Source organism: Pseudomonas sp. AFG_SD02_1510_Pfu_092, from assembly GCF_003331055.1.
Classification (GTDB): domain Bacteria; phylum Pseudomonadota; class Gammaproteobacteria; order Pseudomonadales; family Pseudomonadaceae; genus Aquipseudomonas.
Genome location: NZ_PUQD01000018.1, coordinates 1 through 57,051, shown reverse-complemented (window position 1 = coordinate 57,051; position 57,051 = coordinate 1). Strand labels below are relative to the sequence as shown.

Below are 57,051 nucleotides of genomic sequence, written 5' to 3'. Positions count from 1 at the left end.
CCCGGCCAAGGTCCGTGCCCAACTGCTGCGGCTGTTGCCCGCCCAGGTCAAGGACCGCGAGGGCTGGGCCCGCGACATTCAGGTCGCGTTCGACGCCCAGCGCATCGCCCCCGGCAAGCGCAACCTGTGCGCGGTGCTGGCGGTGACCGAGCAGGAGTCGACGTTCGTTGCCGACCCGCAGGTGCCCAACCTGGGGCGTATTGCCCGTGAGGAAATCGACCGCCGTGCGGCACGCCTGCACATCCCCAGGTTGCTGGTCGACGGTGCCCTGAAGACGCCGTCGGGCAATGGCCAGAGCTACCAGCAGCGCTTGCAGGCGGTGCGCAGCGAGAAGCAGCTGAGCGAACTGTATGACGAGGTCATTGCCCGTGTGCCGCTGGGCAAGACCTTGCTCGGCGGGCTGAACCCGGTGCACACCGGCGGGCCGATGCAGGTCAGCATCGATTTCGCTGAACAGCATGCCCGCGATTACCCCTACAGCCACGAGGGCAGCATTCGCCAGGAAGTGTTCACGCGACGCGGCGGCCTGTATTTCGGTATCGCCCACCTGTTGGGCTACCCGGCCAGCTACGAGCGCCAGTTGTACCGCTTTGCCGACTTCAACGCGGGCTGGTACGCCAGCCGCAATGCGGCGTTTCAGGCGGCACTGAGCAAGGTGACGGGAGTGCCGCTGGCCCTCGATGGCGACCTGATCGCGCCCGGGTCGATCATGCCGGGCACGACCGAACAGGCGGCGCGCAGGCTGGGGGGTAAGCTGGGGTTGCGCAACCCGCAGATTCGCAGCCAGCTGGAGGAGGGCGACAGCCTGGCGTTCGAGGACAGCAAACTGTACCGCGGCGTGTTTGCCCTGGCCGATGCTGCCGCGGGCAAGGCGCTGCCACGGGCGGTGCTGCCGGGGATCCAGCTGAAGAGCCCGAAGATCACCCGCAAACTGACCACGGCGTGGTTTGCCGGGCGGGTGGATGAGCGCTATCAGCGGTGTATGAAGCGTTGACCTTGTAGTGTCAGTGCCGGCCTCTTCGCGGGCTTGCCCGCTCCCACAGGGACCCCGCCGCCCGTGCAAGCGAATGATATCCCTGTGGGAGCGGGCGCGCCCGCGAAGAGGCCGGCACTGGCAACATCAGCGCCCGGCCAACGCCGCAACCAGCTGCTCGACACTGGCCTGCAACCCGGCAACGGCATCCTCAGGGTCACTCTCCACCACCACCAGCTTCGCCCCTGCCGCCTTGATCACCTCGGCCACCGCCGCCTCCGGCTGGCGATGGTCCAGCACCAGCGCTACATCCTGCGCCTGCAGGTTCTCGCCCAGCGCCTTGAGCGCAGCGGCATCCCAGGCGGCCGGCAGCGGCTGCTCGACCACATCCAGGTTCAACCCGCTGGCCAGGTAGCCCAGCCGCTCCGACAGGGTGATCACCGTCAGGTTGTCGACCTCGGCCAGGCGCGTCTGGCTGCTGGCGGCCAGTTCCAGCAGCTGGCGCTTGAGCCGCGCAAGGTTGCCCTGGATCTGCGCCTTGTCGGCCGGCGCCAACCGTTCCAGGTCGTTGGCCAGCACATCGGCCATGCGCCCGAGGTTGGTCGGGTTGAGCCAGGGGTAAGCGCTGAACGCCTGGTCAGCGTTCAGCGCAATGCCCGGCAGCGCGCCATCCACCGGCCGTGCGGCGTCGATCTCGACAACCCGGATATTGCTGCGCCGGGCCATCGGGTACAGCGGGTCGTCACGCCAGATCGAGCGCAAACCGATCACCGCGTCGGCCTGCTGGGCGGCCTTGTGCAGGCTGGCGCCACCGCGCCCGTTGAAATACGACGGCTGGCGGCTGGCCGGCAGGTTCGCCGGTGCCGCGCGCTTGAGCTGCACGGCGGTGCCGTCGAGCAGGGCGCTGGCCAGGCTGTGGGTGACGGGCAGGCTGGTCAGCACCTGTGTGGCGAAAGACAGCGACGGCAGGCCGGCCAGGGCCAGCGCCAGGGTCAGGCGTTTCAGGTTCATGCCGGGTTTCCTTGCAGGCGGGGGACTAGCGCGCGGGCCAGGGCGGCCAGGGCGAAGCAGAGGCCGGCGACCAGGATGATCGCAGCCCCGGACGGCACCGGCAGGTCGAAAACGATCGGCAGCAGGATGCCGAGCAAGGTGCTCAAGGTGGCGATCACCACCGACAGGAAGAAAAACCCCTGCAACGACTGGCTGACCAGGCGTGCGGCTGCGGCGGGAATCACCAGCAGCGCGCCGACCAGGATCGCCCCGATCACTTTCACTGCGGCCACGGTGACCAAGGTCACCAGCACCACGAACAGGTAGTCCAGGGTTTTCACCGCCACCCCACGCACGGCTGCCAGCTGCGGGTTGAAGCTGGCCAGCATGATGCGGTTGTACAGCGGCACCGCCAGCGCCACGACCAGCACCGCGACGATGCCCAGCACCCACAGGTCCTGGCCGCTGACCGTCAGCACCGAGCCGAACAGCACGTTCTCCAGAATGTGCACGTTGATCTTGCCCGCCAGCATCAGCAGCAGGCTGGCGCCCAACGCCAGCGACACCGAAAGGAACACGCCGATCAGGGTGTCCGGCGACAGCCCGGTGCGGTTGCGCAGGAAGTTGAGCAGAATGCCGAACAGCAGGCAGTAACCGAACAGGCTGCCGTAGGGGCCGGTGTAGGGCTCGCCCAGCAATATGCCGATGGCCACGCCGGTCAGCGCGGCATGGCCGACCGCTTCGGAGAAGAAGGCAAAACGCTTGACCACCACCAAGGTGCCGAGGCCGCCGAGCACCGGGCCGATCATCAGGCCGGCCAGCAGGGCATTGACCACGAAACCGTAGGCCAGGGCCTCGGGCAAGTAACCGGCGGTGGCCCAGTCCTGGACCGTCTGGCGAAACACTTCAAGGCTCATCAGGCAAGGCTCTCGCTGCGCGGGTGAACGGAGAACAGGCCGAGCAGGCGCTCCGGGGTCAGGGCCTGGGCGGGTGGTGCGTCGAACAGTACCTGGCGGCTCAGCCCGGTGACCCGGTCGGCCAGGCGCAGCACGGCCTGCAGGTCGTGCTCGATCCACAGCACGGTGGTACCGGCCTGGCGCCAGCCCAGCAGCAGTTGCTCGAACACCTGGATACCGGCCTCATCGAGCGCCGACATCGGTTCGTCCAGCACCAGCAGTTGCGGTTCCGGGATCAGGCCTTGGGCCAGCAGTACGCGCTGGCGTTCGCCCCCCGACAGCGCGCCCATGCGCCGCTTGCGCTTGGCGAGCATGCCGACCCGCGCCAGGGCGGCGTCGATGGCGGGCTGCGCGCGCCGGGACAGGCCGAGGAACGCCGGGCGGTGCTGGCACATCGCAGCCATGAAATCATCCACGGTCATCGGCAGGCCGCGGTCGAACTCCAGCGCCTGCGGCACGTAGCCAATCACATCGCCTGCGCCAGGCCAGTGCAGGGTCAGCCGGCCCTGGTGCGGCATCTGCCCGAGCAGGGTCTTGATCAGCGAACTCTTGCCGCCGCCGTTGGGGCCGACAATCGCATGGACGCTGCCGGCGGCCACGCTGAAGCTGACCTGTTCGAGGATGCGCGTGCGGCCCAATGTCAGGTCGATGCCGGCGAACTCGATGCGCGGCCCGCAGGCAGCCGGCAGGTTGGCCGCGGCGGTCATGCGCGGTTCTCCTGAATGGCGCGGACCACGGTATCGAGGTTGCGCTTCATCTCCACTTCGTACTTGTCCTTGGTGTATTCGCCGTAGGAAATGTGCGTCAGCGGGTACAGGCGCACGCCGGATTCACGCTGGATGGTTTCGACATAGGCCGAAGGGAAGTCCATTTCCGAGAAGATCACCCGCACATCCAGAGCCTTGAGCTGATCGATGGTCTTTTTCAGCTGGGCCGGGCTCGGCTCGATGCCGTGGGCCGGCTCGACCACCGCGGTTACCTCCAGGCCGAAGTCGCGCACCAGGTAGTCGTAGGCCGCATGGATGGTGGCCACGCGGAAGGTGGCGCCGGGGGCCTCGGTGACCTTGGCCAGGGCCTCGGCACGCAGGGCGCGCAGGCGCTTGGCGTAGGCGCGGGCATTCTGCGTGTAGAACCTGGCGTTGTCCGGGTCGAGCTTGCCCAGCTCGCGGGCGATGTTGTTGATCTGGGCGATGCTGGTGCTGATCGACAGGAAGGTGTGCGGGTTGACCACCTTGCCGGCGCCGCGCGCCGCGATGCCGGTGGCCGCCAGCAACGGGACGTTCTGGTTGGCCTCGATGGTTGCGATAGCGGGCTTTGCGCTGGCGGCGATCATGCGGTCGGCGAAGTCGTCGTGGCCAACGCCATTGAGCACTACCACATCCAGTGTGCCGATGCGCTTGATGTCTTCGGCGCGGGGCTCGTAGGCATGCGGATTGAAGCCTGCCGGAATCAGCGGCACCACTTCGGCGCGGTCGCCGACGATGTTGCTCACATAGCTGTAATACGGGTGCAGGGTGATACCGATGCGCAGCGGCTTGCCGTTATCGGCCAGGGCCAGGGCCGGCATGGCGAAGGCCAGGAGCAGGGCGAGGGCGGTGCGAAGCATGGGGGAATCCTTGGGTTCAGTGACGGTGTTCGCGGGTGACCCCGGCGTCGTAATGGCTGACCACCTGCTGCCAGCCGGCGGCGATCAGCGCGGCCTGGCCGAGGTCGTCCGGGGGCATGGCGGCGCTGTCGCGACGCAGCCAGACATCGGCCTGGCCGGCGCTGTCGGCTGGCACGATCAGCAGCAGGCTGCCGGCGATTTGCGGGGCCTGGCTGCGGCCCAGATAGGCGCCGGCGTCCAGCCACGACCAGCGGTGGTCGCCACGGCGCTGGCTGCCGGCATCGCGCACGAACGGTGGCAGGCCTTCTGCGGCCAAGGCGTCCACGCCTGGGGCGGCGGCGTTTTCCTCGCGCAGCAGCTGGATCTCGTCGAAGGCCACCCGCAAGTCGGTGTACAGGCCTTGTTCGGCGGCAGTCAGGTCGCGCCGGGCGTCGATCTGGTGGCTGGCGATGGCCTGTTGGTCCTCGCGCTCGCCACGCAGCAGCACCACGCTGGCAGCGAGCAGCACGATCAGCAGGCTGACCAGCAGCACGTAGAGGGTTTCGTGCCCGGCACCGGCCGGGCGAATCAGCTGGGCGCGGCTCATGGCTGGGCGATATCGGCGTGGTCGACTTCCACTACATGCCCCGGGCCGGCATCGAACAGCACGTAGAACTCGCCGTCCGGGCGCTTGAAGGTCAGCGTCGAGTCGTCGCCGAGCTTGCCGCCGACCAGTACCTGTTCGTCGTAGCCGATCACATCCAGGGTCACCCCGGGCGCACCGCTGCCATCGGAGAAGCCGCCAGTGCACTTGACCTGGCCGCCGGCCAGCGGTTCGCACTCGCACATCGGGTTGTGCGCCAGCGCCTGGCCGGTGGCGAGCGCCAGCAGCGGCAGGGCGAGGGCACGCATCAACTGTTTCATTTTTTGCCTCCTTGGGTTTCGAGCCAGGCCACGGTGGCCGGCGATGCCTGGGCCAGCGGTACCGACGCCTGGTACAGGCTGCCGTCCCAGCCTTCCAGGGTGATCCAGATGTGCGCGTCGGGCCGGGTACGCGGCGGGATCGGCAACGAGGTGGCCATGTGATAGGGCGCACCGAAGAAGATGCTGCCGGCGGCGCGCAGGCTGCGCGGTTTGCCGATACGCAGGTAGGCCGCCTTGACCTCGTTGATGCAGGCCTTGCACAGCGCTGCGTTGAATACCTTGAAATGGCCGGCCGGGCCGTCGGCGCGGGGCGCCTCGTCACGCAGTTCGGCCAGGTCGAGGCGATAGGGGCCGACCTGGATGTCGCTGACCGGGTTGGCGCCCAGGCCCGCTTCGCCACGGAACAGCTTGGCGTCGGCGAAATACTTGGGCATGAAGCCCAGCGGAATCAGGATCAGCAGAATGTTCAGGTGAAAACGCCACTTCAGCCACAGCCGCTTCAGCGGGCTGGCGGGCAGGGCCTGGACCTGGCTCATGGGCGAACCTCCACGGTGGTTTCACTGTGCGCCACGTGCGGCGTGCGCGCGCTGCGCTTGAGCGCGGCGGCGGTGGCCTGGGCGGTGCGTCTGGTCCAGATCAGCAAGCCGCTGAACACCATCAGAGTCAGCACCAGGCCGAAGAAGAACCACACCAGCTTGATCGGCAGGCCGCCGAAATCGCCGGTGTGCAGCGGGCGCATCGACTCGGTGACGAACTCCAGCGCCGAGCGGTCGCTGATCAGGAACTGGCTGTCGACGTTGCGCGTGTAGGGGTTCACCGAAGCGCTCTGGAACATCAGCGGGTACCAGCCCGGCCCGGCCAGGGTGACATGGCTGTAGGCGGTGGCCGGCAGCGTGATGAAATTGATTTCCAGCCCCGGGATCGCCAGGCCGGCGATGCGGGCGGCTTCATCCAGGTCGATGCGCGGTGCCGGGCTGCCATCTGCGGTTTGCGGTACCTGCTCACGGGCGATCACCGGCACGATCGGCCGGCTGGAAATGGTGATGTGGTTGTCGAACAGGATGGCCTGGATCAGGAACCAGGTACCGGTGATGGAAATGACCGCGATGAACCAGATCGACCAGACCCCGGCCAGGCGGTGCAGGTCGCCCCAGAAAATCCGCGCGCCATGGCCGGTGCGTACCGGCTTGAAGAAGCCCTTCCAGAACTTCTTGTACACCACCAGGCCGGTGATCAGCGAAGCGAGCATGGGCAGGCCGAGCAGCGACACCAGGTACCAGCCCCAGCTGAAGCCGTTGGTGAACGGTACCAGCCACCAGCCGTGCAGGGCGCGTGTGAAGGCTTCGAAATTGAAGTCCGGGGTCTTGCCCTGAATGGCGCCGGTGTAGGGGTTTACATAGAGTGTCGGGCTGGTGCCGTCGGGCAGGGTGACATCGGCCTTGACCGCGAAGTGCGAACCGTCGGGCTGGTTGAGGCGGTCCACCACCAGCTCTGGTTCGGCTTGGTGCAAGGCGTCCAGTATCTGCTGGAAGCTCAGGCGCTCGACATCGGCATCGGGCTTGTTGGCGCGCGCGTCCGGGTTGGCCAGCCAGACGATTTCCTGGCTGACCACGGCGAGCATGCCGGTGAAGCAGACGATCAGGACAAAGAACCAGATCGGCAGGGCGAGCCAGCTGTGCACCAGGAACCACAACCTGGACTTGGATTTTTTCGGGGATTTGGCCATCAGACGTCTTCTGCAAAGGGAGTCGAGCGTGTGCCCAACCAACAAGGGCTGTATTGATAAGGACGAATGAGAATCGAAATCCTGCCGTTTTAAATGCAAGTAAATGTTTCAAAAGCCAGATGTTGATGTTGTCTGGATCGATTGGGGCCGCTTTGCGGCCCATCGCCGGCAAGCCAGCTCCCACAGGGCAGCGCATGGCTTGCCGACGATGCTTGTTCGCAAATATCAGGCCCTGCTCAGGGCCACTGCCGGTTGCGGCTTGCCATGCAGTTGCGCCAGGTCCTGGTACAGCGCCCGACCAATTTCCGCAGCGCGTGTCGGCAGCACCGACAGCAGGGTGTCGCTCAGTCCGTGGCTGTTTTCGCAGAAGCCCTGCAGGTACACCGAGGCCTGCAGGTCGGGGCTGGCCAGTACGCGGTAGTTGCGCTCGACGCTGAAATCGTCGAGGTAGCCGGCCAGTGGCGCCAGCAGGTCACGGTGCGAGCGCCGCTCGTAACCGGTGGCCAGGATCACCGCATCGTAGCGGTGGGTCTGCTGCTGGTCGGTGGCCAGGTCGCGCAAGGTCAGTTCCAGGCCTTCGCCGGTGGCGACCACCGCTTCCACCTGGCGCCGGCACAGCACGTTGTGGCGGTACTGGTGGGCGACCTTCTGCCGATAGAGGATGCCGTAGATGCGCTCGATCAGGTTGAGGTCCACCACCGAATAGTTGGTGTTGTGGTATTCGCCGAGCAGCTTGCTGCGCTGCTCGGCCGGTTCGTTGTAGACCAGGTCGGTGTAGTCCGGCGAGAAGATCTCGTTGACGAAGGGGCTGTCGTCGGCAGGCTTGAGCGCAGAACCGCGCAGAATCATGTCGACTTTCACCGACGGGTAGCTGTCGTTGAGGTCGATGAATGCTTCGGCGGCGCTCTGGCCCGAACCGATCACGGCAATGCGCATCGGTTTGCCGGCGGTGCACGGCAGCTTGTTCAGGCTGCTCAGGTATTGGGAGTGGTGGAACACCCGCGCGTCGTTCTTGAACGCGGCGAACTTTGCCGGGATTTTCGGCGTGCCGCCGCTGCCGACCACCACCGAACGGGTCCGGCGGCTGTACTCACGGCCTTGCGCATCGCGCGAGACCAGGCGCAGGTGCTCGACCCGGCCGGCGTGCAGTTCTGGCTCGATGCGCAGCACTTCCTCGCCATACCGCGCCTGGGTGGCGAAGTGCTCGGCGGCCCAGCGCAGGTAGTCGTTGTACTCAAGGCGGCAAGGGTAGAAGGTGCCGAGGTTGATGAAGTCGGCCAGGCGCTGCTTCTGGTGCAGGTAGTTGACGAAGCTGTAGGGGCTGGTGGGGTTGCGCAGCGACACCAGGTCCTTGAGGAACGAGATCTGCAACTCGCTCTGGGTGGCCAGGGTTTCGCCGTGCCAGCGGTAGTCCTGCTGCTTGTCGATGAACAGCGCGTCGAGGGCATGGCCCTGGGATTCGGCGAGTTCTTCCAGGGCAATGGCCAGGGCCAGGTTGGAAGGGCCGAAGCCCACGCCGATCAGGTCCTTGATAGTTTCCGGGTGTGCAGACTGGCTCATGGCTGCGGTTCCATAGTGGTCGAATGTGGACGCACGCCCGGGGGTCGGCGCCTGCGTTTGTACATTGGGTGGAACGAGCCAGGCGATGGCGAATTTACCGAGGGGCGACCGACCCGCTGGTAGCCGCGCTAAAGACCTGCGTCTGCCAGCCGATAGGTAGAACAACCCAAGGACCCATTCGTAACGCAGGGAGAAAGACATGACAGGTATTGCAGCAGTCGGTATCGCCAGCACGGCTCAGGCGTTGAGCACGACCGTGAACGCTGATACCCAGGATGCGCAAAAGACTGAAGCAGGCAAGGTCGGTGTCCAGGCCGATACGTCCAGGCTGCAGGCTGGCGGGCAGACCAAGCAGGCCGAGGACAGCGGCGAGAGCGCGGAACCTGCGCACATCCGGCAATTGCGCGAGATGATCAAGAAGCTGCAGAAGCAGCTGGCCGAAGAACAGAAGCAACTGGCCCAGTTGATGGCGCAGAAGATGGACGAAACGACCAGGCTGACCGTGGTGAGCGCCAAGCAGGCGAGCATCGCCACCCTCAATGGCGAAATCCTTCAAGCCACCGCGCAGTTACTCGAAGCCCTGCAGAAAACCGGTGGCAGCAGTGCCGGCGGAATGGTCAGCACCCAGGCCTGACGCCCCAGCTGGTGTCTTCAAGACCTGCGCGATCCCTGTGGGAGCGGGCAAGCCCGCGAAGCAGGCGACGCGGTGGATGGCACCGGCTGCGCCGGTGTTCGCGGCCACGGCCGCTCCCACAGGGGCCGCGCCTGCCTTCAAGAGGTGCGAGCCGACGATAGGGCCAGGCCAGGCCCTATCATTGCTGCCTCGGTTCACTCCGCGGCCAGGCTGCCTTTGTTCTGCCGCTGCGCCTTGTACTGCATGGCCACCGCCGGTGCCGGCTTGGCTGCGCCGGTTTCCAGCCACTGACGCATGCGGCTGGCATCGGCGAAGTGGGTGTACTTGCCGAACGCATCGAGGATGACCATGGCCACCGGGCGGTTGTCCATGCGCGTCAGCAGCACCAGGCAGTGCCCGGCTTCGTTGGTGAAGCCGGTCTTGGTCAGCTTGATGTCCCAGTTGCTCTTGTTCACCAGGTGGTCGGTGTTGCGAAAGCCCAAGGTGTAGTTGGGTTTGCGGAAGGCCACAGTCTTCTCGCGGGTGGTCGACAGTTCGCTCAGCAGCGGGTACTTGCGCGAGGCGATCAGCAGCTTGGCCAGGTCGCGCGCGGAGGACACGTTCTGCGTCGACAGGCCGGTCGGCTCGACATAGCGGGTGTGGGCCATGCCCAGGCTGCGGGCTTTGGCATTCATCGCTTTGATGAACGCCGGGTAGCCGCCGGGGTAGTGGTTGGCCAAGGTGTTGGCCGCACGGTTCTCCGACGACATCAGGGTAATCAGCAAGGTCTCGCGGCGGTCGAGCTGGCTGCCCAGGCGCACACGCGAATACACGCCTTTCATTTCCGGGTTGTTGGCGATGGTCATGGTGAGCATCTCATCCATGGGCTGCCGGGCATCCAGCACCACCATCGCCGTCATCAGCTTGGTCACCGAGGCAATCGGCACCACGCGGTCGGCGTGGCTGGCATACAGTTCCTGGTTGCTGTTCAGGTCGATCAGCAGCGCGCTGCCTGAAGCCAGGTGCAGCTTGGACGGGTCACGTTGAGCCTGGGCCGGGGGTTGTGCAGCAGCGGTCGACGAAACGGTCGCGGTACCTGTGAGCAACAGCAGCAGGCTGAGGATGGACAGGGTCGTTTTCACAATGAGGCTCACTAAAAGTTGGTATGTCGTTGGCTGTGCAAGGGTTTTCCCCCAAAACCGCTGCATTGTGGAGTATGGCCCAAACCCTGTCGAATGCCTTATGACTAAAGGGCGCAAGGTGAAGGAAATTTAATTCTGTGGCTTTCCGTTCGCCTCTTTGCCCATGAATTCCGGAGCTGGTAGAGTCTGCGCCTTTGAAACCAGCCTGAGAGGGATCTTATGCGGCGCATCATTTCAATGACGTTTGGCGGTTTGACACCGAGCTATTACCTCCGCCAGCTGTTCTTCGGCTCACTTTTCGCGGCCCTGATCCTGGGCTTCGCTGCCAATAGCACTGCCGGCCTTACAGGCAAACCCGGCCTGCTGCTGATGGCGGTCGTCTCTACCTTGTTATACCCATACTCGCGCTTCGTCTACGAAAGCGTAGTGGGCTTCATCATGGGTAATAACGTGTTCTTCGTGAACGCGCTTTTCATGTTGTCGGTGAAGGTTTTCACCATGGCGCTGTGCTGGTCGTTCGCGATTTTCATCGCGCCAGCAGGCTTGGCATATCTGTACTGGCATCACAGCCGAAGTGTTTCCCAGTGAGCAAGCGCTAACACCTGAACCCAGCCATTGTGCTGGGTTTTTTATTCCCCGCAGAGCGTGGATGAGGAGCAAAACGTCCCGTGCAAACGGTGCCGGAACACAGTGCATCGGGACGTCTTTTTGCGTGGTGAGTTCAGGTATGGGCCAGCGACAGGTCGCTGATGATGCAGATCGAGCCATCATCGACTGGCGTGGTATCGGTGTAATCGACCTGGTTGTACACCCCGCCGTGGAACTCGAACAGGCGCGAGGTCCAGGTGTCGTCGAGCTGCAGGCCGCCAGAGGTCCCGGTCACCCCGTTGCAGGTGGCCGTCACGGTGACCACGCCGGCAGCGGTGGTGTGGATGCTGACGACGAACTTCGCCCCCAGCGGTACCCCCTTCAACACCGTCGAGTTCACCGGGTCGATCTGGTTGTAGGTGCGCCGGAACCCGAGGGTGATGTCGCCCTTCTTCCAGAACACCTTCACCGGCGGGCTGTCGTCGGCGTACACGTGCATTTGCGCGATGACCACCTTCTGCGCCCAGTTGACCTTGGTCAGCGTCATTTCCTGACGATTCAGGTGATCGCGGGCACTGCCCAGGCTCCAGTAGTGCGGTTCCGACCACTCGCAGCGGGTCCTGCGGGTGCTTTTGCTCGAGGCGCCTTTGGTGGGTGCGGAAAGCTGAACCGAACCGTCGCTCAGCTCGCTCACGTAGTTCGGGTACAGAACCAGCGCGTCGGCGCCGGTGAGTTCGGTCGCTACCAGGTTGATCGGGGACACCGCCACCGGAACGGCAAGGATGAGGTTGCTGATATCTACGCTCATGGTGGAACTCCTGTCTGAAAAGTAACGGGTATGTGGCCGAGGGCCTTTGCAGCAGCCTGTTGGCGACTGCTGGGATTTAAGTTAGCCGTGAGCTAAAACTACGTCAATAGCTTTGAGCTAAATTTATTTCGCCGAGCGCAAATTTACCCGTTGGCGAAATTTCCCGTAAAGGGGGCTTTACGCTGGATTTGCCGGTGAGATAAGCTTTCCTTGAATACTGTACGAATATACAGCTATCAGGATAACGATATGTCTGAACACATGAAGCCGCTGCCCGATCACCGCCAGGCAATCACCGCCATAGAGCGGCTGAGCCTGCGTGTATCGTCGATGATCAACCACCCGCTGGCGCAGACGCAGCGCTGGGTGACGGTGCATCGCCTGGATACCGACGGTGATGCGGAATGGGAGGAGGTGATCGGCCTGCTGGCCGAAACGCCCGAGCTGGAGCTCACTTTCAACGACGACGGCAGCGTGACGCTGCGCTGGCAGCGCAGCAGCGTGGAGGAGCGCGACGATTTCATCGTCGAACAGCGCAGCGAACGACGGGTTGAAGCGGCGCCGCCTTTCTGAAACTCAGAACAAGCCCGCCAGGGTGGCGGGCTTGGTTTTACACAAGGTGCGCATTCCACACCAGCAGGACCCGGGCCTGAATGTACGTCTCGTCGCGACGAATCATGCGGTCCTTGTGCCGCGAATTGTCGGAGATCATCTCGAAATGCTCTTCGTCGGCGATCTGCAGCCGCTTGATGTAGATGTGCTCACCCCAGGCGAAGAAGTAGATCCCGTCGCCGACGAACTCGCGGATGCTGATGTCCACGATCAGCGGGTCGCGGTGCTTGATGGTCGGCTCCATCGACTGGCCCCAACCGGTCACCATCTTCAGGTGATGGTGATCGCTGAACTCCACACCCAGCTCGCGCAGGTGGCTGGGGCTGACCCGAACGTCCTTGAGCATCTCCGGATAGTCGTGGGGAATCTGCCCGCCGCCCATGGCGGCGCGGACGTCGTAGTGGGCAATCCACACTTCGTCACCCACCAGGCCTGGCTGGAGCCGCTCAGCCTTGATCAGCGTGGCGTCTGCCGGCTCCTCGGCGGCGGCCAGCAGCCTTTGCCGGGTGTGTTCGGGGATGCCCTTGCCGCTTCTGGCAAGCATCTGCCTGACCAGGTCGGCGGCGGACAGCGTGCTGTCACCCGTCTCGACCGGCGGCTGCTCGCCCGCTGCCATGGCGTCGAACCAGCCCCGCGGCAAACCTTCGATGGCCTCGATTCTGCGGGCCACGTCGTCACCCAGGTTCTTCATGGTCTTGTCCGAAAGAATCTGGCTCAGGTGCGCCGGGGCCATGCCCCAGCGCTCTGCGCAGGAACCCTTTCTCTGGCTGCCGATCAGCTTGACCAGGTTGTGCTTGCGAATGTCGTAGATGTCCATGAGAGGCAGCATGCCAGTATTTAGCTTGCTGCTAAATGTACTCGAACAAAAAAAAGCCCGCCAGAAGGCGGGCAAGGACGTAGGGAGCAACGCACAACAAATACGGTTCAGGCAACCAGGGTGCCGGGTTGCAGCTGTGCCACCAAGGCCTTGGCAGCGGCGAGGGTCGGCATCGGGCCACTGACGGCTTCGCCGTTGCGCACCAGGTACCAGCACGCCAGCAGGCCCTGCTCACGTAGCGAGGTGGGGACGGCACTGCCGACAACGGACATGATCTGGATAGTGGCCATGGGGGACCTCCTGTAAGACATGGGCCTACCTTAGCCAGCCGCTCGAGCGGTTTGAAATCAACTTCTTCGATAGTGGTCATTAGTTCCATCAACACATGCCAGCGCGGCGCGGCCAGCGGCCAGCTCTGTTACGCTGCGCAAACGTTTCAGTCACGACAAAGGAGCAGGTAATGTCGATACCTCCAGGCCGGGACACGGTCCTGTGCATTTCCCTGGCCGGGCGCCCTGGCACCTTCGGTGTGCGCTTCCACAATCACCTGTACCAGCAGCTGGGTCTGGACTTCTACTACAAGGCCATGCGCACCGATGACCTGCCGGCTGCGGTGGCGGGTATCCGTGCCCTGGGCATTCGCGGTTGCGGCGTATCGATGCCGTACAAGGAAGCCTGCATGGCCCTGGTCGACGAGATCGACCCGTCGGCAGCGGCCATCGAGTCGGTCAACACCCTGGTCAACAGCAACGGCCATCTGAAGGCCTACAACACCGATTACCTGGCCGTGCGCCAGTTGCTGGCGCAACACCAGGTCGACCCAGGCACCGCGTTTGCCCTGCGCGGCAGTGGCGGTATGGCCAAGGCCGTGGCCAGTGCCCTGCGCGATGCCGGGTTTGCCGAGGGCACCATCGTCGCGCGCAATGAGCAGGCCGGGCGACAACTGGCGGACGTGTGCGGCTATCGCTGGCTGGCCGACCTTGGCGACCTTTGCCCGCCGATGCTGGTGAACGTGACGCCGATCGGCATGGCGGGTGGCGCGGAGGCCGAGCAACTGGCGTTTTCCGAGAACGCCATTGCGGCGGCGGAACGGGTGTTCGATGTGGTGGCGATGCCGGCGCAGACACCGTTGATCCGTCGCGCCCAGGCGTTGGGCAAGCCGGTGATCACCGGGCTGGAGGTGATTGCGTTGCAGGCGCTGGAGCAGTTCGTGCTGTATACCGGGGTGCGGCCGACACCGGCGCAGGTGGAGGCGGCGGTGGCGTACGCCCGGGGTATCTGATTACGCCTGTGCCGGCCCTTTCGCGGGCTTGCCCGCTCCCACAGGTATTTCACAGGGCCTGAGCCTGTGGTGAGCTTGTGGGAGCGGGCAAGCCCGCGAAGAGGCCGGCACAAGCGCCAACCCGATCAGAACACCTTATGCCCGGCATCCAGCTGCTGGTCGACCAGCGCGCGGCCATGGGCAAGCGACACATGCTGGGCATTCTCAAGGTCGGAGAAAAACTTCATCGGCATCGACAGGCGCTTGCTGGTGTGCCCGTCGGGGTCGGTGATCAGGCAGCCGGCGGCATAGGGCAGGGGAGAGTCAGGGTGGGGCATCACGCTGGCGGTGATGGTGTGCTGGCGATATTCACAGTGAAGAGATTGCATCGTCCTTACCTCGCTGTGGCACATGAAGCAGTTACCTTCATATACCACAGCGAGCAGCCGGGAGTTCCCGGCCCGACGAGCGAGCCGCGCGGCTGGCTCAGCCTTCGAGTTCAGTCGGCTGGATGATCTCGACCCAGTAACCGTCCGGGTCCTTGACGAAGGCCAGGTGGTTCATGCGGCCATCCTGCAGGCGTTTCTGGAACGGCACCTCCAGTGCCTCGAAGCGCGCGCAGGCGGCGCGTACATCCGGCACCGAGATGCAAATATGGCCAAAGCCGCGCGGGTCGGTATTGCCGTTGTGATAGGCGAACCCGGCATCGTGCTCGGTACCGTGGTTGTGGGTCAGCTCCAGCACGCCAGGGATCGATTTCATCCACTGGTGGCGCGCATGGTCATCGGCGGGGATCTGCGCCGGGTCGACCAGCGCCAGGAAGTACAGGCTGAAGGCGGCTTCCGGGAAGTCGCGCTTGTCCACCAGGCGGAAGCCCAGCACACGGGTATAGAAGTCCAGGGACTTCTCGATGTCCTTGACCCGCAGCATGGTGTGGTTGAAGACGAACTGGGCGGTGGCGGCGTCCGGTTGGGCAGTGACGCCAGGCAGGGTTTGCAGATCGTGCAGGCTCATGGGAACTCCTGAGACGGGGCCGGGCGCAGGGCGCCGGCAAAACAGACAGGCTGGCCATGATACGGCAGTGCGCCGATTGCGCAAACGAAAGCGCCCTGCACAAGGCAGGGCGCTGGAATTAGAGGCCCGCATGTGCGGGCGCGTGATGGGGTCGCTAGTCCTTTAGCTGTCTCGATACTGAGCCAGCCGTTGTGAAAAAAGTGTGAAGCGCGTGTGGACGTTTCATCAGCGTACCCAGCTTTCTACCGTGGCGGCTCCGTACTGTTCCTTCCACGCCTTGAGGCCGCGGTGGTTGCCGCCTTTGGTCTCGATCCGTTCGCCGGTATGCGGGTTGGTGTAGACCTTGACTACGCGGGCGCGGCGCTGTTGTTTGGGCGCTGCACTTGGCGCCCGGGCCACAGCCTTCGGGTCGAGGATGGCGATGATATCGCGCAGGCCCTTGTCATAGCTTTTCATCAGGCCGACTAGTTTCTGCTCGAATTCGATTTCGCGTTTGAGGCCGGCATCCTTTTTTAACGCTTCCAGTTGTGCCATTTGTTCCTGGAGCGCTTTTTCGGCAGCACGAAACTCTGCAAGTCTGGACACTGTAATCACTCCTGTACGTCGCTCGTGGCAGGGCGTGACGAACATTGAAGAAGAATAAAACGCCGGCCACGCGGGTGGGTTACGCTGTTCGCTGATATCGAGTGTAGTCATTCAGGGGTAGCGGGTAAACTGCAAACTTTTTGCAAGTAAGCCGGGAACTTTCCTAGTGTTGCCTGCGCGCTCTGCGGGGTTTTTCAGGGGACTGCCCCAGGGCGTTTAGACCATGGTCCAATAGCCCGTCGCAGAGCCTTCGCGGGAAAATACCCGATGATCGCCGGCGTATGTTCGGTGCCCCCGCAGTACCGTGGCCAGCGCGTGCCACAGGTTGTTCAATCGTCTTGATTCTGGATGTTTCCCCGCATGTTTGCCCCTTTTCCACACGCCCCCGGGCGTCGTATTGCCGGCCTGTTCCTGTTGTGTGCCGGTGCCAATGCCCAGGCCGCTGGTTTTCTTCAAGACAGCAGTGCCAAGGTTGAAGCACGCAATGTCTATTTCAACCGGGATTTTCGTGACGGCCACAGCAGTTCCAGCCAAGGGGCGTCAAAACGCGAAGAATGGGCGCAAGGTTTTATCCTCAATGTGCAATCGGGTTACACCCCGGGGCCGGTAGGTTTCGGCGTGGATGCACTGGGCATGTTCGGCTTCAAACTGGACTCCAGCCCGGCCGACAGCAACAGCGGCCTGTTGCCGTCTTCTGGCCACGACCCGCGGCACTCGGCCGATCAATACGCCAAGTTGGGCCTGGCCGCCAAGGCCAGGCTGTCCAGTACCGTACTCAAGTACGGTTCGATGATGCCGGATGTGCCGCTGCTCAAATACAACGACGGCCGTTTGCTGCCGACCCTGTTCCATGGCGCCATGCTGACGTCCGAAGAGTTGCACGACCTGAAGTTCACCCTGGCACGCCTGAACCAGTACACCGCGCGTGATTCCAGCGACCGCCAGGATATTCGTGTGCACTGCAAGAACAAGCGTTATGCCTGTGATATCGAAGCCGATCACTTCGACCTGGCCGGTGTCGATTACCGGGTCAACGAGCGCTTCAGCGCCCAGTATCAAGTGGCCAGGCTGGACGACATCTACCGCCAGCACTTCCTCGGCTTCGTCGCCAGCCAGCCATTGGCGGTGGGCAGCCTGTCGGCCGACCTGCGCCTGATCAAGAGCGACGACATCGGCAATGCCCGCGCCGGCGCCATCGACCATCGCGCCTTCAGCGGCATGCTCGGCTACAGCCTGGGTGGCCACAAGTTCAGCGCCGGCTGGCAGCGCATGTATGGCGACAGCGCCATGCCGTACCTGGATGGCAGCAACCCGTACCTGGTCAACTATGCCCAGGTCAACGACTTCGCGGCCGCACAGGAACGTTCCTGGCAGGTGCGTTATGACTATGACTTCAAAGCCCTGGGTGTGCCTGGCCTGACCTTCTTCACCCGTTATATCAACGGTGACAACATCAAGGTGCCGGGCAGCGCCGCGGAAGGCAAAGAATGGGAACGCGACACTGAGCTCAAGTACCAGGTGCAAAGTGGCACGTTCAAGGACGTCAGCGTGCGCCTGCGCAACTCCACTTACCGCAGCAACTATGAGAAATGGGCGCGCGACATGGACGAGACGCGGGTCATCGTCAGTTACAACTTCTCGCTGTTCTGACCGCTTGCTTTGCCAATTACCGGCAGCCGCCTGACAATGGCCGCAGGTTCGCGCAAAGGGCAAGGCAATGAAAGACCTGTTGTTGATTGGCATCGGCCCCGGTGACCCGCGCCAGATCACCTACGAAGCGGTCGATGCGCTGCGCCAGGCCAGCGTGTTCTTCGTGCTCGACAAGGGCGCCGACAAGGACGAGCTGGTGCGCCTGCGCAAGGCCATGCTGCAACGCTACCGGCCCGAGGGCGGCTATCGCCTGGTGCAGGTGGCCGACCCTGCACGCGATGGCCTGGCGCCGGACTACCTGGAGGCGGTACAGCACTGGCACCGGCAACGTGCTGCGCTGTATGCGCGGCTGCTCGAGCAGGAAATCGGCGACGGTGAAACCGGCGCCTTTCTGCTGTGGGGTGAGCCGACCTTGTACGACAGCACCCTGCGCATACTCGATCTGGTCCGTGAAAGGGGTATGGCCCTGCGCCTGCAGGTGATCCCCGGCATCAGCAGCGTGCAGGCGCTGGCCGCGCGTCATCAGGTGCCGCTCAACCGCATCGGCGAGCCGCTGACGGTGCTGCCAGGGCGGCGCCTGCCCGGGCTGGCGCAGATCGACAATGTACTGGTGATGCTCGATGGCCAGTGCGCGTTCGCCCAGCTCGATGACCCGGCGCTGGTGATCTACTGGGGCGCGTACCTGGGGACCGCGGATGAGCTGCTGATTGCCGGGCCGTTGCAGGCGGTGAAGGCACGGATACTGGAAGTGCGTGAGCGGGAGCGGGCACGCAAGGGGTGGATCATGGATAGCTACCTGTTGCGTCGGGAGCTATGAGGTGCTTTGCCTGTTCCGGCCTCTTCGCGGGTAAACCCGCTCCCACAGGTACAGTGCAAGGTTCAAGGCAGCGCGGTCTCTGTGGGAGCGGGCAAGCCCGCGAAGCAGGCGAAACCGATTTCAAGGCTTACCCAGAATGGCCACCACCTTGTCCCGCAACTGGTCGATGCTGAACGGCTTGCCGATCAGGTGCATGCCCTCGGGTACATCGACGCTTTCGGCATAGCCGCTGGCGAACAGTACCGGCAGCAGGGGGCGCAGTTCGCGCGCCTGGGCCGCCAGGGCTTCGCCACGCATGTCGGGCAGCCCGACATCGGTCATCATCAGCGCCAGTGCCTGGCTCGGGTCAGCGAGAATGCGCAGCGCCGCGCTGGCATGCTCCGCTTCGATGACGGTGTAGCCCAACTCGTCGAGCACTTCGACCATCAGCATGCGTACGATGTCGTCGTCTTCGACTACCAGAAGGTGCATGTTTGCGATCCTGTGCAAAATGAATGTCTTTAATCTGTGCTCCGGGTGGCAGCAGAAGTTCCCCGAGCATACCGGTCCATGCAATCAGATGGAACGATTGGCGCACACCACCTTCAAATACTGGCTAAATGCCCTGCCAGACCCGCCAAAGCTGGTTAGACTCGCTTTACAGGACAGCGCAGTGGCAGACAACTACAACGATCGATTTGCCACACTTTCAATGGACTTTACTTGCTCGGGCGTTTTCACATGATTCAAGCAGCCTCGATGGACCAGCGAAGCTTCCGCAAGCTGTTGACCCGCAATATCGGCCTGCCCCTGGGGGTGGGCCTGCTGGGGGCGGTGGCCTTCGTCGCGGTGATCAACTACCTGCTGTCGGCCATGCAATGGGTCGAGCACACCGACCGGGTGATCGGCAATGCCAACGAAACGGTCAAGCTGTCGATCGACATGGAAACCGGCATGCGCGGCTTCCTGATCACCGGCGACGAGCGTTTCCTCGACCCTTACGAGGTGGCCAAGCCGCGCATCATCGACAGCCTGCAGAGCCTGCGCGGCATGGTCAGCGACAACCCGCAGCAGGTCGAACGTATCGACCGCCTGATCGCCTTGCAACAGGCCTGGAATGCGTTCGGCAGCCAGATGATCGAGCTGCGCCGCAACGAAGGTGATTACCGCGCCCTGGTCGGCAATGGCCGGGGTAAACGCCTGACCGACGAGATCCGCAAGGAATTCGACAGCCTGATCAGCAGCGAACAGCAACTGCGTATGGCGCGCAACGAGAAGGTCAGCAGTGTCACCGTGGCTGCCATATCGTCGTTCGTGCTGTTGATCGTCGGCCTCAGCGCCTTGCTGGCCTACCTCGGGCGGCGCGACCTGCTGGCGCTGTCGGGCACCTATGATGCAAATTTCCAGGCCCAGCAGCGCGCCGCCGAGGTCCTCGAGCACCAGGCCTGGCTGCGCAACGGCCAGACCCAGCTGGCCGAACAGGTGCTGGGCCAGCTGACCCTGCCCATGCTCGGCGACAACATCCTGCGCTTCTTTGGCGCGTATGTCGGTAGCGTGGTCGGCGCGGTGTATGTGCGTGACGAGCATGGCCGCCTGGTGCGCGTGGCCAGCTATGGCCTGGACGCCGAGGAACAGGCCCGCGCGCAGGTGCTAGGCGACCACGAGGGCCTGCTGGCCCAGGCCGTGCGCGAAGCGCGGCTGCTGCGCCTGGACGACTTGCCCGAAGGCTATTTCCACTTCAGCTCCGGCCTGGGCCGCGGCCAGCCGCGCAGTGCCTTGCTGATGCCGGCCCGTGACGACGGGCAGGTGAACGGCATCGTCGAGCTGGGCTTCCTGCGGCCGTTGCAGCAGCGTGACGAAGAACTGCTGTTGCAGGTCGGTGGCAACCTTGGCATTTCCATCGAAAGCGCCCGCTACCGGCAGCGCCTGCAGGAAGTGCTGGCCGAGACCCAGCAGCTGAACGAAGAGCTGCAGGTGCAGCAGGAAGAGCTGAAAACCGCCAACGAAGAGCTGGAAGAACAATCCCGCGTGCTCAAGGAGTCCCAGGCCCACCTGGAAGCCCAGCAGGCAGAACTGGAGCAGACCAACGAGCAGCTGTCCGAGCGCACCGAAGCGCTGGACCGCAAGAACGACGAGCTGCTGCATGCCCAGGAAGAACTGCAGGCGCGCGCCGATGAGTTGCAGCGCTCGAGCAAGTACAAGTCCGAATTCCTCGCCAACATGTCCCACGAGCTGCGCACGCCGCTGAACAGCTCGTTGATCCTGGCCAAGTTGCTGGCGGAAAACGGCGAGGGCAACCTCAGCGACGAACAGGTCAAGTTCGCCGAATCCATCTACTCGGCCGGCAACGACCTGCTCAACCTGATCAATGACATCCTCGACATCGCCAAAGTAGAAGCCGGCAAGCTCGAAGTGCGCCCCGAAAACACCCAGGTGGAGCGCCTGGTCGAAGGCCTGCGCGGCATGTTCGAGCCGCTGGCCGGGCACAAGGGCCTGGCCTTCGAGGTGACCACCGAGGCGCAGGTACCGGCCACGCTGTTCACCGACCGTCAGCGCCTGGAGCAGATCCTCAAGAACCTGCTGTCCAACGCCGTCAAGTTCACCGAGCGCGGCCAGGTCAGCCTGAACATCGGCTACCAGCCCGACCATGGCATCGTCTTCGCCGTGCGCGATAGCGGTATCGGCATCGCTGTCGACCAGCAGGAGGCGATCTTCGGTGCCTTCCACCAGGTCGATGGCACCAGCAACCGCCGCTATGGCGGCACCGGCCTGGGGCTGTCGATTTCCCGCGACCTGGCGCACTTGCTGGGCGGGCAGATCCGCGTTGACAGCAGCCCTGGCCAGGGCAGCGTGTTCAGCCTGGTCCTGCCCGAACGCTATGAGCGCGTGGGGCCGGACATCGAGCCGCTCAGCCTGCGCCCGGCCGTCGATAGCCTGCCACCAGCGCCGCCGGTGCCGGTGGCCGCCGCGCCGAAACGGCCGCAGCCGGCGTTTGCCGATGACCGCGAGCAAGCGCCGTTCGGCAACCGCTGCATCCTGGTGATCGAGGACGAACCGAACTTCGCCCGCATCCTCTTCGACCTGGCCCACGAGCTGGGTTACAGCTGCCTGGTGGCGCAGGGCGCCGACGAAGGCTTCGAGCTGGCCGCCCAGTACATCCCCGATGCCATCCTGCTGGACATGCGCCTGCCCGACCATTCCGGGCTGACCGTGCTGCAGCGCCTGAAGGAACAGGCCAACACCCGGCACATCCCGGTGCATATCATTTCCGTGGAAGACCGGGTCGAGGCGGCCATGCACATGGGCGCCGTCGGTTACGCGGTCAAGCCCACCAGCCGCGAAGAACTCAAGGCAGTGTTCGCCCGCCTGGAAGCCAAGCTGACACAGAAGCTCAAGCACATCCTGCTGGTGGAAGATGACGATCTGCAGCGCGAAAGCATTGCCCGCCTGATCGGCGACGAGGATGTCGAGATCACCGCCGTGGCCATGGCCCAGGATGCCCTGGCGCTGTTGCGCGAGAACATCTACGACTGCATGATCATCGACCTCAAGCTGCCGGACATGCTCGGCAACGAGCTGCTCAAGCGCATGACCGCCGAGGATATCCGCGCCTTCCCGCCGGTCATCGTGTATACCGGGCGCAACCTGACCCGCGAAGAAGAAGCCGACCTGCTCAAGTACTCGCGTTCGATCATCATCAAGGGCGCCCGCTCGCCGGAGCGCCTGCTCGATGAAGTGACGCTGTTCCTGCACAAGGTCGAGTCGCAGCTGTCCAACGAACGCCAGCGCATGCTCAAGACGGCGCGCAGCCGCGACAAGGTATTCGAGGGGCGCAAGGTGTTGCTGGTGGACGACGATGTGCGCAACATCTTCGCCCTGACCAGCGCACTGGAGCACAAGGGCGCGATCGTCGAGATCGGCCGCAACGGCCGCGAGGCCATCGAGCGGCTGGAGCAGCATGACGACATCGACCTGGTGCTGATGGATGTGATGATGCCGGAAATGGACGGCTTCGAGGCCACCCGCCTGATCCGCCAGCAACCGCGCTGGCGCAAGCTGCCGATCATTGCCGTGACCGCCAAGGCGATGAAGGATGACCAGCAGCGTTGCCTGCAGGCCGGTGCCAATGACTACCTGGCCAAACCGATCGACCTGGACCGCTTGTTCTCGCTGATCCGGGTCTGGCTGCCGCAACTGGAGCGAATTTGACTAGCGAACGTAACACCGACATCGAAATCCGCTTGCTGATCGAGGCCATCTACCTCAAGTACAGCTACGATTTCCGCAACTATTCCGGCGCCTCGATCAAGCGCCGAATCCTGCATGCGCTGCGCCAGTTCGACTGCCTGACGGTGTCCGCGCTGCAGGAGCGCGTGCTGCACGACCCCGGCATGTTCATGCAGTTGCTGCAGTACCTGACGATCCCGGTCAGCGAGATGTTCCGTGACCCGGGGCACTACCTGGCGCTGCGCAACGAAGTGGTGCCGCTGCTGCGTACCTGGCCGTCGATCAAGGTATGGATCGCCGGCTGCAGCACCGGCGAGGAGGTGTACTCGATGGCCATCCTGCTGCGTGAGGAAGGCCTGCTGGAGCGCACCATCATCTATGCCACCGACATCAACCCGCATTCGCTGGACAAGGCCAAGCAGGGCATATACTCGATGCAGAGCATGCGCGAGTACGCCGAAAACTACCGCGTCGCCGGCGGCCGGCGGGACTTTGCCGAGTACTACACGGCAGCCTACGGCAACGCCATCATGGACAGCGCCCTGCGCGAAAACGTGACCTTCGCCGACCACAGCCTGGCCACCGACAGCGTGTTTTCCGAAACCCAGCTGGTGTCGTGCCGCAACGTGCTGATCTACTTCAACAAGGAACTGCAGGACCGCGCCCTGGGCCTGTTCCACGAGTCCCTGTGCCATCGCGGTTTCCTGGTATTGGGCAGCAAGGAATCGGTGGACTTTTCCGCTTACAGCGAGCGCTTCGAGCCGCTGGTCAAGCCCGAACGGATCTTCCGCAAATCATGAACGGCGTGCGCGCGGTGGTGATCGGTGCCTCGGCCGGCGGCGTGACGGCGCTGTTCACGGTGCTCGGCGCCTTGCCCGCCGGTTTCGCCTTCCCGGTGATCTGCGTGCTGCACCTGCCGGACGACCGCCACAGCCAGCTCGCCGAAGTGTTGCAGCGGCGCTTGCAGCGCCCGGTGTGCGAGGCCCGCGACAAGCAGGCGCTGCGCGCCGGGCAGATCTACGTGGCCGGGCCGGGTTACCACCTGTCGGTGGAGCGCGACCTGACCCTGTCGCTGAGCCAGGAGCCGCCGGTGCACTTTTCCCGCCCGGCGATCGATTACCTGTTCATGTCGGCGGCCGATGCCTACGGTGCCGGCCTGCTCGGCGTGCTGCTCACCGGGGCCAACGAGGATGGCGCCGCCGGCCTGGCCTATATCAAGCAACAGGAGGGGCGGACCGTGGTCCAGGACCCCTCCGACGCACAGGTGGCGCTGATGCCGGAGGCCGCTCTGGCCCTGCACCAGCCCGACCATATTCTTTCTCTGAGTGGCATCGGGCAGCTGCTCGGTGCCCTGGAACCCAGCGCATGCTAAGCCACACCACCGCCAAACTGCTGATTGTCGACGACCTGCCGGAAAACCTGCTGGCCCTTGCTGCCCTGATCCAGGGCGAAGACCGCGAGGTGCACCAGGCCCAGTCGGCCGAGGCAGCCTTGTCGCTGTTGCTCGAGCACGAGTTCGCCCTGGCCATCCTCGATGTGCAGATGCCCGGCATGAACGGTTTCGAGCTGGCCGAACTGATGCGCGGCACGGAAAAGACCCGCAATATCCCCATCGTCTTCGTCACCGCCGCCGGGCGCGAGATGAACTATGCGTTCAAGGGGTATGAAAGCGGCGCGGTGGACTTCCTGCACAAGCCGCTCGACACCTTGGCGGTGAAGAGCAAAGTGTCGGTATTCGTCGACCTGTACCGCCAGCGCAAGGTGCTCGACCGCCAGTTGCAGGCGCTGGAGCGCAGCCGCCAGGAGCAGGAGCTGCTGCTGGCCCAGCTGCAAGCGGCGCGCGCGGAGCTGGAGCACGCGGTGCGCATGCGCGACGACTTCATGTCGATCGTCTCCCACGAGGTGCGTACCCCGCTCAATGGCCTGATCCTGGAAACCCAGTTGCGCAAGCTGCACCTGCAACGCGGCAACCTGGCGGCGTTCAGCGGCGACAAGCTGCAGGCCATGGTCGAGCGCGACGAGCGGCAGATCAACAGCCTGATCCGCCTGGTCGAAGACATGCTCGATGTGTCGCGCATCCGCACCGGCAAGCTGTCTTTGCGGCCCAAGCCGTTCGACCTGAGCCAGCTGGTGCGTGGCCTGGTGGAAAACTTTGCCGCCCAGGCCAGCGCCCTGGACACCCATATCGAGTTGCAGCGCTGCGAGCCGCTGCAGGGCGAGTGGGACGAGTTCCGGATCGAGCAGGTGCTGGTCAACCTGTTGTCCAATGCCTTGCGTTATGGCGAGCGCAAACCGGTGCAGGTGCGGGTGTTCGCGCAGGATGGCCTGGCCTGCGTGCAGGTCAAGGACCATGGCATCGGCATCGGCGTGGCCAATCAGCAGCGCATCTTCCAGCAGTTCGAGCGGGTCGCCACCCAGCAGGCCAGCGGTGGCCTGGGCCTGGGCCTGTACATATCGGAACAGATCGTCCAGGCCCACGGTGGGCGCATACTGGTCGAGAGCGAAGAGGGCAAGGGCGCCACCTTTACCCTGCAGTTGCCGCTGGCAACCTGCCAACAACAAAACGACCAGGCGCGGGTGACTTCTGCCTGAGCCTGGGGTCTGATGGCCGACTGTAAGAATTCAAGGCGTTGACATGAGTGAAGATGCACAAGATGTGGTACTGGTGGTCGAGGATGAACCGGCTATTCGGATGATCCTGCGTGATTACCTGGCAGGTGAGGGCTACCACGTGCTGGTGGCCGAAGACAGCGAACAGGCGTTCGCGATTCTGGCGAGCAAACCGCACCTGGACCTGATGGTGACGGACTTCCGTTTGCCGGGCGGGGTTTCCGGGGTGGAGATTGCCGAGCCGGCGGTGAAGTTGCGGCCGGACCTGAAGGTGATCTTCATCAGTGGCTACCCGGCGGAGATTCTCGAGTCTGGCAGCCCGATCGCGCGCAAGGCGCCGATCCTGGCCAAGCCGTTCGATCTGGATACCCTGCATGAGCAGATCCAGGCACTGCTGCGCTGAATTTTCGGGTAGAGCGCGGCTCATGTGGGAGCAACTGTCTTGCTCAATTTCTAAAGGCTGGCGCGACCCTCAGGCCTGTGGCTCACGCAGTACCTGTGGGAGCGGCCGTGGCCGCGAACACCGGCGCAGCCGGTGCCATCCACCGCGTCGCCTGCTTCGCGGGTGAACCCGCTCCCACATGGAATCGCGCAGGCCCCGGGCTCACGCCAAAACTGTGGGAGCGGCTTTAGCCGCGAACACCGGCGCAGCCGGTGCCATCCATCGAGTCGCCTGCATCGCGGGCTTGCCCGCACACATGGAATCGCGCGGGCCTATGGCTCACGCGGTACCTGTGGGAGCGGCTTTAGCCGCGAACACCGGCGCAGCCGGTGCCATCCATCGCGTTGCCTGCATCGCGCAGCGCTTGCGAACATGCCGCAAATCGATGATTGATCCGCACATATCATTCACCGTGATAATAACCTTCGTCCCGTTCGATTCGTGCCTCACGCGCAAGACACTCACACTCCGCCCACTACTAATACATTGGCGGAGTTCTCCATGGAACATTCACTCAAACCCTTGCGCTACCCCCTCGCTGCCCTGGCAGTGGTGGTGATCAGCGCTTGCGGCCGAACCCCCGACGCGGTGCAGGCTCCCGCTGCGCCGAAGGTCAGTGTGGCCAAGGTGATCGAACAACCGATCAACGAATGGGACGAGTTCACCGGCCGCCTCGAAGCCCCGGAAACCGTCGAAGTACGCCCACGGGTGTCTGGCCAGATCGACCTGGTGGCCTTCACCGAAGGCGCCCAGGTGAAAAAAGGCGACCTGCTGTTCCAGATCGACCCGCGTCCGTTCCAGGCAGAGGTCCGCCGCCTCGAAGCGCAACTGCAGCAGGCCAAGGCCACCGCCATCCGCAGCGCCAACGAAGCCCGCCGTGGCGAACGCCTGCGTGACAGCAACGCCATTTCCGCCGAGCTGGCCGAGTCGCGCAGCAGCGCCGCCGCCGAAGCCCGCGCCGGGGTCGAGGCAATCCAGGCCCAGCTCGACCTGGCCCGCCTGAACCTCAGCTTCACCCGGGTCACCGCGCCCATCAGCGGCCGTGTCAGCCGCGCCCAGTTCACCGCCGGCAACATCGTCACCGCCGATGTCACGCCGCTGACCAGCGTGGTTTCCACCGACAAGGTCTACGCCTACTTCGACGCCGACGAGCGCGTGTACCTCAAGTACACCCAGCTGGCGCGCGCAGGCCAGCGCGGCCAGAGCACCCCGGTGTACCTGGGCCTGACCAACGAAACCGGCAACCCGCACCTGGGCCAGATGAACTTCGTCGACAACCAGGTCAACCCGCGCACCGGCACCATCCGCGGCCGTGCGGTGTTCGACAACAGTGACGGCCAGTTCACCCCGGGCCTGTACGCGCGCCTGAAGCTGGTCGGCAGCGCCCAGTACCAGGCCGTGCTGATCAACGACGAAGCCGTCGGCACCGACCTTGGCAAGAAGTTCGTGCTGGTCATGGACAAGGACAACAAGGCCGCCTACCGCGCCGTGGAACTGGGGCCGAAGCTGGAAGGCCTGCGCATCGTCCGTAGCGGCCTGGGCAAGGACGAGCGCATCGTGGTCAAGGGCCTGCAGCGCGTACGCCCGGGTTCGCCGGTGACGCCGGTCGAGGCGCCGATGGCCAGCGAGCAGACCCTCGCCGCCCTCGCCCAGCAGCGCCAGGCCCTGGAGGCCAGCAACCCGGCGCCGAAGGTGGCGGGCAACAACGTGAAAGTCGCCAGCGCCCCGGCGCCGCGCGGTTAAGGGACCACACCGATGAACTTCTCGAAATTCTTCATTACCCGGCCGATCTTCGCCGCGGTGCTGTCGCTGGTGCTGCTGATCGCGGGTTCGATCTCGCTGTTCCAGCTGCCGATCAGCGAATACCCCGAAGTGGTGCCGCCCACCGTGGTGGTGCGCGCCAACTTCCCCGGCGCCAACCCCAAGGTCATCGGCGAAACCGTCGCCGCGCCGCTGGAGCAGGCCATCACCGGGGTGGAGAACATGCTGTACATGTCCTCCCAGTCCACCGCCGACGGCAAACTGACGCTGACCATCACCTTCGCCCTGGGCACCGACCTGGACAACGCGCAGGTGCAGGTGCAGAACCGCGTGACCCGCACCCAGCCCAAGCTGCCCGAGGAAGTGACCCGGATCGGCATCACCGTCGACAAGGCCTCGCCCGACCTGACCATGGTCGTGCACCTGACGTCGCCGGACAACCGCTACGACATGCTCTACCTGTCCAACTACGCCATCCTCAACATCAAGGACGAGCTGGCACGCCTGGGCGGCGTCGGCGATGTGCAGCTGTTCGGCATGGGCGACTACTCGCTGCGGGTATGGCTGGACCCGAACAAGACCGCTTCGCGCAACCTCACCGCCAGTGATGTGGTCGCGGCGATCCGCGAGCAGAACCGCCAGGTGGCCGCCGGCCAGCTGGGCGCCCCGCCCGCGCCCGGCTCGACCAGCTTCCAGCTGTCGATCAATACCCAGGGCCGTCTGGTCAACGAGGAAGAGTTCGAGAACATCATCATCCGTGCCGGTGCCGATGGCGAGATCACCCGCCTGAAGGACATCGCCCGGGTCGAGCTCGGCTCCAGCCAGTACGCCCTGCGCTCGCTGCTGAACAACCAGCCGGCGGTGGCCATCCCGATCTTCCAGCGCCCCGGCTCCAATGCCATCGAGATCTCCGACGAAGTGCGGGCGAAGATGGCCGAGCTGAAGAAGGACTTCCCCGAAGGCATGGACTACAGCATCGTCTATGACCCGACCGTGTTCGTCCGTGGCTCCATCGAAGCCGTGGTCCACACCCTGTTCGAAGCCCTGGTGCTGGTGGTGCTGGTGGTGATCCTGTTCCTGCAGACCTGGCGTGCCTCGATCATCCCGCTGATGGCGGTGCCGGTATCGCTGATCGGGACCTTTGCCGTAATGCACCTGTTCGGCTTCTCGCTCAACGCGCTGTCATTGTTCGGCCTGGTGCTGGCCATCGGTATCGTGGTGGACGACGCCATCGTCGTGGTGGAGAACGTCGAGCGCAACATCGGCCTCGGCCTGAAACCGCTGGAAGCCACGCAGAAGGCCATGGGCGAAGTGACCGGCCCGATCATCGCCACCGCCCTGGTGCTGTGCGCGGTGTTCGTACCTGCGGCGTTCATTTCCGGCCTGACCGGGCAGTTCTACAAGCAGTTCGCCCTGACCATCGCCATTTCCACGGTGATCTCGGCCTTCAACTCGCTGACCCTGTCGCCGGCGCTGGCCGCCGTGCTGCTGAAAGAGCACCACGCACCCAAGGACCGCTTCTCGCGGATACTGGAAAAACTGCTGGGCAGCTGGCTGTTCGCCCCGTTCAACCGCTTCTTCGACCGCGCCTCCAACCGCTACGTCGGCGGCGTGCGCCGGGTCATCCGCTCCAGCGGCATCGCCCTGTTCGTGTATGCCGGCCTGATGGGCCTGACCTACCTGGGCTTCTCGTCCACCCCGACCGGTTTCGTGCCGGCCCAGGACAAGCAGTACCTGGTGGCGTTCGCCCAGCTGCCTGATGCGGCCAGCCTCGACCGCACCGAAGCGGTGATCAAGCGCATGAGCGAAATCGCCCTGAAGCAGCCTGGCGTGGCCGACTCGGTAGCCTTCCCCGGCCTGTCGATCAACGGCTTCACCAACAGCCCGAACAGCGGCATCGTCTTCACCCCGCTCAAGCCGTTCGACGAGCGCAAGGACCCGAGCCAGTCGGCCGCCGCCATTGCCGCTGCGCTGAATGCCCAGTTCGCCGACATCCAGGACGCCTACATCGCGATCTTCCCGCCTCCGCCGGTACAAGGCCTGGGCACCATCGGCGGTTTCCGCCTGCAGATCGAGGACCGTGGCAACCTGGGTTACGAAGCGCTGTACAAGGAAACCCAGAACATCATCGCCAAGAGCCACAACGTGCCGGAACTGGCCGGCCTGTTCACCAGCTACCAGGTCAACGTGCCGCAGGTCGATGCCGCCATCGACCGGGAAAAGGCCAAGACCCACGGCGTGGCGATCACCGACATCTTCGACACCCTGCAGGTCTACCTGGGCTCGCTGTACACCAACGACTTCAACCGCTTCGGCCGCACCTACCAGGTCAATGTCCAGGCCGAGCAGCAGTTCCGCCTGGATGCCGAGCAGATCGGCCAGTTGAAGGTGCGCAACAACCTCGGCGAGATGATCCCGCTGGCGACCTTCCTCAAGGTCAGCGACACCTCCGGGCCTGACCGGGTGATGCACTACAACGGCTTCATCACCGCCGAAATCAACGGTGCTGCGGCCCCGGGCTACAGCTCCGGCCAGGCCGAGGCGGCGATCGAGAAGCTGCTGAAAGAGGAACTGCCCAACGGCATGACCTTCGAGTGGACCGACCTGACCTACCAGCAGATTCTCTCGGGCAACACTGCGCTGTTCGTGTTCCCGTTGTGCGTGCTGCTGGCCTTCCTGGTGCTGGCTGCCCAGTACGAAAGCTGGAGCCTGCCGCTGGCGGTGATCCTGATCGTGCCGATGACTCTGCTGTCGGCGATCACCGGGGTGATCGTGTCGGGTGGTGACAACAACATCTTCACCCAGATCGGCCTGATCGTACTGGTCGGCCTGGCGTGCAAGAACGCGATCCTGATCGTCGAGTTCGCCAAGGACGAGCAGGCCAAGGGCCTCGACCCGCTGGCTGCGGTACTGGAAGCCTGCCGCCTGCGTCTGCGGCCGATCCTGATGACCTCGATCGCCTTCATCATGGGTGTGGTACCGCTGGTGTTCAGCTCCGGTGCCGGCTCGGAAATGCGCCATGCCATGGGTGTGGCGGTATTCTCGGGGATGATCGGCGTGACCGTGTTCGGCCTGTTCCTGACCCCGGTGTTCTTCTTCCTGATCCGCCGTTTCGTCGAACGTCGCCAGGCCCGCAAGGCCGAACGCGCTCACTCGCTGGAGAGCCACGCATGAACCTGCTCAAACCCCTGACGCCGAGCCTGCTGGCGCTGGCCCTGGCGGCCTGCGCGGTAGGCCCGGACTACCAGGCACCAGCCACCGCGCCGGCGCAGCTGGCCAGCGATGTCCAGGCCAAGGCCTACGACCGTAGCCGGTTCGAAAGCCTGTGGTGGCAGCAGTTCGACGACCCGGTGCTGAACCAGTTGGTGCAGGCCTCGCTGAACGGCAACCGCGACCTGCGCGTGGCCTTCGCTCGCCTGAAATCGGCGCGTTCGATCCGTGAAGACGCCGAGAATGACCAGTTCCCGGTGGTCACCAGCCGCGCCAGCAGTGACCTCGGCAAGGGCCAGATTCCCGGGCAGACCACGCAGCGGGTGAACAGCGAGCGGTACGACCTGGGCCTGGACATGGCCTGGGAGCTTGACCTGTTCGGCCGCATCCAGCGCCAGATCGAAGCCAGCGAGGCCCAGGAGGCGGTAGCCGCCGCTGACCTGCAGCAGTTGCAGGTCAGCCTGATCGCCGAGCTGGTCGATGCCTACGGCCAGCTGCGCGGCGCGCAGTTGCGCGAGAAGATCGCCCTGGCCAACCTCAAGACCCAGCAGGAATCGCGGGCCATCACCGAAACCTTGCGCGATGCTGGCGTGGGCAACGACCTGGATGTGGTGCGTGCCGACGCGCGCCTGGCCGGGGTCGAAGCCACCGTGCCGCAGCTGCAGGCAGAACAGGCGCGTGCCCGCCACCGTATCGCCACCCTGCTCGGCCAGCGCCCCGAGGCGCTCAGCGTCGACCTGTCGCCCAAAGCGCTGCCAGCGATTGCCAAGGCGCTGCCGGTGGGTGACCCGGGTGAACTGTTGCGCCGCCGCCCGGACATCCGCAGCGCCGAACGCCAGCTGGCGGCAGCCACTGCCAATGTCGGTGTGGCCACGGCCGACCTGTTCCCCCGCGTCAGCCTTAGCGGCTTCCTGGGCTTCACCGCCGCCCGCGGTTCGCAGATCGGCGCCTCGGCGGCCAATGCCTGGGCGCTGGGCCCGAGCATCACCTGGGCGGCTTTCGACCTCGGTAGCGTCCGCGCCCGCCTGCGCGGTGCCAAGGCTGACGCCGAGGGGGCGCTGGCCAGTTACGAACAGCAGGTGTTGCTGGCCCTGGAAGAGTCGGCCAACGCCTTCAGCGATTACGACAAGACCCAGCAGCGGCTGATGTCGCTGATGCGCCAGAGCGACGCCAGCCGCAAGGCTGCGGAGCTGGCCTCGATTCGTTATCGCGAGGGTACGGTGGACTACCTGGTGCTGCTCGATGCCGAGCGTGAACGGCTGAGCGCCGAAGATGCACAGGCCCAGGGCGAGGTGGAGCTGTATCGCGGCATCGTCTCGATCTACAAGGCCCTGGGTGGTGGCTGGCAGCCAGAGACGCTGGCCAGCGCGCGCTGACATAGCCCTTTTGCAACGACTCCTTTGGTTGGCTCCTCCCCCAACCGTTTGCCCCGCAGGCCTTGGTCCGCGGGGCTTTTTTATTCAGCGCCGAGCGCAGCCCCACCGCATACCCGGTGGGAGCGGCCGTGGCCGCGAACACCGGCGCAGCCGGTGCCATCCACCGCACGGCGGCAGGCCCCAGGTTGCATTTGCCCCCCGGCTGGCCCAAGCTCTGCCCTTCCCGCCGCCACGGAACGTCCGATGCCCAGACGCAACCGCTACCTGATCGCCCTGCTGCTGTTGATCCTGGTATCGGCCCTGTTCGGCTACCTGTGGCACGACGACCAGCCCGCCCCGCCCATCCTGCCCCCGCACAGCTATGCCAAGGCCTTGCGCCAGGCGCATGACGGCCAGCCCGGTGCTGCGCGGGTGCTGTATCAGCAGTTGCAACGTACCGACCTGCCGCCCATCCGCCGTGCTGCCTTGTACGCCGAACTGCCCAACTACCCCTCGCCACAGGCATTGAAGCTCGCCCGCCAGGACCTGGAACACGCCGACCCCATGGTGCGCCGGGCAGCGATTGCCGGCATCCGCCGCTTGCTGCCACCAGCGCAACGCAGCCTGGTGCTCGGCCCGCTGCTGGACGACGATGAGCAAAGCGTGCGCTTTGCCGCCGTGGATGCCCTGCTGGGGCTCGATCCCGACGCCATCGGCCTGTATTTCGGCCCGCTGCAAACGGCCCTCGAGCACTACCAGCAAACGCTCGAACAGCAACCCGAAGATGCCGACGCGCAGGTCCACCTGGCGCGCCTGTACCTGCACGAAAACGACTACACCCTGGCCGCCAACGCCCTGCAACGCGCCCTGCAGGTAGCCCCCGGCAACCTCGACGCCCTGGCGACGCAGGTACGCCTGCTCGAGCGCCAGGGCCATCACGATGCTTCGCGCCAGGTGCTGGCCAAGGCCCTTGCATCCAGCCCGGATTCTGCCTTCCTGCAATACGAGCTGGGGCTCTGGCTCAACCGCCATGAACAGCGCGAATACGCCTTGCTGGCATTGTCCCGCGCCGTCGAACTGGACCCGGACAACGCCGACTACCGCTACACCCTGGCGGTCACCCTGCATGAACTGGAGCAACTCGACGCCGCGCAGAAGCAGCTGGAAACCGTGCTCAACCGCCAGCCGGCCAACCGCCGGGCGCGGGTGCTGCTGATCCAGTACTGGAAAGAAACCGGCCAACTGCAGAACGTGCAAGTGCTGCTGGCCGAGCTGGAGCGGCAGAACCCGGACGATCCCGTACTGCAACAGGGCCTGTAGCGGGACGTCCGATCTTTTTGAACCTTGGCATCCTGCCCAGGGTCCAGTGAGTATCGGACCACCTTACAGGAGAGTCGTTTTGGCCAGTTCGTTGGCGCTGGACGAACGTGCCCTGATTCTGGCGCCCGCGCCATTAGCGGCGGACACCGCGCGCCTGCTAGCCAGCGCCGGCATTGACTGCCTGTGCCCGGTCGACCTGGACCACCTGCTGGCCTGCCTGGGCGAAGGCGCTGGCCTGGTGATGATCGCCGAGCACCTGTTCAAACAGGCCCCAGGCGCATCGCTGCAGGCCTACCTCGACCAGCAACCGATCTGGTCTGACCTGCCCATTCTGCTGATCCCCCAAGGCAGCCCGACAACCGCAGGCTCCCCCTACCCTGCGCGGGGCACTCTGGCACTGCTGCCGGCCCCGTTCGAGCATGCCCAGCTGCTTCATATGGCCAGGGCTGCCCTGCGCAACCGACGCCGCCAGTACCAAGTGCGCGACCAGTTGCTGGAACTGCAGCGACGCCTGGACATGCAGCGCGCACCTGCAGTGGAAAGCCAGGAACACAGCCAGGAACACAGCGAGTTCGCCCGCCATCAGGCGCGCAAGATGGACGCCATCGGCCAGCTCGCCGGGGGCGTCGCGCACGACTTCAACAACCTGCTCACCAGCATCGGCGGCAGCTTCGAGCTGATCGAGCGGCGCCTGCGCCAGGGCCGTAGCGACGGCCTGGACAGCATGTTACGCATGGGCCGCGAGGCGGTGTCGCGCGCCAGCCGCCTGACCCACCGCCTGCTGGCCTTCTCGTCGCGGCAATCGCTGCACAGCCAGCGGATCGACCTGCACGAGCTGCTCCAGGGAAACCGCCTGAAGGCCTGCCTGAACCCGGCCGTGACCCTGCAGCTACACCTCGATAAGCAGCTGTGGCCCGTCGAAGCCGATGAGCAGCAGTTGCAGGAAGCCCTCGACAACCTGCTGCTCAACGCCTGCGAAGCCATGCCCAGTGGTGGCCAGCTCAGTATCGAGGCGAGTAACCAGCCCATCGCCACCGGGCAATTCGCTGGCGGCGCCCTGTGCGCCGGTGACTACGTGCGCCTGCGCATCATCGATAACGGCCAAGGCATGGCGCAAGGCACGCTGGAGCATGCCTTCGAGCCTTTCTTCAGCACCAAGGCGATCGGCCAGGGCATCGGCCTGGGGCTGTCGATGGTCTACGGCTTCAGTAAACAGTCGCACGGCCATGTCACCCTGCACAGCCAGGTGGGCCAGGGCACCCGCGTCGATCTGTACCTGCCGCGCCATGTTCGCCAGACCACAGCAGCGGACAACCCGGCACAACCGGTGCAAGGTAGCCGTGGCCGTCACGTGCTGGTGGTCGAGGACGATGAAAATGTTCGCCAGTTGCTGTGCCAGGCCCTGCGCGAGGATGGCTTCGCCTGCCAGAGCGCCACCAACGCCAACGACGGGCTGAAGGTGCTGCGCTCGACACAACCGGTGGACCTGCTGATCAGTGACGTCGGCCTGCCCGGCATGAATGGCCGCCAGCTGGCCGAAATCGCGCGCAGTCTGAACCCGCACTTGCCGGTGCTGTTCATCACCGGCTACGCGGAAACGGCCATGGCCCGCGAGGGTTTTCTCGAGGCGGGCATGTACCTGATCTGCAAGCCCTTCGAGCTGAAGCAACTGCAGGCGCAGGTGAGCCAGATACTCGGCGAACCTTGAACCCCGTCAGCCCTCGAGCATGCGTAAGGCCTGGTCGGCAAGCTGCGCCAGTGGGAACGGCTTGTTCATCAATGCCGTGCCCGGCTGTTCGAGCAGCTGTGCTTCGATCGGCTGATCGGCATAACCGGTGATGAACAGGATCTTCTGCTGCGGCAGCTGCATGCGCATGGCCTTGGCCACCTGGCGGCCACTGAAGCCGCCAGGCAGGCCGATGTCGGTAATCACCAGGTCGAACGGCCCGTCATGGCGGAAGCGCTCCAGCGCACTATTGGCATCGCCCACCTCGGTGACCCGGAAGCCACGCTCGGTCAGGTACTCGACCATGACCCCACGTAAACCCAGTTCATCATCCACCAGCAACACCCGCTCGCCCTGGGCCATGCCCTGCGCAAGCTGCGGCGGCTCGGGTGCTTCGAGCACCGGGTCATGGCACCTGGGAAACAGCATCGAGACCCGGGTGCCCTGGTTGGGGGCCGACTCGATCCAGACGTAGCCCCCCGACTGGCCGACAAAACCATACACCATCGACAACCCGAGCCCGGAGCCGCGCCCGACCGGTTTGGTGGTGAAGAACGGCTCGAAGGCCTTGGCAATGTCCGCGGCCGGCATGCCATGGCCATCGTCCTCGACATGCAGGGCAACGTAATCGCCTGGCGGCAAGCCATTCTCATCCGGAAAACAGGCCGTCAGCCGCTTGTTGACGCTGCACAACGTGACATTGCCCCGCCCCAGGCACGCTTCACGCGCATTGGTGCAGAGGTTGATCAAGGCATTTTCAAGCTGAGGTACGTCGAGGCTTACCGCCCAGGGGGCGACATCCAGTTGCCAGTGCAACCGCATTTCTGCGCCGAGCGCGCTGCGCAACAGCGGTTCGCTCAGGCGCAATTGCCGATTGAAGTCGAGCGGCTTGGGGGCCAGCGGTTGATGATGGGAAAACGCTAACAGGCGATGGGTCAGTTCCATGGCGCGCTGCACCGAATCACGCGCCACCTCGACGTAGGCGTCTACCCGTTCCAGTCGTCCTTCCTGCAAGCGCCGTTGCAGCAGTTCGAGGCTACCGCCGATACCCGACAGCAGGTTGTTCATTTCGTGGCCCATGCCGCCGGCCAGCTGGCCAACCACCTCAAGGCGCTCGTGGTTGCGCATCAACGCCTTGGATTGACGCGCAGCCTCCTCACGGTCTTCGCTGATGTCCCGGCCAACCGCCGTCAGCAGGCGGCCATCGAAACGGGCGCTCCAGCGAAACCAGTGGTAGTGGCCATCGCGATGACGCAGGCGGGTTTCCAGTTGCTCGGTGTTGCTGTACTGGAGGAAACCGGACACGGCTACCTGCACTTCGGCGCGGTCGGCCGGATGCACCAGTTCCAGAACCGGCGTACCGCGCACCTGCTCTTCGCTCCAGCCCAGAACACGGTACCAGGCAGGGTTGGCGGCCTGCACCTTGAGGTCGGGGGTAACGCTCATCATCGCATCGCGCGACAATTGCCAGAACTGTTCGCGCTCCAGCACATGCTGCTCGACCTGGCGCTCGAAGCCCTGCGCCTGCTCGCGCCAATGGCGGTGCGCCTCGACGCTGGCGGCGGTCTCGATCACGGTATGCAGAAAACCCGCGACGTTGCCCAGCTCGTCGTGCAGCGGCGCATAGCCGAATGCACACCACAGCAGTTCGCTCTCTTCGCCACAGACGATACGCAGCGGCGGGTCTTCGACAAAACTCGACCGCCCTTCAAGCGCCTTGAATACCCATGGCCCCAGCGCCGGCCAGACATCGCGCCACAGGGTGTCGAAAGCCATGCCCAACGCATCCGGGGCTACCGGCCGCAACGCCCGGTAGCGGTCGTTGTGGATCACGCTGAGGTCGGGGCCCCAGACCACGGCACAGGGGAACGGCGACAGGTGCATCATGTCGACGGCGATACGTAGCGAGGCCGGCCAGCGCGGCAACGGCCCGAGCGAGGTGCGTGCCCAGTCGAATTGTACGATCCGTTCGCCCATCGTGGCGAGCGGTACCAACCCCGGTGGTTGCAGGATGACCTGCGGCGCAGGTTCGCGCGGCGTACCGTTTGCGACCACTATCGTGACTCCGGCATGCGTGACTCAGGAAAGATTACGGGCGCCCCGTGATTGTCGTTCACGTTAGCACAGGACACGCCGCGCACCATGGCGTACTTGCATCAGCCAGCTATGCTCATTAGGTTTTCCCTCGGGCCAGGGAGCAACGGCCCATTCAGGTTGCCGACGGGAGCGTGGTCATGAGCAAGAAAATGCTGGTGGTGCTGACCAACACAGCCAAGTATCCGACCCTGAAACGGGCGACGGGGTTGTGGCTGGGAGAAGCCGTGCATTTTGTCGCGGAGGTGGAAAAGGCCGGCTACACGGTCGATTATGTCAGCCCCTTGGGCGGTTATGTTCCCGTCGACCCGCACAGTCTGCCGATGGCTCCCGAGCTGGACTGGCAATGGTATGACGACAAGGCTTTCATGTCGCGCCTGGGCAGCACCTCGAGCCCTGGCCAGGTGAAGGCCGAAGAATACAACGTCATCTATTACACCGGCGGGCACGGCGTCATGTATGACTTTGCCGACAATCAGCCGCTTCAGGACCTGGCACGCCGGGTCTACGAAAACCAGGGTATTGTCGCCGCTGTCTGCCACGGCGTCGTCGGCCTGCTCAACATCAAACTCAGTGACAACAGCCTGCTGCTGAAAGACCGTCAGGTGACCGGTTTCTCCAACACCGAGGAAAAGCTCGCCGAGCTGGACAAGGTGGTCCCCTTTCTCACCGAAAACGAGCTGCGCGCCCGGGGCGGCCGCTACAGCAAGCATGAAGACCCGTGGCAACCTTTCGTGATCGAAGATGATCGGCTGATCACCGGGCAGAACCCCGCGTCCACGGCGCTGCTGGCAAAAACGGTGCTCGCCAGACTGAAGAAAAGCTGACAACGGAGATCTGCTTTTCTTCAATGTTGCACCACGCATGGCTTACAGCCGACGCGTCATCGAGTTCATAGCATCAGCGCTCACCTGTTCAACCCGAACAGCAAGTTTCAACGGAGCGGCGGTCCTATGGCAGAAGTACCCACCCTTGGCACTAACTGGCGGAATTTACTGTTGACACTGGCCATCGGCCTAACTCCAGTGCTATCCGGGTTAATGATGATGGATTATCAGCTGGGGAGAAAACTTGAGGAGAACGCCAAGGTTTCTGTTCAGGAGGCAGTGTTCAGCATCGACCAGGCAATAGGCCGCATGGAGGCCGACCTGGAAATGATCCAGCCCTTGGCAGGCCAACCCTGTGTCGAAGTGTTCGATGCGCTGGAGCAGCGAGTGGCCAACAGTCCGCATCTTCGTTCGCTGGTGCTCACCCGCGACCGACAAGCCTATTGTACGACCGATATGGACCCTCTGGCCTATAACTCGGCTTTCTCGCAGTCCGCACGGCAGACGGAGCTGGCATTCGACGCTCCGTCGTCGCCTAACGCAGCGATCATCAAGATCCAGAGACCGCAAAACGACCCCGGGGTAATTGCAACCGCGTACGGTCGGCCGCTGCGTGACGAACTGCGTGCTTTCCAGGACGGCCTGACGTTGCTACTGGAATTCAACGACTTGTATATCTGGAGCGAGGGGGACAGCCGCGACGCACAACGGCCCTCCCAGGTCGAATTCACCGAGCGCGCAGCGTCCGGGAAATACGGCTACGTGGTGATCGGCGGCTACGCCAAAGGGTACACCGCCAAGGAGTTCCGCCTATCCCTGCATCAGGTACTGCCATCGCTGGTACTGGTCGCGGTGGTCAGTATGGTCATCATGTTCCTGGGGCTGACCGTCTCGGGGCGCAGAAAGAGGGGTTGAAACCGCCGTCAGCGCATCGTGACGGCGGCCCCCAAGGCTCAGTCGGTGCTCAGCACACCACGGCGCACCTGGTCCCGCTCGATGGACTCGAACAGGGCCTTGAAGTTGCCTTCGCCAAAGCCGTCATCACCCTTGCGCTGGATGAATTCGAAGAACACCGGGCCCAGCAGGGTTTCGGAGAAAATCTGCAGCAGCAGGCGCTTGTCGCCAGGCTCCGAGGCGCCATCCAGCAGGATGCCACGGGGCTGCAGCTGGTCTACCGGCTCGCCGTGACCTGGCAGGCGCTCTTCGAGCATTTCGTAGTAGGTTTGCGGCGGTGCGGTCATGAAACGCATGCCGAAGCCTTTGAGGGCGTCCCAGGTCTTGAGCAGGTCATCGGTCAGGAAGGCCACGTGCTGAATGCCTTCACCGTTGAACTGCATCAGGAACTCTTCGATCTGCCCCGAGCCCTTGGACGATTCTTCGTTCAGCGGGATGCGGATCATGCCATCGGGTGCGGTCATGGCACGCGAAGTCAGGCCGGTGTACTCACCCTTGATGTCGAAGTAGCGGATTTCGCGGAAGTTGAACAGCTTCTCGTAGAAGCCCGCCCAGTACGACATGCGCCCACGATAGACGTTGTGAGTGAGGTGATCGATGAGCTTCAGGCCGGCACCCACCGGGTGGCGATCAACGCCTTCGATGAACTTGAAGTCGATATCGTAGATCGAGCTGCCTTCTTCGAAGCGGTCGATCAGGTACAGCGGCGCACCGCCGATACCCTTGATCGCCGGCAGGCGCAGCTCCATCGGGCCGGTTTCGATTTCCACCGGCTGCGCACCCAGCTCCAGGGCACGCGCATAGGCTTCATGGGCATTGCGCACACGGAACGCCATGCCACACACCGACGGGCCGTGTTCGGCGGCGAAGTACGAGGCGATGCTCTTGGGTTCGTTGTTCAGAATCAGGTTGATGTCGCCCTGGCGATACAGGTGCACATCCTTGGAACGGTGGGTAGCCACCTTGGTGAAGCCCAGCATCTGGAACACCGGCTCGAGTACGCCGGGGGTCGGCGAAGCCAGTTCGATGAATTCGAAGCCCATCAGGCCCATTGGATTGTCAAAGATATCAGCCATGTTCGTGTCCTCATCTGCAGCGAAAATTAATGATTGCGTGGGATGTGGCACGGAAATGGCGGTGAGCAGGGGATGCCCCGCACGCTACGGGCGAGGAAGTCGCCCATGATCAGCTTGAACCCATGGTATGTCATATGGACCATTCTCGGCGGGCTTGATCCCTCGGCATTGAAGGACCTTATTGTTGTATTCGTAAATCGATTCTACATTGCGTAAAATAGTTTGTCGCGCTTTTAGTTGTTCACGCGTTGCGCCAAACAGCTATCCTCTCGTTACCTTCATATAAGTCTGAGCAGCATGCCGCTTACCGTCAAACGCCGCGCCGGCCTCAGCTGGCGCACCCTGCTGCCCTGGGCCGTCGGTGCGCTGCCGGTGGTGTGCGGCCTGGCCGTGATGAACTGGCAGATTCAGCGCGAAATGCAGGCCAGCAGCCAGGCCACCAGCCGCCAGGTGGTGGAGCATGTCGAACGCATCCTCGACAACCTGTCCAGCGCCGCCCATACCCTGCTGCCGCTTGCCGGCAGCCCGTGCGAGCAGGCCCAGCTGGCCCTGCGCGCCGAGGTTACGCGCAACGCCTTCGTACGCTCGACCAACCTGTTCCGCCACCACACCCTGTATTGCAGCTCGTTGTTCGGCGCGTTCGACGAGCCCGTCAACCCCGCCGACTATACCGACGGCAAGCTGTGGCTGATGGACGGCAATTCGGTCACCCCGGGCCACGCGTTGCTGGTGTATCGGGCCAGCGACGGTGACCGCGGCGCGATCAGCACGGTGGATGGCGACCATCTGCTGACCGCACTGCGCCTGATCGGCCCGGCCGAAGAACTGCAGATCCGCGTTGGCGACGCCTGGCTTGGCAAGGATGGCATCGTCCACCAGGGCGTGCCGCCCGCCGCGGCCAAAGCCAATGTGCTGCTGGGCTCGACCCGTTACCCATTCAGCGTGCATGGCGGCTATGGCGCCGACCAGCAGGGCCAGCTGTGGCGCAGCCACTACCCTGCCCTGTTCGCGCTGCTGCTGGTACTGGGCGCGGTGGCCGCGCTGGTGTGCCGCTGGCAGATTCGCCGTGCCACCTCACCGCGCGCCGAACTGCGCCGCGCCCTGGAGGCCGACGAGTTCCTGCCGTATTTCCAGCCGGTGGTGCGCAAGGGCGACTACCGCTGGGCCGGCGTCGAGGTGCTGATGCGCTGGAACCACCCGCGCGAGGGCCTGGTACGCCCCGACCTGTTCATTCCCTACGCCGAACACAGTGGGCAGATCGTCGCCATGACCCGCGCGCTGATGATGCACACCGCGCAGAGCCTGGCGCCGTATGCCGGGCTGCTGGAGGACGGCTTCCATGTCGGCGTCAACATCACCGCCGACCACTGCCGCGACTTCAACCTGCTGGATGACTGCCGCACCTTCCTGCAGCACTTCCCGCCGGGCCGGGTGGTACTGACCCTGGAGCTGACCGAGCGCAAGCTGATCGAGGCCACGCCAGTGGCCCTGGAACTGTTCGAGAAGCTGGATGCCATGGGCGTGAAAATCGCCCTGGACGACTTCGGCACCGGCCAGTCGAGCCTCAACTACCTGCGCCAGTTCAAGGTCGATTACCTGAAGATCGACCAGAGCTTCGTCGCCATGATCGGTGCCGACGCGCTGTCGGTGCATATCCTCGAAACCATCATCGAGCTGTCGGCCAAGCTGGGCCTGGGCATCGTTGCCGAAGGCGTCGAAACCGAAGCCCAGCGCGACTACCTGGCCCGCCATGAGGTCGACTTCCAGCAGGGTTACCTGTTCGCCAGGCCGATGCCGGCCGAGCGCTTTCTCGAAGCGCTGGTCGCGCGCCCGACCGCATCGCGGTTGCCGCAAACCGCGCCCCCTGAGATCATGCGCGGCTGATCGCCCGCTCAACTCCCTATTCGAGGCATTCGTGTCAAAAGGCATTCTTTCGTCGGTCATGGCGTCCTGTCTGTTCGCCGTGATGTACTTCTATACCTCCCTGCTCACGCCACTCGACGGCGAAGAGATCTTTGGCTGGCGCACCCTGTTGACGCTGCCCTGCCTGACCCTGTTCATGCTTGTCTCGAAAGACTGGAAACGCGTGGGTGAACTGCTCGCCCGGGTCAGGCGCACGCCGCTGCTGGCGTTGGGCATGGTCGGCACCTCGTGGCTGATGGGCGTACAGTTGTGGCTGTTCCTCTGGGCGCCGCTGCACGGGCGCAGCCTGGAAGTGTCGATGGGTTATTTCCTGCTGCCGCTGGCCATGGTCCTGACCGGGCGCCTGGTGTATGGCGAGCGCCTGTCACGCCTGCAGAAGGTGGCCGTGACCTGCGCCGCGCTGGGCGTGGGCCACGAGCTGTATCAGCACGGCAGTTTCGCCTGGGAAACCCTGGTAGTGACGATCGGCTACCCGATCTACTTCGTGTTGCGCCGGCGCTGCCGCACCGACCACCTCGGCGGCCTGTGGTGCGACATGTGCCTGCTGCTGCCGTGGGCGCTGTATTTCGTGATCCAGGGCCCGCTTTCCACTGCCGACCTACAGGCATACCCCGGGCTGTATGGGTTGATCCCGGTGCTCGGCGCGATCAGCGCTTCGGCCCTGATCGCCTACGTGCTGGCCAGCCGCTTGCTGCCCTTCAGCCTGTTCGGCCTGCTCAGCTACGTCGAGCCGGTACTGCTGGTGGGCGTGGCGCTGCTGCTGGGCGAAACCATCGGCCCGGATCAGTGGTTGACCTACCTGCCGATCTGGGCCGCCGTGCTGGTGCTGGTGCTCGAGGGTTTCAAGCACCTGCTGCGTCAACGTCGCCGTTCGGTATAAGCCGAACCTGGCGCACCCGCCGCTCTTCCACCGCTTCCACGGTCAGCGTCCAGCCATTCCAGGCCAAGCGGTCACCGACCATCGGCAGGCGGTCGAGCAGGCTCATCACCAGGCCCGCGAGGGTCTGGTAATCCTCGGTAGCCCGCGCACTGAAGCCGGTACCCGCCTGCACCTGGCTCAGGTTCAGTGCACCACTGACGACAAAACCTTCGCCGTCCTGGACGATACCGGGGCCTTCGACCTCGCTGGCATCCGGCAGCTCGCCGGCAATCGACTCGAGGATGTCGGTCATGGTCAGCAGGCCGGTGAAATCACCGAATTCGTTGACCACGAAGGCGATGTGCGTCGACTGCCCGCGCATCTGTTCCAGGGCGTTGAGGATGCTGAAGCTCTCCAGCAGGTTCAACGGTGCGCGGGCCATGCCTTCAAGGTCCGGCTGGCTGCCGGCGAGCAGTTCCTTGAACAGCTCCTTCTTGTGCACGAAGCCCAACGGCTCTTCCACTCGGCCACCGCGGATCAGCGGCAGTCGCGAGTACGGCGAGTTGGCCAGCGCCTGGGCAATGACCTCGGCCGGCTGCGCCAGGTCGACCACATCGACCTCGGCGCGGGCGGTCATCACCGTGCGGATCGGCCGTTCGGCGAGGTTGAGCACGCCGCTGATCATCACCCGCTCGCGGCGGTCGAACAACACCTGCTCCTCGCCACCTTCGACCAGGTCGGCGATTTCCTCGCCCACCTCGTCGGCCTCGACCCGGCGGCCGCCCAACAGGCGTAACACCGCATGCGCAGTGCGCTCGCGCAGCGGCCGGTGCTGTTGCAGGCTGCGCTTGCGACGGGCACGGGCCAACTGGTTGAACAGCTCGATCAGGATCGAGAAGCCGATGGCCGCGTACAGGTAGCCTTTCGGAATATGGAAGCCCAGGCCTTCGGCCGTGAGGCTGAAGCCGATCATCATCAGGAAGCCCAGGCACAGCATGATCACTGTCGGGTGTGCGTTGACGAAGCGGGTCAGCGGCTTGCTGGCCACGATCATGATGCCGATCGAGAAGATCACCGCGATCATCATCACCGACAAATGTTCGACCATGCCCACCGCAGTGATCACCGCGTCCAGCGAGAACACCGCATCCAGCACCACGATCTGCGCCACGATCGGCCAGAACGCAGCGTGGCGCACTGCGCCGCTGGCCTGGGTCACATGGCCTTCGAGGCGCTCGTGCAGCTCCATGGTGGCCTTGAACAGCAGGAACACTCCACCGAACAGCATGATCAGGTCACGGCCCGAGAAGCTCTTGTCGAACACCTCGAACAGCGGCGCAGTGAGCGTGACCATCCACGAGATACTGGCCAACAGGCCAAGGCGCATGATCAGCGCCAGGCTCAGGCCGATGACCCGCGCGCGGTCGCGCTGATGCGGCGGCAGCTTGTCGGCGAGAATGGCGATGAACACCAGGTTGTCGATACCCAGCACCAGCTCGAGGACGATAAGCGTCAACAGGCCCAGCCAGGCCGTGGGGTCAGCTAGCCATTCCATTAGCAGGTACTCACCAGGAAAGCGTCATGATGACGCGGGAAGGACGGCCAAGATGGCCAGGGACTGGGGGGCTCCGCGAAGGTGCTCATTAGGGACCTTGATAACAAAATGGGAAGACGATGCTACAGGCAGGGCAGGTTTCCCAGATAGCGCGAAACTATTACAAAACCTGTACCGGTCACCGCTGACCCGGCTCCCACAGGTACAGCGCAGACCTCAAGAGTTACGTGGTCCTGTGGGAGCAACTGTCTTGATCAATTTCCAAAAACTGGCGCGATCCCTGTGGGAGCGGCCGTGGCCGCGAACACCGGCGCAGCCGGTGCCATCCCTCGCGTCGCCTGCTTCGCGGGTGAACCCGCTCCCACATGGGGCTGCGTAGGCCTCGGGCTTGCGCTGAAACCTGTGGGAGCGGCTTTAGCCGCGAACACCGGCGCAGCCGGTGCCCACCACATCGTCTGCTTCGCGGGCTTGCCCGCTCCCACATGGGCTGCGTATGCCTCGGGCTTGCGCTGAAACCTGTGGGAGCTGGCTTGCCGGCGATGGGCTGCAAAGCAGCCCCAGTAAAGCCTGTAGAAACCTTAACTGACTGGCATTACCCAGGAGGTGGGTACTTTTATTCAATACCGCCGGCTGCCGATGCCCGAGCATGCAGCCACTCTCAACCACACGGATGCCCCTCATGAGCCTGTCCCTGTCCATGGCCGCTTTCGCACTGGCGGCCTCGATCTCCCCCGGCCCGGTCAACATCGTCGCGCTGGGCAGTGGTGCCCGCCATGGCCTGCGTGCCAGCCTGGCGCATGTGGCTGGCGCCACGCTGGGTTTCTGCCTGTTGCTGGTGCTGGTCGGGCTCGGCCTGCAACAGCTGCTGCTGCGCTGGCCGTTGCTGGGCTTGCTGTTGCACTGGGGCGGCGTGGCGTTTCTGCTGTACATGGCCTGGAAGCTGGCCAGCGACGATGGCCAGCTTGGCAGCGCACATCCTGCCCAGGCCCCGTCGGCCTGGCACGGCGCGGCGATGCAGTGGCTCAACCCCAAGGCCTGGCTGGCAGCAGTAGCCGGGGTTGGCGCCTACACCGGTGGTGAACAACAGCTGTTGTGGCTGTTCGCCTGGATCTACGGGCCGATCTGTTTCATCTCGGTGGCCAGCTGGGCGTGGGCCGGGAGCATGATCCGTCAGCACCTGGGTAACCCGAGGCACTTGCGCCTGCTGAATCGTGGCTTGGCGCTATTGCTCGTGGGCAGCGCGGTCTACCTGGTCGTTTGAGGCATGCTGCATTGTCATCAAGACCTGCGCATCACCTGTGGGAGCGGGCAAGCCCGCGAAGCAGGCGACGCGCTGGTTGGCACGGGCTTCGCCCGTGTTCGCGGGCACCGCTCCCACAGGAATCGCGCGCCAGCTTTAACATTTGGCTGCCGTGCGGTAATGCCCCGGTGTCGCCGCCAGGTGCTGCTTGAAAGCGCGCTGCAAATGCGCCTGGTCGGCAAACCCGGCGGCCTGCGCAACCTCAGCAATCGCCAGGCCCTGGCGTAGCTGCGCCCTGGCCAGTTGCACGCGCTGATCAAGCAGGTAGCCATGCGGCGTCAGGCCAAAACGTTGGCGAAACGCACGGATCAGGTAGGAACGCGACAGGCCGCAGGCCGCGCAGATGTCTTCCAGGCTCAGCGGGTCGCTACGATGGGCGCGGATGAAGGCTGCCGCCGCGTCCAGGCGCGGGTGGCCCTGGTCTTGCGCGCCTGCGGTCCCGCCAAGCAACGCAGGCAGCGCAGCGAACAGTTTCGCCAGCCGGCCTTCCCGGTCAGGCACACTGGCGTCGAACAGGTCAGCGAAAGCTTGCAACAGGCAGCGGTACAACACCGGCGAGGTACTGCAAGCCTGCGGCGGCAAGGCAAACCCCAACGTCTGCAACCAGGGCATATCGACGAACATCATCAGGTAGGACCACGGTTCGCCTGCGATGGGGTTGCAGGCATGCACAACGCCCGGGTTCATCAGCACCGTGGTGCCGGCCGTTACCTCGATACGCTGCTCACCGCACAGATAGGTGCTGCGCCCGCCGGTGATCACGCCGATGGAAAAGCTCTCGTGGGAATGCGCGGCATAACACACCTGGCGCCCGTCCCCTACCCGCCGGGCTTCGACGAAAGGCAACGCCGGGTCGCGCCAGAACCGTGATACCTCGATCATCCTTCGCCCCGCTCGCCGCCGCCATTGCCTGCGGATACTACACAGTTATCGCGGGAACAGGTCCAGCGTCCGTTCCACCTCATCGATATCGATGGTGAAACCCTCGCCTTGCGGCGTGCCTACGACAAAGCCGAAGTGCTGCTGGTCACGATCGGTCAGGTACTTGTAGTAGCTGACAAAACGGTTGGGCGGCTGCAGTGTCAGCAGGCAACCGCCGGCCTGCAGCACATTGACCCCGTGCACCAGCTGGCTACCCTCCACGCCGATGACCACCTTCGCCCCGGCGCAGGCTGCGACGATACTCGGCACATCGGACTTCAGCGGGTTGACGATGCGAAAGCCGCGGCTGGCGCGCAAGTGCTCGGCCAGCGCCAGCTCGTTGCGCAGCAGGCGCAGGTCGCCGTCACCGCCACGCAGCAGGAACACCCCGGGGTGCGGGGCATGCCGCACATGCGACAGCAGCTTGTCGCCCATGGCCCGGTAACGGTCGTGCCGGTTGCGGTTGTTGGCCTGGTCATCGAACAACACCAGTTCACGGAAAAACGCACTGCGCAGGCGCAACGGCTTCATGCCCAGCCAGTCCTCATACGCCGGGCCCTGGGTGAACAGCGGGTATCTGCTCGAGGGCGCAGTGGTCACCGGTATGCCTTCGTCACAGGCCAGCGCATAGGTTGGGCAATCCTCCATCAGCCAGGTGCCGAACCACGAATTGCCGTTTTGCGTGCAATAGATCGCCGCACGGTCGATTTCGCTGTCCACGACGATGCCGGGAAACCGGCCAGGCTTGAGCGACAGCCAATGGCTGGCCTTGCCCTTGTACAGCGCCCCGTCCACCAGCCACACATCCTTGATCAGATAGCCACGGGTGCTGCCTTGCTGGGTGCTGATGCCGCCCTCCATGGTGCGCGCCGGGTGCACGTATGGGTAGAAGCGCTTACCCTCCCAGCCTGTCACCCGCTGCAACTGGCCCGGCAGGTAGAACGCCGCGGGCGAGACCGTGCTTTCGCCGCGGGCAATGTCCCAGCTGCAGGTGGCGAGGCTCTTGAGGTCGATCAGGCTGTCGCGGTACAGCCGTTTGCGCAGCATGTGCCGGTAGGCGGCCAGCGTCCAGGTGTGCTGGCGGGTGGCGGGCGATGCGCTGAACTGCGAGATGTCGCTGCCCATGAAGCGTCCTCCCTTGATGACAAGGCCCAAAACCTGGCGCAAGGCGCCAGATCAATGCCTCCCTGGCGTCCGCTCAGTTGCACATGACCCGTTCCAGGGTCGGCGGTGATTGCAGGTTGGCGTAACGCTGGCGCAAGTTTTCCAGGAAAGATTCGCCCGCGCGGCTACCGCCATAGCAATAGATCTTGTGCAGGCCGCCGAACACCATTTCCTGGTAACGGCTGGCCACCTCATCGTCGCTCGGCCCCTCGGGCAAGCCCAGATGCAGCGTGAGCTTGTCGCCTTCTACCGCGAACATCGGCGTGTCCCAGAGGAACTTCGCCGTACCGGTCCTGGGCAGGCGGACAAACAGATAGGCATGGTTACCCAGCGCGTCGATATCGCCGCCACGACGGCGCTTCCATTTCAGCAAACCGTCATCCGGGCGCGCCAGGCACAGGCCGATGTCGTAATAATCGAAGCCCTGCTCCAGGGCCCATTCCAGGGCCATGAAGGTGGTGATCGAGTTGACCTCGCGCAGCCGGCGCGCGTCGCTGAATACCGCCTGGCAATAGCCGAAACGCAACGTGCTCCAGTAACGCTTGCCACCGCGTACCACTTCACAGCCCAGGTGGCAACCGATCACTTCATCGCCCAAGGTGATCAGGTCGAGCCGACCGACGCCCTTGGCGATGCGAAACACTTCTGCGCTGGGAAACTGAGCCGCATGGATCCCCTGCCTGGCGCTGGCATAGGGGCGCAGCAGGTCGCGGTCGGCCATGGCGATTTCGTCGTCCGAACGGGCCAGGCGCATCTGGTACAGCGGGCGGTGCTTGCGGATGCTGCGGCGCAACTCGCTGTCGTAGCGCGCCGTGATATCTTCCAGCGAGCGCCCCAGCGGCACCACCGCGCTCAGGTAGTGCGGCACCGACAAGGCCCCCGCCGAGGGCATTTCGCTGACCACCACCACATGCTTGGCTGCCGCCGTCGCGCTGGCGCTATCAATGATCGCAGCGCTGCCCGGGCCCTTGCCGGCGATCAACAGCTTGGCCATTTCCCGTTGCTGCCTGCGGCCGATATAGACAATTTCGTAGGGGCTTTCCTGCTGCAAGCGGAACCTGGCCACTTCCCAGCGCCAGAAACAGGCCCGCGCCAACAGTTCGCGTACCTTGCTGGCCAGGTGCCTGATTTCATAGCGCATGGAGGGCGAAACGAGTGTTCGCGCCGCTGCCGTCAAGGTCGCTTTCATTTCTTCGTCCCAGGTCCTTCGATGTTGGCCATGGTCTACCGGGAAAGGACAGCAATTCGAGCAAAGTAGCTAGATGTCAATATTTATTAGCCAGCGCGTCAGGTGCGTTGCCTGACAAATATCAATTTAAGGTGCGCGCCAATGCCTAAGCAAGTGGCACTTTGATTGCATTTCCTGAAATTGTTCGAAGTTCGCCAACGTTTCATGGCGCCAAATTTTCCGCCCGGTCAATTCGACTACGTGGGTTTTATTTATCAACTAACCAAGCCGTGTTATTCGGTTACCACTTGGCTATCGATAAATGCCGTTTGATGCCGCCTTTGCCTATAAAGGAGCATCGTCATGCCAGCCAACCCCCACCAACCCCTGCTCGCGGCACAACTGCCGCAATGGGCCCACCAGGCAACCCCGCAGCAGTGGGCCGCATTGCGGCAAACCCAGGTCGCACCCTGGCAGACGCAGGACTGGTTCGCCAATGCGGCGCCCGACCTGCGCCAGGCGGTGCACGCCAGCCAGGCGCGGCTGACGCAGGCGCAAGCAGCCTTGGCCCGGTCACTCAAGGGGTTGAAACAGATCAGCGAATTCGCCGAACCGTTGCTGCAAGCTGGTCTTGCCGAACACGGCTTTCACGCGCCATTGCGCGCCACCGAACTGCTGCGGGTCGAACGCGACTGGCACTGGATTGGCCTGCGCCATCTCTACCGCCATCGTCGCGACAACTTGCTGCAGGCCGCCTTGCAGAACTTTGCCGACGACGAGGTATTCGCGCCTGAAAGCGCCATTGCCCTGAGCCACGACATCGCGGTAACCCGCTTTGGGGTACAAGGCTCGGCGCCTATTGGCATGCAGGTGCCAGTGGCGCACTTTCCGCTGACGTCGGAGCGCTACCGGGTGAAGCGCCTGCCTCTGGCACCGGCCGCTTTCGCCACGCTGTGTCGCGAACTGGACCTGGGCGGCGCTTACCAGGCCCACCTCGAACACCACTTCGCCCACCCCGGCAGCCGGGCCTTGGCCATCCAGGTGCAGAAACACCGCCTGCGCCTGGCCGCCGACCTTGCCTACCTGCGCCATCTGCTGGACGGCAGCACGCGCGATCAGCTCGAGCGGCTGTTGCAAGGTGGCAAGGTAAACTGCTGGCAACTGGCGCTGTTCGGCACGCCGCTGCACGAAGTCATGCTGATCGATGCCGACAGCGCGGGGCTGGCGCTGTACCTGCCCGGCCACGACCCGGCCCTGCGCCAGTGCGACAACCTGGACGCGGTGCACGACGCGCTGGCCAGCCTGCTGCTGGAACCCCAGGCGCGCCAGGCCTTCGCGGCCTACATCAGGCAGGACCAGCGGGCGCACTTCCTCGACCTGCTGCAGCAGAACCTCGACGCCACCGGCAACACGCCCTACGACCGCCCTTGGCAGCGCGCCGCGCACGCCGACCTGCGGCCCACGCGCCTGGCGATCACGGCAGAGCCGTTCGGCCACTATCAGGACCTGCACCTGGCCCGCCTCAAGCATGAAGCCAGCCTGCTGGCGGTACCGACCGCGACGGCCGATGCCGAGGCACGGGCCAGGCGCCTGGAGGAATGGGAAAACCTTGGCCTGGATGCACTGAACATCGCCGCGTTCTTCATCCCGGGTGCCGGCACCCTGATGCTCGCCGTGACCGCCTGCCAGTTGCTCGGCGAGGCGTTCGAGGGCTATGAGGCCTGGCAGGAAGGCGACCGTCACCTGGCCCTGCGCCACCTGGAGGCGATCGGCCTGAACCTGGCGCTGATCGGCGGCTTCGTGGCGGCGGGCAAAGTGCTGCCCAGGCTGTTCAACAGCCCATTGATGGAGAACCTGCAGCCCGTACCCGGCGACGACGGGCGTTACCGGCTGTGGAACGAAGACCTGCGGCCTTATCGCAGTAGCGTGGAGCTGCCCGAAAACCTTCAGCCCAATGCGCTTGGCCAATATACCTACGAGGGCCGGCATTTCATCCGCATGGAGGGCCACCTGTTCGAACAACGCTTCGACAGCGACCTGCAACAGTGGCGTATCGTGCACCCCGACACCGCCGATGCCTGGCAACCACCGCTGACACACAATGCCCAAGGCGCCTGGCGCGGCCAGCACGAACTACCGGGCCAGTGGCCCTTCGTCAAGCTGGCGCGCCGTCTCGGCGAGGCCTACGGCACATTCACGCCTGAGCAATTGACGCAGGCTGGCCGCCTGTGTGGCATCGACGCCGCGCGCTTGCGCCGGGTGCACCTGGAAGGCCAGCCAACGCCGCCGCTGTTGCTCGACGCCCTGCAACGCATGGCGGTGCAATCCCAAGTGCAGGCGTTGGCTGACCAAGCGCCGCCAGGCCTGTTCAAGCGGCTCTACAACGGCAGCGCGCCCGTTACCCCGGCAACGCAGCGACTGCTCGATGCCTACCCGCGCCTGTCCCCGGCCTTGGCCAGGCGTGTGCTGGCGCCGCTGAGCGAAGCCGAGTCGCTCGCCTGGCAACAGCAGGGTCAGTTGCCCGGGCCGGTTCGTCAGGTGCTGGAACAGCTGCACAGCGACCTGCCGCTGGTGCGCGCGCTGGAAGGGCTGTTGCAGCCGGCCCGGGCCAGCAGCGACAGTGAACGCCTGCTGTTCAGTGCGCTGGATGCCATGCCCGGCTGGCCTGCGGAGCTGCGCCTCGAACTGCGCGGCGCCAGCCCCGACGGCCCGCGGCTGGAACACGTCGGCAGCGACCAGGCCAGCCGCGTACGGCGGGTGATCAAATCGGCCGAAGGCTATGAGGCCGACCACGGCGAGCGCCCCGCACCTGCGCCGCGAGACCTGGACCTGTGCCGCGCCGTCGTGCAGGCCCTGCCTCCCGCGCAGCGCGCGAGGCTGGGTGTCCCGGCAGCCGATGGCAGCGGGCTGCGCCAGCATGTGCTGGATTGGGTCGACACCCACCGGCAGGTATTGGCCCAGCGGCTCTGGGGGCCGCAAGTGCCGCTGCGCAAGGCCGTGGGCGGCTTGCATGGCGGTCGGCCGCTTGACCCCGAACCCGCTCAGCCGCACCTGAACGGCTCGCTGGTCGGGGCCTATCGCCGTTTGTACCCGAATGCTACGGATTTCGAGTTCGAAAACTGGCTCGGCAACGACGAGGACCACCCGTACCTCGATGACCTGCGCACGCCTTCTCAGCGCCTGCGCGACCTGCAGCAGCGTCTGGACACCCTGCGCCGCGACCTGCAGGCGTGGGCCCGGCCCGATCCGCAACGCCCCCACCAACGGCACCTGGCCATCCGCCCGATCATCAACGCCTGGCGCCGGCTGTCGAGCGTTGGCCTGGAAGGCGGCGGCCGCTTGCACAGCCTGGACCTGTCCGGCCTGGAGCTGGACGACCAAGCCCTGGCCAGCCTGGCTTTGCCCGACGACTTTGCCCATGTGCAGCACCTGTCGCTCAGCTACAACCGTTCGCTGAGCCAGTTGCCGGCCGCGTTCTACCAACGCTTTCCCAACCTCAAGCGCCTGCTGCTGATCAACTGCCGGTTCGCCACTCTGCCGCGCGTCGGCAGGCCTGAGCAGCTCACCTGGCTGGACCTGGAAGGCAACCGCATTACCTGGGATGCCCAAGCCCAGCAAACGCTGAACCGCTACGCCGGGCTGGTGGTGCTCGACCTGTCGGGCAACCCGCTGTTGCAGGCCCCGGACCTGCGCGGGCTGGCCCAGCTGAGGACGCTGTTTCTGAACAACTGTACGCTCAGCGAGCTGCCGCAAGGGCTGGAGCTGGCATTCGAGCCACTCATTCTCGACATCGGCGACAACCCGTTGCAGCAACTGCCAGAGCATTTCACCGTACCGCGGCCAGTCGCGGACGCCCTGCGCCTGGAAAGCGACTGGCTGGGCGCAGCGGTGCTCGCGCAGATCGAGGCCTACAACGCGGCACATCAGGTGGACCTGCTGGTGTGCGCTGGCGACTATCTGGAGTTCTTCGAACACACCGGCCCGGCCGAAAGGGCCCTGTGGCAGCGGTTGCCGCTGCAGTACCGCCGCGACCTCAGAGCATTGCTTGACATTGAACCGTTCCGGTCCCGCCCGCAGCAGGCGCGCACCGAGTTCTGGCGGCGCCTGGCGCTGATCGATGCAGACCCGGCGCTGCGCCAGCAATGGCTGACGCACCCGCCCTACGACCTGTTCAACCTGCCGCTCTGACCTTGCAATACGCGCCTGTCTGTCCATCAGGCAGGCGCGTGAGCCCAGGTTGGGCCAGACTGGTGTTTTTCCGGCAGCCGGTGCATGCTCGCAGCTGAAGCGATTCACCTGGCTCGAAACCCGCCCAGCAATGTGAGGTGCAGTACCCATGGACCGTCTGCTCGATTCACTCTTCCCCAGCGCCGAGAACATCCCGGAAACCTGGCGCCTGGAAGCCCCCCTGGAACAACGTGACTACCTGGTGAACGGTGAGCTCAGGCGCTGGGATGGCCCGCTGGCCACGGTGCGCAGCCCGGTCTGGCTCAAGCACGGCGACGACGAGCAACAGGTGGTGCTGGGCAGTGCCCCGTTGCTCGATGCCGACACCGCGCTCACCGCCCTCGATGCCGCCGTGCACGCCTACGACAAAGGCCGCGGCGCCTGGCCGAACATGCGCGTGGCCGAGCGCATTCAGCATGTCGAGCGCTTCCTGGCGCGCATGCGTGAACAGCGCCAGGCCGTGGTCAAGCTGCTGATGTGGGAGATCGGCAAGAACCTCAAGGACTCGGAAAAAGAGTTCGACCGCACCTGCGACTACATCGTCGACACCATCAACGCGCTCAAGGACCTCGACCGCCGCTCCAGCCGCTTCGAGCTGGAACAGGGCACCCTGGGCCAGATTCGCCGCGCACCGCTGGGCGTGGCCCTGTGCATGGGGCCTTACAACTACCCGCTGAACGAAACCTTCACCACGTTGATTCCGGCGCTGATCATGGGCAACACCGTGGTGTTCAAGCCAGCCAAGTTCGGCGTGCTGCTGATTCGGCCGTTGCTCGAAGCGTTCCGCGACAGCTTCCCGCCAGGGGTGATCAATGTCATCTACGGGCGTGGCCGGGAAACGGTCAGCGCGCTGATGGCCAGCGGCAAGGTCGATGTGTTCGCCTTCATCGGCACGCACAAGGCCGCCAGCGACCTGAAGAAGCTGCACCCACGGCCGCACCGCCTGCGCGCCGCGCTGGGGCTGGATGCCAAGAACCCGGGCATCGTCCTGCCCCAGGTGGACCTGGACAATGCCGTGGAAGAGGCCGTCACCGGTGCGCTGTCGTTCAATGGCCAGCGCTGCACCGCGCTGAAGATCCTGTTCGTCCATGAAGACGTGGTGGACACCTTCCTCGACAAGTTCCAGCGCAAGCTCGCCGCGCTCAAACCCGGCATGCCGTGGGAGCCGGGCGTGGCGCTGACCCCGCTGCCAGAGCCCGGCAAGGTCGACTACCTCGACGGCCTGGTCGCCGATGCCACGGGCCAAGGCGCGCGGGTGATCAACCAGGGTGGCGGGCAAAGCCGCGGCTCGTTCTTCTACCCGGCCGTGCTGTACCCGGTAACGGCTGCCATGCGCGTCTACCACGAGGAGCAGTTCGGCCCGCTGGTGCCGGTGGTGCCCTACCGCGACCTGCAGACGGTGATCGACTATGTACTGGACTCCGACTACGGTCAGCAGCTGAGCCTGTTCGGCAACGACCCGGCGACCATCGGCAGCCTGGTCGACATCTTCGCCAACCAGGTCGGGCGCATCAACATCAACGCCCAGTGCCAGCGCGGCCCCGACACCTACCCGTTCAACGGCCGCAAGAACAGCGCCGAAGGCACCCTGTCGGTGCACGACGCCCTGCGCGTGTTCTCCATCCGCACGCTGGTGGCGACACGCTTCCAGGAAGCCAACAAAGACCTGATCAGCGAGATCATTCGCAACCGCCAGTCGAGCTTCCTGACCACCGACTACATCTTCTGAGGGCCGCGCTTATAGAGAATCGATCTATCGCCACTGTCGATTTTCCATCCGCGCAAACGACTCTAAGCAACAGGGCGCCACCGGCGCCCATTGCACAGGAGCGTCGAACATGGCAGTCAAACCGATCCCAGAAGGCCAGCACAGCATCACCCCTTACCTGGCCATCAACGATGCCGCCAAGGCCATCGAGTTCTACAAGCAGGCCTTTGGCGCCGTCGAGATGTTCCGCCTCGATGCCCCGGGCGGGCGCGTCGGCCATGCCGAGCTGAAAATCGGCGATTCGTCGCTGATGCTTGGCGACCCCTGCGACATGGAAGGCGGCCTCACCGCCAGCCAGAAGCTCAGCGGCGCCGGCGTCGGCCTGCACTTGTACGTCGAAGACTGCGACAAGGTCTACGCCCAGGCCCTGGCCGCCGGCGGCACTCAACTGCACCCGTTGACCGACCAGTTCTACGGCGACCGCAGCGGCACCCTGAAAGACCCGTTCGGCAACATCTGGTTCGTCTCCACCCACAAGGAGGACCTGACCCCCGACGAAATTCGCGCCCGCGCCGCGAAGATGTTTGGCGGTAACTGAGCGCCGAGTTGAAAGCGGCGCGACTTTGCCTGAAGCTTGGCGCTCGTAGCCTGGAGCTGCTTCATGCGAATCATCGACAAAACCGCCGCACAAGTGCGCAGCCTTACGTTGGCCGAAGAGGAGCTGCTGGTCGGCTTTGCCAGCGGCACACTCGCCGGCCCGCGCCTGCTGCAGGCCAACCAGCTGCTGATGAAGGTGCGCAACGCCAACCAGTGGCTGGCCTGCGACTGCCGCAGCGACGCCTTGCCGGTGCTCAATGTCACCCTCAACGGCAACACCGGCACGCTGTTCCTCAAGAACAACCCGGGCACCGCCGAGCACGCCCCCGGCTGCCCGTTCACCAAGGATGAGCGGGAAGCTGCCGAGCGTGACAGCGACCCTGCGCCACCGGCCGCCTGGCTCGCGCCCGACACCCCGTTGCGCCTGCTTGGCGATTTCCCTGCCAGCAGCGGTGCCACCGGCGGTGAGGGCAGCGAGCGACGCGACCAGCAACGGCTGTTGTCGTTGCTGCTGACCTGGATCGAAACCAGCGGTCTCAACCTGTATGCCACGCACCTGAAGAAGGACCTGACCGGTCAGTTCGCCGAATTGCGCAGCGTTGCCAGCCGTTACCCGCTGCTGGAACGGGTGCCTGCCAGCAATTACCTGGAAACCCGCCTGGACATGAAGCACATGATGATGCTCAAGTCGCGCCTGCGCGAAGCCACGGTGTTCGGCAACCACCGCCGCCACGGCTTGCTGCTGGACTGCGTGGACCAGATCAAAGGGCGCAAGCTGTTCAACAACCGCAGTGAAGACGGCTTCGACTTCCAGGGGCACCACCTGTATTGGGGCGGCAATCGCACTGCCGGGCCGTTGCTGGCCCTGGCGCTGTACTCACCGACCAGTGCCGGCAGCCATTACTACGAACTGATCCATGTCGCCAGCGTGCCGGTGCTGTCCCGCGCCCACCTGTTCCCGGTGTACCGCGAGGAAGAACGCGAGCCGCTCAAGGCGCTGGTGTCGCTGGTCGACTGGATGGCCAGCAAAGGCGTGAAGGTGCAAATGCGCCGGCCAGTGATCGGCGGCCAGGTGATGGATGAACTGGTGCTGACCTCGGACCAGGACCGGGTGTTGTCGGTGTCGCTGCTGGAGCAACCGCTCGGGCCTGAGCCGGACACCGAGAACTTCAAGCGCTACGCCGATTTCAAGAGCCTGGACACCTTCCGCAAGTTCGTTGCCGGGTTCTTCATGCGCGAACGCTGAATACCCGGTGAATGGCACCGGCTACGCCGGTGTTCGCGGCTAAAGCCGCTCCCACAAGTACAGCGTGAGCCCGGACCTGCGCCGTCCCAGTGGGAGCGGGCAAGCCCGCGAAGCAGGCGACGCAGTGGATGGCACCGGCTGCGCCGGTGTTCGCGGCTAAAGCCGCTCCCACAAGTACAGC

General features: G+C 64.5%; 49 protein-coding genes (1 of these 49 only partly in view). 26 read left to right on the top strand and 23 right to left on the bottom strand.

The annotated features are described in order from the left end of the window. A protein-coding gene (locus tag C6A77_RS10695; RefSeq protein ID WP_114169454.1) for a DUF1615 domain-containing protein crosses the window boundary here: on the top strand, positions 1-994 show its 3' portion. The gene continues 59 nt to the left of window position 1, outside the view; the window shows 994 of its 1,053 coding nt (coding positions 60-1,053); its start codon lies off the left edge, out of view; its stop codon occupies positions 992-994. A gap of 126 nt (positions 995-1,120) precedes the next feature. Here the strand turns inward: C6A77_RS10695 and C6A77_RS10690 are convergent, their stop codons facing one another. From C6A77_RS10690 to C6A77_RS10650, 9 genes are all read right to left on the bottom strand, one after another. Next, positions 1,121-1,984 (bottom strand): zinc ABC transporter substrate-binding protein, encoded by an 864-nt coding sequence (locus C6A77_RS10690; RefSeq protein WP_114169453.1) that lies wholly within the window; start codon positions 1,982-1,984, stop codon positions 1,121-1,123. Next, on the bottom strand, positions 1,981-2,880 hold the full coding sequence (locus C6A77_RS10685; RefSeq protein WP_114169452.1) for a metal ABC transporter permease: 900 nt from the start codon (positions 2,878-2,880) through the stop codon (positions 1,981-1,983). The genes C6A77_RS10690 and C6A77_RS10685 overlap by 4 nt, the downstream gene beginning before the upstream one ends. Beyond that, positions 2,880-3,626, bottom strand: a complete 747-nt coding sequence (locus tag C6A77_RS10680) for a metal ABC transporter ATP-binding protein (protein ID WP_114169451.1) — start codon at positions 3,624-3,626, stop codon at positions 2,880-2,882. The genes C6A77_RS10685 and C6A77_RS10680 overlap by 1 nt, the downstream gene beginning before the upstream one ends. Beyond that, positions 3,623-4,525, bottom strand: a complete 903-nt coding sequence (locus C6A77_RS10675; protein ID WP_114169450.1) for a metal ABC transporter substrate-binding protein — start codon at positions 4,523-4,525, stop codon at positions 3,623-3,625. Before C6A77_RS10675 ends, C6A77_RS10680 begins: the two co-directional genes overlap by 4 nt. Positions 4,526-4,541: 16 nt before the next feature. Continuing rightward, the gene (locus C6A77_RS10670; RefSeq protein ID WP_114169449.1) at positions 4,542-5,111 is read right to left on the bottom strand and encodes a DUF6162 family protein; all 570 of its coding nucleotides are present in this window, start codon (positions 5,109-5,111) and stop codon (positions 4,542-4,544) included. Next, complete coding sequence (locus tag C6A77_RS10665; RefSeq protein WP_114169448.1) at positions 5,108-5,428, bottom strand: hypothetical protein; 321 nt, start codon at positions 5,426-5,428, stop codon at positions 5,108-5,110. Before C6A77_RS10665 ends, C6A77_RS10670 begins: the two co-directional genes overlap by 4 nt. Further along, on the bottom strand, positions 5,425-5,964 hold the full coding sequence (locus C6A77_RS10660; protein WP_114169447.1) for a thiamine pyrophosphate-binding protein: 540 nt from the start codon (positions 5,962-5,964) through the stop codon (positions 5,425-5,427). Before C6A77_RS10660 ends, C6A77_RS10665 begins: the two co-directional genes overlap by 4 nt. Then, positions 5,961-7,154 (bottom strand): PepSY domain-containing protein, encoded by a 1,194-nt coding sequence (locus C6A77_RS10655; protein ID WP_114169446.1) that lies wholly within the window; start codon positions 7,152-7,154, stop codon positions 5,961-5,963. Before C6A77_RS10655 ends, C6A77_RS10660 begins: the two co-directional genes overlap by 4 nt. Before the next feature lie 225 nt (positions 7,155-7,379). Continuing rightward, on the bottom strand, positions 7,380-8,714 hold the full coding sequence (locus C6A77_RS10650; RefSeq protein ID WP_114169445.1) for a SidA/IucD/PvdA family monooxygenase: 1,335 nt from the start codon (positions 8,712-8,714) through the stop codon (positions 7,380-7,382). A gap of 199 nt (positions 8,715-8,913) precedes the next feature. Between C6A77_RS10650 and C6A77_RS10645 the strand changes: the two genes are divergently transcribed. After that, entirely contained in the window at positions 8,914-9,348 is a 435-nt protein-coding gene (locus C6A77_RS10645) for a hypothetical protein (protein ID WP_114169444.1), read from the top strand. A 194-nt stretch (positions 9,349-9,542) separates the two neighbouring features. Here C6A77_RS10645 and pbpG read toward each other — a convergent pair whose 3' ends face one another. Then, the gene (gene pbpG / locus C6A77_RS10635; RefSeq protein ID WP_241507407.1) at positions 9,543-10,469 is read right to left on the bottom strand and encodes a D-alanyl-D-alanine endopeptidase; all 927 of its coding nucleotides are present in this window, start codon (positions 10,467-10,469) and stop codon (positions 9,543-9,545) included. Positions 10,470-10,688: 219 nt separating this feature from the next. Between pbpG and C6A77_RS10630 the strand changes: the two genes are divergently transcribed. Then, positions 10,689-11,057 carry a hypothetical protein gene (locus tag C6A77_RS10630; protein WP_114169441.1) on the top strand — a complete coding sequence of 123 codons (369 nt, stop codon included), beginning with the start codon at positions 10,689-10,691 and terminating at the stop codon, positions 11,055-11,057. 133 nt (positions 11,058-11,190) lie between these two features. Here the strand turns inward: C6A77_RS10630 and C6A77_RS10625 are convergent, their stop codons facing one another. Further along, on the bottom strand, positions 11,191-11,865 hold the full coding sequence (locus C6A77_RS10625; protein ID WP_114169440.1) for a polysaccharide lyase family 7 protein: 675 nt from the start codon (positions 11,863-11,865) through the stop codon (positions 11,191-11,193). 249 nt (positions 11,866-12,114) lie between these two features. On the opposite strand from C6A77_RS10625, the gene C6A77_RS10620 reads away from it, so the two are divergent. Further along, positions 12,115-12,438 (top strand): DUF1654 domain-containing protein, encoded by a 324-nt coding sequence (locus C6A77_RS10620; RefSeq protein WP_114169439.1) that lies wholly within the window; start codon positions 12,115-12,117, stop codon positions 12,436-12,438. Positions 12,439-12,475: 37 nt separating this feature from the next. Here the strand turns inward: C6A77_RS10620 and C6A77_RS10615 are convergent, their stop codons facing one another. Both C6A77_RS10615 and C6A77_RS10610 read right to left on the bottom strand, forming a co-directional pair. Further along, positions 12,476-13,294, bottom strand: coding sequence for a S24 family peptidase (locus tag C6A77_RS10615; RefSeq protein ID WP_114169438.1), 819 nt, complete (start codon positions 13,292-13,294; stop codon positions 12,476-12,478). Between the two features lie 107 nt (positions 13,295-13,401). After that, positions 13,402-13,584, bottom strand: a complete 183-nt coding sequence (locus tag C6A77_RS10610; protein ID WP_114169437.1) for a hypothetical protein — start codon at positions 13,582-13,584, stop codon at positions 13,402-13,404. A gap of 170 nt (positions 13,585-13,754) precedes the next feature. On the opposite strand from C6A77_RS10610, the gene C6A77_RS10605 reads away from it, so the two are divergent. Continuing rightward, entirely contained in the window at positions 13,755-14,576 is an 822-nt protein-coding gene (locus tag C6A77_RS10605; RefSeq protein WP_114169436.1) for a shikimate 5-dehydrogenase, read from the top strand. A 125-nt stretch (positions 14,577-14,701) separates the two neighbouring features. Here C6A77_RS10605 and C6A77_RS10600 read toward each other — a convergent pair whose 3' ends face one another. From C6A77_RS10600 to C6A77_RS10590, 3 genes are all read right to left on the bottom strand, one after another. After that, entirely contained in the window at positions 14,702-14,944 is a 243-nt protein-coding gene (locus C6A77_RS10600) for a hypothetical protein (RefSeq protein ID WP_114169435.1), read from the bottom strand. A gap of 97 nt (positions 14,945-15,041) precedes the next feature. Next, entirely contained in the window at positions 15,042-15,569 is a 528-nt protein-coding gene (gene gloA, locus C6A77_RS10595) for a lactoylglutathione lyase (RefSeq protein ID WP_114169434.1), read from the bottom strand. Between the two features lie 225 nt (positions 15,570-15,794). Beyond that, positions 15,795-16,154 (bottom strand): histone-like nucleoid-structuring protein, MvaT/MvaU family, encoded by a 360-nt coding sequence (locus C6A77_RS10590; protein ID WP_114169433.1) that lies wholly within the window; start codon positions 16,152-16,154, stop codon positions 15,795-15,797. A 360-nt stretch (positions 16,155-16,514) separates the two neighbouring features. Here C6A77_RS10590 and C6A77_RS10585 point away from each other — a divergent pair, with 360 nt between their 5' ends. Together C6A77_RS10585 and cobF are read left to right on the top strand one after the other, a co-directional pair. Further along, positions 16,515-17,804, top strand: a complete 1,290-nt coding sequence (locus C6A77_RS10585) for an OprD family porin (protein ID WP_114169432.1) — start codon at positions 16,515-16,517, stop codon at positions 17,802-17,804. Between the two features lie 67 nt (positions 17,805-17,871). Then, positions 17,872-18,621, top strand: coding sequence for a precorrin-6A synthase (deacetylating) (gene cobF, locus C6A77_RS10580; protein ID WP_114169431.1), 750 nt, complete (start codon positions 17,872-17,874; stop codon positions 18,619-18,621). A gap of 120 nt (positions 18,622-18,741) precedes the next feature. Here the strand turns inward: cobF and C6A77_RS10575 are convergent, their stop codons facing one another. Then, positions 18,742-19,092: a response regulator gene (locus C6A77_RS10575; protein ID WP_114169430.1), complete on the bottom strand. Its 351-nt coding sequence runs from the start codon at positions 19,090-19,092 to the stop codon at positions 18,742-18,744. A 249-nt stretch (positions 19,093-19,341) separates the two neighbouring features. On the opposite strand from C6A77_RS10575, the gene C6A77_RS10565 reads away from it, so the two are divergent. The 10 genes from C6A77_RS10565 (at position 19,342) to C6A77_RS10520 (ending at position 35,233) form a co-directional block, all read left to right on the top strand. Further along, positions 19,342-22,809 carry a response regulator gene (locus C6A77_RS10565; RefSeq protein WP_114169428.1) on the top strand — a complete coding sequence of 1,156 codons (3,468 nt, stop codon included), beginning with the start codon at positions 19,342-19,344 and terminating at the stop codon, positions 22,807-22,809. Then, positions 22,806-23,627: a protein-glutamate O-methyltransferase CheR gene (locus C6A77_RS10560; RefSeq protein WP_114169427.1), complete on the top strand. Its 822-nt coding sequence runs from the start codon at positions 22,806-22,808 to the stop codon at positions 23,625-23,627. The genes C6A77_RS10565 and C6A77_RS10560 overlap by 4 nt, the downstream gene beginning before the upstream one ends. Continuing rightward, on the top strand, positions 23,624-24,199 hold the full coding sequence (locus C6A77_RS10555; protein WP_114169426.1) for a chemotaxis protein CheB: 576 nt from the start codon (positions 23,624-23,626) through the stop codon (positions 24,197-24,199). The genes C6A77_RS10560 and C6A77_RS10555 overlap by 4 nt, the downstream gene beginning before the upstream one ends. Next, positions 24,193-25,419: a hybrid sensor histidine kinase/response regulator gene (locus C6A77_RS10550; RefSeq protein WP_114169425.1), complete on the top strand. Its 1,227-nt coding sequence runs from the start codon at positions 24,193-24,195 to the stop codon at positions 25,417-25,419. Before C6A77_RS10555 ends, C6A77_RS10550 begins: the two co-directional genes overlap by 7 nt. A gap of 43 nt (positions 25,420-25,462) precedes the next feature. After that, positions 25,463-25,840, top strand: a complete 378-nt coding sequence (locus C6A77_RS10545; RefSeq protein WP_114169424.1) for a response regulator — start codon at positions 25,463-25,465, stop codon at positions 25,838-25,840. 540 nt (positions 25,841-26,380) lie between these two features. Then, positions 26,381-27,622 carry a multidrug efflux RND transporter periplasmic adaptor subunit MexE gene (gene mexE / locus C6A77_RS10540; protein ID WP_114169423.1) on the top strand — a complete coding sequence of 414 codons (1,242 nt, stop codon included), beginning with the start codon at positions 26,381-26,383 and terminating at the stop codon, positions 27,620-27,622. Between the two features lie 12 nt (positions 27,623-27,634). Further along, a complete protein-coding gene (locus C6A77_RS10535) occupies positions 27,635-30,814 on the top strand; it encodes an efflux RND transporter permease subunit (RefSeq protein WP_114169422.1) in 3,180 nt (1,059 codons plus the stop codon). Continuing rightward, positions 30,811-32,226 carry a TolC family protein gene (locus tag C6A77_RS10530; RefSeq protein ID WP_114169421.1) on the top strand — a complete coding sequence of 472 codons (1,416 nt, stop codon included), beginning with the start codon at positions 30,811-30,813 and terminating at the stop codon, positions 32,224-32,226. The genes C6A77_RS10535 and C6A77_RS10530 overlap by 4 nt, the downstream gene beginning before the upstream one ends. 243 nt (positions 32,227-32,469) lie before the next feature. Beyond that, positions 32,470-33,525, top strand: a complete 1,056-nt coding sequence (locus tag C6A77_RS10525; protein WP_114169420.1) for a HEAT repeat domain-containing protein — start codon at positions 32,470-32,472, stop codon at positions 33,523-33,525. A 79-nt stretch (positions 33,526-33,604) separates the two neighbouring features. Next, a complete protein-coding gene (locus tag C6A77_RS10520; RefSeq protein ID WP_114169419.1) occupies positions 33,605-35,233 on the top strand; it encodes a response regulator in 1,629 nt (542 codons plus the stop codon). Positions 35,234-35,239: 6 nt separating this feature from the next. Here C6A77_RS10520 and C6A77_RS10515 read toward each other — a convergent pair whose 3' ends face one another. Further along, positions 35,240-37,228 carry a PAS domain-containing sensor histidine kinase gene (locus C6A77_RS10515; protein ID WP_241507409.1) on the bottom strand — a complete coding sequence of 663 codons (1,989 nt, stop codon included), beginning with the start codon at positions 37,226-37,228 and terminating at the stop codon, positions 35,240-35,242. A 257-nt stretch (positions 37,229-37,485) separates the two neighbouring features. Between C6A77_RS10515 and C6A77_RS10510 the strand changes: the two genes are divergently transcribed. Together C6A77_RS10510 and C6A77_RS10505 are read left to right on the top strand one after the other, a co-directional pair. Next, the gene (locus C6A77_RS10510) at positions 37,486-38,172 is read left to right on the top strand and encodes a type 1 glutamine amidotransferase domain-containing protein (RefSeq protein ID WP_114169416.1); all 687 of its coding nucleotides are present in this window, start codon (positions 37,486-37,488) and stop codon (positions 38,170-38,172) included. A gap of 126 nt (positions 38,173-38,298) precedes the next feature. Beyond that, entirely contained in the window at positions 38,299-39,087 is a 789-nt protein-coding gene (locus C6A77_RS10505; RefSeq protein ID WP_114169412.1) for a CSS-motif domain-containing protein, read from the top strand. 38 nt (positions 39,088-39,125) lie between these two features. Here C6A77_RS10505 and hppD read toward each other — a convergent pair whose 3' ends face one another. Continuing rightward, a complete protein-coding gene (gene hppD / locus C6A77_RS10500; protein ID WP_114169411.1) occupies positions 39,126-40,202 on the bottom strand; it encodes a 4-hydroxyphenylpyruvate dioxygenase in 1,077 nt (358 codons plus the stop codon). Positions 40,203-40,499: 297 nt separating this feature from the next. On the opposite strand from hppD, the gene C6A77_RS10495 reads away from it, so the two are divergent. Together C6A77_RS10495 and rarD are read left to right on the top strand one after the other, a co-directional pair. Then, a complete protein-coding gene (locus tag C6A77_RS10495; RefSeq protein WP_114169410.1) occupies positions 40,500-42,086 on the top strand; it encodes an EAL domain-containing protein in 1,587 nt (528 codons plus the stop codon). Positions 42,087-42,117: 31 nt separating this feature from the next. After that, entirely contained in the window at positions 42,118-43,005 is an 888-nt protein-coding gene (gene rarD, locus C6A77_RS10490) for an EamA family transporter RarD (protein WP_114169409.1), read from the top strand. Here the strand turns inward: rarD and C6A77_RS10485 are convergent. Next, complete coding sequence (locus tag C6A77_RS10485) at positions 42,968-44,539, bottom strand: TerC family protein (RefSeq protein ID WP_114169408.1); 1,572 nt, start codon at positions 44,537-44,539, stop codon at positions 42,968-42,970. The two genes, rarD and C6A77_RS10485, sit on opposite strands and share 38 nt — an antisense overlap. 679 nt (positions 44,540-45,218) lie before the next feature. On the opposite strand from C6A77_RS10485, the gene C6A77_RS10475 reads away from it, so the two are divergent. Further along, complete coding sequence (locus tag C6A77_RS10475) at positions 45,219-45,800, top strand: LysE family transporter (RefSeq protein WP_114169407.1); 582 nt, start codon at positions 45,219-45,221, stop codon at positions 45,798-45,800. Positions 45,801-45,935: 135 nt separating this feature from the next. Here C6A77_RS10475 and C6A77_RS10465 read toward each other — a convergent pair whose 3' ends face one another. The 3 genes from C6A77_RS10465 to C6A77_RS10455 form a co-directional block, all read right to left on the bottom strand. After that, complete coding sequence (locus tag C6A77_RS10465) at positions 45,936-46,721, bottom strand: AraC family transcriptional regulator (RefSeq protein ID WP_114169406.1); 786 nt, start codon at positions 46,719-46,721, stop codon at positions 45,936-45,938. Positions 46,722-46,766: 45 nt separating this feature from the next. Next, complete coding sequence (locus C6A77_RS10460; RefSeq protein ID WP_114169405.1) at positions 46,767-47,885, bottom strand: glycosyltransferase family 61 protein; 1,119 nt, start codon at positions 47,883-47,885, stop codon at positions 46,767-46,769. Between the two features lie 73 nt (positions 47,886-47,958). After that, a complete protein-coding gene (locus tag C6A77_RS10455; protein ID WP_114169404.1) occupies positions 47,959-49,113 on the bottom strand; it encodes a hypothetical protein in 1,155 nt (384 codons plus the stop codon). 342 nt (positions 49,114-49,455) lie between these two features. Here C6A77_RS10455 and C6A77_RS10450 point away from each other — a divergent pair, with 342 nt between their 5' ends. The 4 genes from C6A77_RS10450 (at position 49,456) to C6A77_RS10435 (ending at position 56,870) form a co-directional block, all read left to right on the top strand. After that, positions 49,456-53,280, top strand: a complete 3,825-nt coding sequence (locus C6A77_RS10450) for a leucine-rich repeat domain-containing protein (protein WP_114169403.1) — start codon at positions 49,456-49,458, stop codon at positions 53,278-53,280. 148 nt (positions 53,281-53,428) lie between these two features. Continuing rightward, positions 53,429-55,048: an NADP-dependent glyceraldehyde-3-phosphate dehydrogenase gene (locus C6A77_RS10445; protein WP_114169402.1), complete on the top strand. Its 1,620-nt coding sequence runs from the start codon at positions 53,429-53,431 to the stop codon at positions 55,046-55,048. A gap of 109 nt (positions 55,049-55,157) precedes the next feature. After that, complete coding sequence (locus C6A77_RS10440) at positions 55,158-55,625, top strand: VOC family protein (protein ID WP_012272133.1); 468 nt, start codon at positions 55,158-55,160, stop codon at positions 55,623-55,625. A 63-nt stretch (positions 55,626-55,688) separates the two neighbouring features. Further along, positions 55,689-56,870: a hypothetical protein gene (locus tag C6A77_RS10435; protein WP_114169401.1), complete on the top strand. Its 1,182-nt coding sequence runs from the start codon at positions 55,689-55,691 to the stop codon at positions 56,868-56,870. Positions 56,871-57,051 lie beyond the last annotated feature (181 nt).

Bases quoted from the DNA above. Each gene is read 5' to 3' on its own strand.
- C6A77_RS10690 (WP_114169453.1), bottom strand. From the start codon at position 1,984: ATGAACCTGAAACGCCTGACCCTGGCGCTGGCCCTGGCCGGCCTGCCG.
- C6A77_RS10685 (WP_114169452.1), bottom strand. From the start codon at position 2,880: ATGAGCCTTGAAGTGTTTCGCCAGACGGTCCAGGACTGGGCCACCGCC.
- C6A77_RS10680 (WP_114169451.1), bottom strand. From the start codon at position 3,626: ATGACCGCCGCGGCCAACCTGCCGGCTGCCTGCGGGCCGCGCATCGAG.
- C6A77_RS10675 (WP_114169450.1), bottom strand. From the start codon at position 4,525: ATGCTTCGCACCGCCCTCGCCCTGCTCCTGGCCTTCGCCATGCCGGCC.
- C6A77_RS10670 (WP_114169449.1), bottom strand. From the start codon at position 5,111: ATGAGCCGCGCCCAGCTGATTCGCCCGGCCGGTGCCGGGCACGAAACC.
- C6A77_RS10665 (WP_114169448.1), bottom strand. From the start codon at position 5,428: ATGAAACAGTTGATGCGTGCCCTCGCCCTGCCGCTGCTGGCGCTCGCC.
- C6A77_RS10660 (WP_114169447.1), bottom strand. From the start codon at position 5,964: ATGAGCCAGGTCCAGGCCCTGCCCGCCAGCCCGCTGAAGCGGCTGTGG.
- C6A77_RS10655 (WP_114169446.1), bottom strand. From the start codon at position 7,154: ATGGCCAAATCCCCGAAAAAATCCAAGTCCAGGTTGTGGTTCCTGGTG.
- C6A77_RS10650 (WP_114169445.1), bottom strand. From the start codon at position 8,714: ATGAGCCAGTCTGCACACCCGGAAACTATCAAGGACCTGATCGGCGTG.
- C6A77_RS10645 (WP_114169444.1), top strand. From the start codon at position 8,914: ATGACAGGTATTGCAGCAGTCGGTATCGCCAGCACGGCTCAGGCGTTG.
- C6A77_RS10630 (WP_114169441.1), top strand. From the start codon at position 10,689: ATGCGGCGCATCATTTCAATGACGTTTGGCGGTTTGACACCGAGCTAT.
- C6A77_RS10625 (WP_114169440.1), bottom strand. From the start codon at position 11,865: ATGAGCGTAGATATCAGCAACCTCATCCTTGCCGTTCCGGTGGCGGTG.
- C6A77_RS10620 (WP_114169439.1), top strand. From the start codon at position 12,115: ATGTCTGAACACATGAAGCCGCTGCCCGATCACCGCCAGGCAATCACC.
- C6A77_RS10615 (WP_114169438.1), bottom strand. From the start codon at position 13,294: ATGGACATCTACGACATTCGCAAGCACAACCTGGTCAAGCTGATCGGC.
- C6A77_RS10610 (WP_114169437.1), bottom strand. From the start codon at position 13,584: ATGGCCACTATCCAGATCATGTCCGTTGTCGGCAGTGCCGTCCCCACC.
- C6A77_RS10605 (WP_114169436.1), top strand. From the start codon at position 13,755: ATGTCGATACCTCCAGGCCGGGACACGGTCCTGTGCATTTCCCTGGCC.
- C6A77_RS10600 (WP_114169435.1), bottom strand. From the start codon at position 14,944: ATGCAATCTCTTCACTGTGAATATCGCCAGCACACCATCACCGCCAGC.
- gloA (WP_114169434.1), bottom strand. From the start codon at position 15,569: ATGAGCCTGCACGATCTGCAAACCCTGCCTGGCGTCACTGCCCAACCG.
- C6A77_RS10585 (WP_114169432.1), top strand. From the start codon at position 16,515: ATGTTTGCCCCTTTTCCACACGCCCCCGGGCGTCGTATTGCCGGCCTG.
- cobF (WP_114169431.1), top strand. From the start codon at position 17,872: ATGAAAGACCTGTTGTTGATTGGCATCGGCCCCGGTGACCCGCGCCAG.
- C6A77_RS10575 (WP_114169430.1), bottom strand. From the start codon at position 19,092: ATGCACCTTCTGGTAGTCGAAGACGACGACATCGTACGCATGCTGATG.
- C6A77_RS10565 (WP_114169428.1), top strand. From the start codon at position 19,342: ATGATTCAAGCAGCCTCGATGGACCAGCGAAGCTTCCGCAAGCTGTTG.
- C6A77_RS10555 (WP_114169426.1), top strand. From the start codon at position 23,624: ATGAACGGCGTGCGCGCGGTGGTGATCGGTGCCTCGGCCGGCGGCGTG.
- C6A77_RS10550 (WP_114169425.1), top strand. From the start codon at position 24,193: ATGCTAAGCCACACCACCGCCAAACTGCTGATTGTCGACGACCTGCCG.
- C6A77_RS10545 (WP_114169424.1), top strand. From the start codon at position 25,463: ATGAGTGAAGATGCACAAGATGTGGTACTGGTGGTCGAGGATGAACCG.
- mexE (WP_114169423.1), top strand. From the start codon at position 26,381: ATGGAACATTCACTCAAACCCTTGCGCTACCCCCTCGCTGCCCTGGCA.
- C6A77_RS10535 (WP_114169422.1), top strand. From the start codon at position 27,635: ATGAACTTCTCGAAATTCTTCATTACCCGGCCGATCTTCGCCGCGGTG.
- C6A77_RS10530 (WP_114169421.1), top strand. From the start codon at position 30,811: ATGAACCTGCTCAAACCCCTGACGCCGAGCCTGCTGGCGCTGGCCCTG.
- C6A77_RS10525 (WP_114169420.1), top strand. From the start codon at position 32,470: ATGCCCAGACGCAACCGCTACCTGATCGCCCTGCTGCTGTTGATCCTG.
- C6A77_RS10515 (WP_241507409.1), bottom strand. From the start codon at position 37,228: ATGGGCGAACGGATCGTACAATTCGACTGGGCACGCACCTCGCTCGGG.
- C6A77_RS10510 (WP_114169416.1), top strand. From the start codon at position 37,486: ATGAGCAAGAAAATGCTGGTGGTGCTGACCAACACAGCCAAGTATCCG.
- C6A77_RS10505 (WP_114169412.1), top strand. From the start codon at position 38,299: ATGGCAGAAGTACCCACCCTTGGCACTAACTGGCGGAATTTACTGTTG.
- hppD (WP_114169411.1), bottom strand. From the start codon at position 40,202: ATGGCTGATATCTTTGACAATCCAATGGGCCTGATGGGCTTCGAATTC.
- C6A77_RS10495 (WP_114169410.1), top strand. From the start codon at position 40,500: ATGCCGCTTACCGTCAAACGCCGCGCCGGCCTCAGCTGGCGCACCCTG.
- C6A77_RS10485 (WP_114169408.1), bottom strand. From the start codon at position 44,539: ATGGAATGGCTAGCTGACCCCACGGCCTGGCTGGGCCTGTTGACGCTT.
- C6A77_RS10475 (WP_114169407.1), top strand. From the start codon at position 45,219: ATGAGCCTGTCCCTGTCCATGGCCGCTTTCGCACTGGCGGCCTCGATC.
- C6A77_RS10465 (WP_114169406.1), bottom strand. From the start codon at position 46,721: ATGATCGAGGTATCACGGTTCTGGCGCGACCCGGCGTTGCCTTTCGTC.
- C6A77_RS10460 (WP_114169405.1), bottom strand. From the start codon at position 47,885: ATGGGCAGCGACATCTCGCAGTTCAGCGCATCGCCCGCCACCCGCCAG.
- C6A77_RS10455 (WP_114169404.1), bottom strand. From the start codon at position 49,113: ATGAAAGCGACCTTGACGGCAGCGGCGCGAACACTCGTTTCGCCCTCC.
- C6A77_RS10450 (WP_114169403.1), top strand. From the start codon at position 49,456: ATGCCAGCCAACCCCCACCAACCCCTGCTCGCGGCACAACTGCCGCAA.
- C6A77_RS10445 (WP_114169402.1), top strand. From the start codon at position 53,429: ATGGACCGTCTGCTCGATTCACTCTTCCCCAGCGCCGAGAACATCCCG.
- C6A77_RS10440 (WP_012272133.1), top strand. From the start codon at position 55,158: ATGGCAGTCAAACCGATCCCAGAAGGCCAGCACAGCATCACCCCTTAC.
- C6A77_RS10435 (WP_114169401.1), top strand. From the start codon at position 55,689: ATGCGAATCATCGACAAAACCGCCGCACAAGTGCGCAGCCTTACGTTG.